The sequence below is a fragment of the Niallia sp. FSL W8-0177 genome, assembly GCF_038006285.1.
GTDB classification, from domain to species: Bacteria; Bacillota; Bacilli; order Bacillales; family Cytobacillaceae; genus Niallia; species Niallia circulans_A.
The window spans coordinates 4,972,060-5,029,730 of sequence record NZ_JBBOUX010000001.1; the positions used below are offsets into that span (position 1 = coordinate 4,972,060).

General features: G+C 35.3%; 57 protein-coding genes and 1 riboswitch (1 of these 58 running past the window's edge). Of the genes, 42 read left to right on the top strand and 15 right to left on the bottom strand.

Annotated features, from left to right (window positions below; all coding sequences use genetic code 11):
* The 5 genes from NST77_RS24270 to NST77_RS24290 all read right to left on the bottom strand — a co-directional run.
* Positions 1-1,536, bottom strand: the 5' portion of a protein-coding gene (locus NST77_RS24270; protein WP_341123692.1) for a glutamine--tRNA ligase/YqeY domain fusion protein. The gene continues 114 nt to the left of window position 1, outside the view; only the first 1,536 of its 1,650 coding nucleotides appear in the window; its start codon is at positions 1,534-1,536; its stop codon lies beyond the left edge, outside the window.
* Between the two features lie 823 nt (positions 1,537-2,359).
* Positions 2,360-2,686, bottom strand: coding sequence for an AzlD domain-containing protein (locus tag NST77_RS24275; protein ID WP_303985099.1), 327 nt, complete (start codon positions 2,684-2,686; stop codon positions 2,360-2,362).
* The gene (locus NST77_RS24280; RefSeq protein WP_095330636.1) at positions 2,683-3,408 is read right to left on the bottom strand and encodes an AzlC family ABC transporter permease; all 726 of its coding nucleotides are present in this window, start codon (positions 3,406-3,408) and stop codon (positions 2,683-2,685) included. The genes NST77_RS24275 and NST77_RS24280 overlap by 4 nt, the downstream gene beginning before the upstream one ends.
* Positions 3,409-3,676: 268 nt before the next feature.
* The gene (locus NST77_RS24285; protein ID WP_095330638.1) at positions 3,677-3,886 is read right to left on the bottom strand and encodes a hypothetical protein; all 210 of its coding nucleotides are present in this window, start codon (positions 3,884-3,886) and stop codon (positions 3,677-3,679) included.
* A gap of 91 nt (positions 3,887-3,977) precedes the next feature.
* A complete protein-coding gene (locus tag NST77_RS24290; RefSeq protein WP_341123693.1) occupies positions 3,978-5,195 on the bottom strand; it encodes an MFS transporter in 1,218 nt (405 codons plus the stop codon).
* A 460-nt stretch (positions 5,196-5,655) separates the two neighbouring features.
* Between NST77_RS24290 and NST77_RS24295 the strand changes: the two genes are divergently transcribed.
* The 4 genes from NST77_RS24295 (at position 5,656) to NST77_RS24310 (ending at position 9,580) form a co-directional block, all read left to right on the top strand.
* Complete coding sequence (locus NST77_RS24295) at positions 5,656-7,002, top strand: aspartate kinase (RefSeq protein WP_341123694.1); 1,347 nt, start codon at positions 5,656-5,658, stop codon at positions 7,000-7,002.
* Between the two features lie 229 nt (positions 7,003-7,231).
* Complete coding sequence (locus NST77_RS24300) at positions 7,232-8,041, top strand: transporter substrate-binding domain-containing protein (protein ID WP_341123695.1); 810 nt, start codon at positions 7,232-7,234, stop codon at positions 8,039-8,041.
* Between the two features lie 163 nt (positions 8,042-8,204).
* The gene (locus NST77_RS24305; protein WP_095330646.1) at positions 8,205-8,861 is read left to right on the top strand and encodes an amino acid ABC transporter permease; all 657 of its coding nucleotides are present in this window, start codon (positions 8,205-8,207) and stop codon (positions 8,859-8,861) included.
* Positions 8,858-9,580, top strand: a complete 723-nt coding sequence (locus NST77_RS24310) for an amino acid ABC transporter ATP-binding protein (RefSeq protein ID WP_341123696.1) — start codon at positions 8,858-8,860, stop codon at positions 9,578-9,580. The genes NST77_RS24305 and NST77_RS24310 overlap by 4 nt, the downstream gene beginning before the upstream one ends.
* 97 nt (positions 9,581-9,677) lie before the next feature.
* Here the strand turns inward: NST77_RS24310 and NST77_RS24315 are convergent, their stop codons facing one another.
* Positions 9,678-10,439, bottom strand: coding sequence for a class I SAM-dependent methyltransferase (locus tag NST77_RS24315; protein WP_095330649.1), 762 nt, complete (start codon positions 10,437-10,439; stop codon positions 9,678-9,680).
* 605 nt (positions 10,440-11,044) lie between these two features.
* Here NST77_RS24315 and NST77_RS24320 point away from each other — a divergent pair.
* The 23 genes from NST77_RS24320 (at position 11,045) to NST77_RS24430 (ending at position 37,525) form a co-directional block, all read left to right on the top strand.
* Positions 11,045-12,250, top strand: a complete 1,206-nt coding sequence (locus NST77_RS24320; protein ID WP_341123697.1) for an amidohydrolase — start codon at positions 11,045-11,047, stop codon at positions 12,248-12,250.
* 46 nt (positions 12,251-12,296) lie between these two features.
* On the top strand, positions 12,297-13,511 hold the full coding sequence (locus tag NST77_RS24325) for a M20 family metallopeptidase (RefSeq protein ID WP_341123698.1): 1,215 nt from the start codon (positions 12,297-12,299) through the stop codon (positions 13,509-13,511).
* A 421-nt stretch (positions 13,512-13,932) separates the two neighbouring features.
* Positions 13,933-14,955: an ABC transporter ATP-binding protein gene (locus NST77_RS24330; RefSeq protein ID WP_341123699.1), complete on the top strand. Its 1,023-nt coding sequence runs from the start codon at positions 13,933-13,935 to the stop codon at positions 14,953-14,955.
* The gene (locus NST77_RS24335; protein WP_341123700.1) at positions 14,952-15,965 is read left to right on the top strand and encodes an ABC transporter ATP-binding protein; all 1,014 of its coding nucleotides are present in this window, start codon (positions 14,952-14,954) and stop codon (positions 15,963-15,965) included. Before NST77_RS24330 ends, NST77_RS24335 begins: the two co-directional genes overlap by 4 nt.
* A 15-nt stretch (positions 15,966-15,980) precedes the next feature.
* The gene (locus NST77_RS24340; RefSeq protein WP_095330655.1) at positions 15,981-16,931 is read left to right on the top strand and encodes an ABC transporter permease; all 951 of its coding nucleotides are present in this window, start codon (positions 15,981-15,983) and stop codon (positions 16,929-16,931) included.
* A 12-nt stretch (positions 16,932-16,943) separates the two neighbouring features.
* On the top strand, positions 16,944-17,867 hold the full coding sequence (opp4C, locus tag NST77_RS24345) for an oligopeptide ABC transporter permease (protein WP_047941760.1): 924 nt from the start codon (positions 16,944-16,946) through the stop codon (positions 17,865-17,867).
* Positions 17,868-17,918: 51 nt separating this feature from the next.
* Entirely contained in the window at positions 17,919-19,538 is a 1,620-nt protein-coding gene (locus NST77_RS24350; protein ID WP_123258872.1) for an ABC transporter substrate-binding protein, read from the top strand.
* Between the two features lie 303 nt (positions 19,539-19,841).
* Positions 19,842-21,599 (top strand): ABC transporter ATP-binding protein, encoded by a 1,758-nt coding sequence (locus NST77_RS24355; protein WP_341123701.1) that lies wholly within the window; start codon positions 19,842-19,844, stop codon positions 21,597-21,599.
* Positions 21,562-23,391 carry an ABC transporter ATP-binding protein gene (locus tag NST77_RS24360; protein ID WP_341123702.1) on the top strand — a complete coding sequence of 610 codons (1,830 nt, stop codon included), beginning with the start codon at positions 21,562-21,564 and terminating at the stop codon, positions 23,389-23,391. Before NST77_RS24355 ends, NST77_RS24360 begins: the two co-directional genes overlap by 38 nt.
* A gap of 371 nt (positions 23,392-23,762) precedes the next feature.
* Positions 23,763-24,431: a GTP pyrophosphokinase gene (locus tag NST77_RS24365; protein WP_164463810.1), complete on the top strand. Its 669-nt coding sequence runs from the start codon at positions 23,763-23,765 to the stop codon at positions 24,429-24,431.
* Positions 24,432-24,646: 215 nt separating this feature from the next.
* Entirely contained in the window at positions 24,647-25,804 is a 1,158-nt protein-coding gene (locus tag NST77_RS24370; protein WP_095330661.1) for a DEAD/DEAH box helicase, read from the top strand.
* Between the two features lie 153 nt (positions 25,805-25,957).
* Complete coding sequence (locus tag NST77_RS24375; RefSeq protein ID WP_095330663.1) at positions 25,958-26,197, top strand: hypothetical protein; 240 nt, start codon at positions 25,958-25,960, stop codon at positions 26,195-26,197.
* A gap of 105 nt (positions 26,198-26,302) precedes the next feature.
* On the top strand, positions 26,303-27,436 hold the full coding sequence (locus NST77_RS24380; protein ID WP_341123704.1) for a GerAB/ArcD/ProY family transporter: 1,134 nt from the start codon (positions 26,303-26,305) through the stop codon (positions 27,434-27,436).
* Positions 27,437-27,497: 61 nt separating this feature from the next.
* Positions 27,498-28,616 (top strand): GerAB/ArcD/ProY family transporter, encoded by a 1,119-nt coding sequence (locus tag NST77_RS24385; protein WP_341123778.1) that lies wholly within the window; start codon positions 27,498-27,500, stop codon positions 28,614-28,616.
* Positions 28,613-30,205 carry a spore germination protein gene (locus NST77_RS24390; protein WP_341123705.1) on the top strand — a complete coding sequence of 531 codons (1,593 nt, stop codon included), beginning with the start codon at positions 28,613-28,615 and terminating at the stop codon, positions 30,203-30,205. Before NST77_RS24385 ends, NST77_RS24390 begins: the two co-directional genes overlap by 4 nt.
* The gene (locus NST77_RS24395; protein WP_341123706.1) at positions 30,202-31,398 is read left to right on the top strand and encodes a Ger(x)C family spore germination protein; all 1,197 of its coding nucleotides are present in this window, start codon (positions 30,202-30,204) and stop codon (positions 31,396-31,398) included. Before NST77_RS24390 ends, NST77_RS24395 begins: the two co-directional genes overlap by 4 nt.
* A 442-nt stretch (positions 31,399-31,840) precedes the next feature.
* Positions 31,841-32,188, top strand: a complete 348-nt coding sequence (locus NST77_RS24400; RefSeq protein WP_095330674.1) for a lmo0954 family membrane protein — start codon at positions 31,841-31,843, stop codon at positions 32,186-32,188.
* Positions 32,189-32,200: 12 nt separating this feature from the next.
* Positions 32,201-32,851, top strand: coding sequence for a PspA/IM30 family protein (locus tag NST77_RS24405; RefSeq protein ID WP_095330676.1), 651 nt, complete (start codon positions 32,201-32,203; stop codon positions 32,849-32,851).
* A gap of 98 nt (positions 32,852-32,949) precedes the next feature.
* A complete protein-coding gene (gene liaF, locus NST77_RS24410; protein ID WP_123258877.1) occupies positions 32,950-33,684 on the top strand; it encodes a cell wall-active antibiotics response protein LiaF in 735 nt (244 codons plus the stop codon).
* Complete coding sequence (locus NST77_RS24415; protein WP_341123707.1) at positions 33,681-34,727, top strand: sensor histidine kinase; 1,047 nt, start codon at positions 33,681-33,683, stop codon at positions 34,725-34,727. The genes liaF and NST77_RS24415 overlap by 4 nt, the downstream gene beginning before the upstream one ends.
* The gene (locus tag NST77_RS24420; RefSeq protein WP_095330680.1) at positions 34,720-35,352 is read left to right on the top strand and encodes a response regulator; all 633 of its coding nucleotides are present in this window, start codon (positions 34,720-34,722) and stop codon (positions 35,350-35,352) included. Before NST77_RS24415 ends, NST77_RS24420 begins: the two co-directional genes overlap by 8 nt.
* Before the next feature lie 202 nt (positions 35,353-35,554).
* The gene (locus NST77_RS24425; protein WP_341123708.1) at positions 35,555-36,880 is read left to right on the top strand and encodes a polysaccharide biosynthesis protein; all 1,326 of its coding nucleotides are present in this window, start codon (positions 35,555-35,557) and stop codon (positions 36,878-36,880) included.
* A gap of 117 nt (positions 36,881-36,997) precedes the next feature.
* A complete protein-coding gene (locus tag NST77_RS24430) occupies positions 36,998-37,525 on the top strand; it encodes an RNA polymerase sigma factor (protein WP_286167744.1) in 528 nt (175 codons plus the stop codon).
* Positions 37,526-37,660: 135 nt separating this feature from the next.
* On the opposite strand, the gene NST77_RS24435 is transcribed toward NST77_RS24430, so the two are convergent.
* Positions 37,661-37,909: a hypothetical protein gene (locus NST77_RS24435; RefSeq protein ID WP_341123709.1), complete on the bottom strand. Its 249-nt coding sequence runs from the start codon at positions 37,907-37,909 to the stop codon at positions 37,661-37,663.
* 121 nt (positions 37,910-38,030) lie between these two features.
* Here NST77_RS24435 and NST77_RS24440 point away from each other — a divergent pair, with 121 nt between their 5' ends.
* The 3 genes from NST77_RS24440 to NST77_RS24450 all read left to right on the top strand — a co-directional run bounded on the left by NST77_RS24440 (position 38,031) and on the right by NST77_RS24450 (position 40,142).
* Positions 38,031-38,963, top strand: a complete 933-nt coding sequence (locus NST77_RS24440; RefSeq protein WP_341123710.1) for a magnesium transporter CorA family protein — start codon at positions 38,031-38,033, stop codon at positions 38,961-38,963.
* Positions 38,964-39,068: 105 nt separating this feature from the next.
* A complete protein-coding gene (locus NST77_RS24445; protein ID WP_095330730.1) occupies positions 39,069-39,572 on the top strand; it encodes an acyl-CoA thioesterase in 504 nt (167 codons plus the stop codon).
* A gap of 285 nt (positions 39,573-39,857) precedes the next feature.
* Positions 39,858-40,142 carry a hypothetical protein gene (locus NST77_RS24450; RefSeq protein ID WP_341123711.1) on the top strand — a complete coding sequence of 95 codons (285 nt, stop codon included), beginning with the start codon at positions 39,858-39,860 and terminating at the stop codon, positions 40,140-40,142.
* A gap of 56 nt (positions 40,143-40,198) precedes the next feature.
* Here the strand turns inward: NST77_RS24450 and NST77_RS24455 are convergent, their stop codons facing one another.
* The 3 genes from NST77_RS24455 to NST77_RS24465 form a co-directional block, all read right to left on the bottom strand.
* The gene (locus NST77_RS24455; RefSeq protein WP_095330688.1) at positions 40,199-40,837 is read right to left on the bottom strand and encodes a Bax inhibitor-1/YccA family protein; all 639 of its coding nucleotides are present in this window, start codon (positions 40,835-40,837) and stop codon (positions 40,199-40,201) included.
* A 62-nt stretch (positions 40,838-40,899) separates the two neighbouring features.
* Complete coding sequence (gene mscL, locus NST77_RS24460) at positions 40,900-41,286, bottom strand: large conductance mechanosensitive channel protein MscL (protein WP_095330689.1); 387 nt, start codon at positions 41,284-41,286, stop codon at positions 40,900-40,902.
* A 147-nt stretch (positions 41,287-41,433) separates the two neighbouring features.
* Positions 41,434-41,706, bottom strand: coding sequence for an acylphosphatase (locus NST77_RS24465; RefSeq protein ID WP_163186759.1), 273 nt, complete (start codon positions 41,704-41,706; stop codon positions 41,434-41,436).
* Between the two features lie 509 nt (positions 41,707-42,215).
* Between NST77_RS24465 and NST77_RS24470 the strand changes: the two genes are divergently transcribed.
* The gene (locus NST77_RS24470) at positions 42,216-43,334 is read left to right on the top strand and encodes a DUF4309 domain-containing protein (protein ID WP_163186762.1); all 1,119 of its coding nucleotides are present in this window, start codon (positions 42,216-42,218) and stop codon (positions 43,332-43,334) included.
* Between the two features lie 99 nt (positions 43,335-43,433).
* On the opposite strand, the gene NST77_RS24475 is transcribed toward NST77_RS24470, so the two are convergent.
* Positions 43,434-44,666 carry an aminopeptidase gene (locus NST77_RS24475; protein ID WP_163186764.1) on the bottom strand — a complete coding sequence of 411 codons (1,233 nt, stop codon included), beginning with the start codon at positions 44,664-44,666 and terminating at the stop codon, positions 43,434-43,436.
* A 214-nt stretch (positions 44,667-44,880) separates the two neighbouring features.
* Here NST77_RS24475 and pgmB point away from each other — a divergent pair, with 214 nt between their 5' ends.
* Positions 44,881-45,546: a beta-phosphoglucomutase gene (pgmB, locus tag NST77_RS24480; protein ID WP_341123712.1), complete on the top strand. Its 666-nt coding sequence runs from the start codon at positions 44,881-44,883 to the stop codon at positions 45,544-45,546.
* Positions 45,547-45,706: 160 nt separating this feature from the next.
* Here the strand turns inward: pgmB and NST77_RS24485 are convergent, their stop codons facing one another.
* Entirely contained in the window at positions 45,707-47,788 is a 2,082-nt protein-coding gene (locus NST77_RS24485) for a DNA topoisomerase III (protein WP_341123713.1), read from the bottom strand.
* Between the two features lie 276 nt (positions 47,789-48,064).
* Complete coding sequence (locus NST77_RS24490; RefSeq protein WP_162837578.1) at positions 48,065-48,223, bottom strand: hypothetical protein; 159 nt, start codon at positions 48,221-48,223, stop codon at positions 48,065-48,067.
* 112 nt (positions 48,224-48,335) lie between these two features.
* On the opposite strand from NST77_RS24490, the gene NST77_RS24495 reads away from it, so the two are divergent.
* From NST77_RS24495 to NST77_RS24520, 6 genes are all read left to right on the top strand, one after another.
* Complete coding sequence (locus NST77_RS24495) at positions 48,336-48,716, top strand: DnaJ family domain-containing protein (RefSeq protein ID WP_341123714.1); 381 nt, start codon at positions 48,336-48,338, stop codon at positions 48,714-48,716.
* A gap of 485 nt (positions 48,717-49,201) precedes the next feature.
* Positions 49,202-50,002, top strand: coding sequence for a flagellar motor stator protein MotA (gene motA / locus NST77_RS24500; protein WP_341123715.1), 801 nt, complete (start codon positions 49,202-49,204; stop codon positions 50,000-50,002).
* Positions 49,995-50,801, top strand: a complete 807-nt coding sequence (gene motB, locus NST77_RS24505; protein WP_095330700.1) for a flagellar motor protein MotB — start codon at positions 49,995-49,997, stop codon at positions 50,799-50,801. Before motA ends, motB begins: the two co-directional genes overlap by 8 nt.
* Before the next feature lie 156 nt (positions 50,802-50,957).
* Positions 50,958-51,413, top strand: a complete 456-nt coding sequence (tnpA, locus tag NST77_RS24510) for an IS200/IS605 family transposase (RefSeq protein ID WP_095330205.1) — start codon at positions 50,958-50,960, stop codon at positions 51,411-51,413.
* Positions 51,414-51,705: 292 nt separating this feature from the next.
* Entirely contained in the window at positions 51,706-52,809 is a 1,104-nt protein-coding gene (locus tag NST77_RS24515; RefSeq protein WP_217279784.1) for a carbohydrate kinase, read from the top strand.
* Between the two features lie 14 nt (positions 52,810-52,823).
* The gene (locus NST77_RS24520) at positions 52,824-53,735 is read left to right on the top strand and encodes a pseudouridine-5'-phosphate glycosidase (protein ID WP_095330703.1); all 912 of its coding nucleotides are present in this window, start codon (positions 52,824-52,826) and stop codon (positions 53,733-53,735) included.
* A gap of 255 nt (positions 53,736-53,990) precedes the next feature.
* Here NST77_RS24520 and NST77_RS24525 read toward each other — a convergent pair whose 3' ends face one another.
* Positions 53,991-54,320 carry a helix-turn-helix domain-containing protein gene (locus NST77_RS24525; RefSeq protein ID WP_095330705.1) on the bottom strand — a complete coding sequence of 110 codons (330 nt, stop codon included), beginning with the start codon at positions 54,318-54,320 and terminating at the stop codon, positions 53,991-53,993.
* A gap of 333 nt (positions 54,321-54,653) precedes the next feature.
* Between NST77_RS24525 and NST77_RS24530 the strand changes: the two genes are divergently transcribed.
* Together NST77_RS24530 and NST77_RS24535 are read left to right on the top strand one after the other, a co-directional pair.
* Positions 54,654-54,863, top strand: a complete 210-nt coding sequence (locus tag NST77_RS24530; RefSeq protein ID WP_171509290.1) for a hypothetical protein — start codon at positions 54,654-54,656, stop codon at positions 54,861-54,863.
* A gap of 195 nt (positions 54,864-55,058) precedes the next feature.
* A riboswitch (cyclic di-GMP riboswitch) is annotated at positions 55,059-55,143 on the top strand.
* A gap of 32 nt (positions 55,144-55,175) precedes the next feature.
* Positions 55,176-55,325, top strand: coding sequence for an anti-repressor SinI family protein (locus tag NST77_RS24535; protein ID WP_082138297.1), 150 nt, complete (start codon positions 55,176-55,178; stop codon positions 55,323-55,325).
* A 165-nt stretch (positions 55,326-55,490) separates the two neighbouring features.
* Here the strand turns inward: NST77_RS24535 and NST77_RS24540 are convergent, their stop codons facing one another.
* On the bottom strand, positions 55,491-55,814 hold the full coding sequence (locus NST77_RS24540) for a helix-turn-helix domain-containing protein (protein ID WP_047941727.1): 324 nt from the start codon (positions 55,812-55,814) through the stop codon (positions 55,491-55,493).
* 284 nt (positions 55,815-56,098) lie between these two features.
* Here NST77_RS24540 and treR point away from each other — a divergent pair, with 284 nt between their 5' ends.
* Together treR and NST77_RS24550 are read left to right on the top strand one after the other, a co-directional pair.
* Complete coding sequence (gene treR, locus NST77_RS24545) at positions 56,099-56,815, top strand: trehalose operon repressor (protein ID WP_171509291.1); 717 nt, start codon at positions 56,099-56,101, stop codon at positions 56,813-56,815.
* Positions 56,816-56,893: 78 nt separating this feature from the next.
* A complete protein-coding gene (locus tag NST77_RS24550; RefSeq protein ID WP_095330709.1) occupies positions 56,894-57,412 on the top strand; it encodes a type 1 glutamine amidotransferase domain-containing protein in 519 nt (172 codons plus the stop codon).
* Positions 57,413-57,671 lie beyond the last annotated feature (259 nt).

A 57,671-nucleotide genomic window follows, 5' to 3' on the forward strand; every position in this document is an offset into this window, starting at 1 on the left:
TTGTGGTTTAACATCCTTCATATTTGGCTCAATAAATCCTTGAATTATTTCTAGAGAATTTGGATTAACATAGTCTAAGAACGTTTTTCCTTCTTCCATTTCCTCATCTTCATCTGTAATTAGTGGTTCAAATAAACGGAACTCCGCAGGGATAGCCTGAGATGCTTCGACCCAATGCAATGTTCCTTTTACTTTTCTACCAGTAAATCCACTTCCACTTTTTGTTTCTTTATCATACGTACAATGAAGCTCGATTACATTGCCTTCTTCATCTTTAATTACTTCTTCGCACTTAATAAAGTAAGCATGCTTCAAGCGCACTTCATTACCAGGGAACAAGCGGAAATATTTTTTGGGAGGATTCTCCATAAAGTCTTCTTGTTCAATATAAATTTCACGAGAGAATGGAATTTGTCTAGTTCCCATCTCGGGATTTTCCGGATTGTTTTCCGCTTCTAGCATTTCTACTTGACCTTCCGGATAGTTAGTAATAACTACTTTTAACGGATTTAGGACACCCATTGTACGAGGTGCTTTTAACTTTAAATCTTCCCGTACAAAGTGGTCAAGCATGGCAGAGTCAACGGCACCAGAGCCTTTTGAAATTCCTAATTCCATACAGAAATTACGGATTGCTTCAGGTGTAACGCCTTTTCTTCTTAAGCCAGAAATAGTAGGCATGCGTGGATCATCCCAACCATCTACATATTTCTCGTCCACAAGAAGCTTTAATTTACGTTTGCTCATTACGGTATTCGTAATATTTAAACGGCCAAATTCGATTTGTTGTGGCGTGCTTTCCATCTCACATTCGCGAACAACCCAATCATATAGAGGACGTTGATCTTCGAATTCTGTTGTACAAAGTGAGTGTGTTACGCCCTCAATTGCATCCTCTATTGGATGAGCGAATGCGTACATTGGATAAATACACCATTTATCGCCTGTATTGTGGTGAGTAGCATGGGCAATACGATAGATAACAGGATCCCTTAAGTTAATATTAGGGGAAGTCATATCAATTTTTGCACGAAGAACCTTCTCGCCATTACCGAATTCGCCATTGCGCATTGCTTCAAATAATTGAAGATTTTCTTCAACTGCGCGATTACGATAAGGACTTTCCTTTCCTGGCTCTGTTAACGTTCCGCGGTATTCGCGAATTTCATCGGCTGATAAATCATCAACATAAGCGAGTCCCTTTTTTATTAATAAGACTGCACGGTTGTACATTTCCTCGAAATAGTCAGATGCAAATAATAAATTTTCCCATTCATATCCGAGCCATTCTACATCTTCCTTAATAGAGTTTACATATTCAATGTCCTCTTTTAAAGGGTTTGTATCGTCAAAGCGTAGGTTGGTCTTACCTCCAAATTCATCTGCTAGTCCAAAGTTAATAAAAATAGACTTTGCATGACCAATGTGCAGATATCCATTTGGTTCTGGCGGAAAACGCGTGATAACCGTATCATGCTTCCCAGTTTCTAAATCTTCTTTCATGATGTTTTTTATAAAATTAGAGCCCATCTCCAAGATTATAGCCACCTTTCTAATATGTATGAATACTTTTAGAATAAAATATTTAGCTTAGCCATTCGTCTATATCGAAAATATCCAAACGATCTTAGTATGATTATATCAATAATATAACCAATATTTTATTATAAACTTCACAGAAAGGAAACGAAAGTACAATAAATTTGTTAATTTTTATGGATTTGGATGGTTTCTTTACAAGTTATGGAGTTTTTGTTAGTATTACCCATTTATTAAATGGTGATTGTTCATAAGACAGATGAAAACCGAAAAAGAAGGAGGTAGAGGGAAAAGTGGTGTTCATAAGGCGGATGAAAGCTGAAAAAGAAGGAGGTAGAGGGAAAAGTGGTGTTCATAAGACAGATGAAAACCGAAAAAGAAGGAGGTAGAGGGAAAAGTGGTGTTCATAAGACAGATGAAAACCGAAAAAGAAGGAGGTAGAGGGAAAAGTGGTGTTCATAAGACAGATGAAAACCGAAAAAGAAGGAGGTAGAGGAAAAAGTAGTGTTCATAAGACAGATGAAAACCGAAAAAGAAGGAGGTAGAGGAAAAAGTAGTGTTCATAAGACAGATGAAAACCGAAAAAGAAGGAGGTAGGGGAAAAAGTGGTGTTCATAAGACAGATGAAAACCGAAAAAGAAGGAGGTAGAGGGAAAAGTGGTGTTCATAAGGCGGATGAAAGCTGAAAAAGAAGGAGGTAGAGGGAAAAGTGGTGTTCATAAACAAGATGAAAACTGATAAGGAAAGAGCTAGAAGAAAAAGTGTTCATCAAAATAAAAAGCCTCTTTATATAAACAAAAAGAAGCTTTTTACAACATAGCTACAATACCAATCTCACGACAGCCATACACACAACTCCGAATAATACGGTAGTTAATAAACTTTTACTAAGAAAGGCAACAATAAGAGTAGGAATCGTCGCAAGAAGCGCTTCCCAATTAATGCTAATACTATTGCTTCCGCCAGTTTCTAAAAGACTTTCTACGATTAAACCGGTAAAAATGCATACAGGAAGATAAGAAAGCCACTTTTCGACAGATGGAGAAATAGTAAAATTACGTGCCACTAAAAAGGGGATTACTCTCGGAATAAACGTTACAAGTGTACAACCGATTAATAAAAGAAAAAAGGTCATATTGCTCATCATTTATCTGTCACCACCCCAATTGTAGCAACGACGATAGTCGATATAATAACACTTAAGCTGCTTGATAAAAAAGTCGAGAAAATAAGCATGCAGACAATCATCAATGTGATTAACAATAAATAGTGTTTCAGTTTAGTGGGTTCAATTGTTTGCAGCTGGAGAATAAGCAAAGCAATAAACATAGCTGGCAAGGCATAATCTAATCCGAATTGTTCAGGATCAGGAAACCAGCCTCCAATATATCCTCCTACAGTACAAGCTGCAATCCAAACAAGGTAGGCAGTAAGATTTAATCCGTTCATCCATCTATCATTGATTGGCTCTTTTCTAGCAATTTTGGTAATAGCTACTCCAAATGATTCATCTGTTACAAGACTGCCAATGCCAATATTTTTTTGTATAGAATATTGGGTAAATTTAGGTGCTAGGGCGGAGCTTAATAATAAGTGACGTAAATTTACAATGAATGTTGTAAGAATAATCGCACTGATAGGACTTGCAGCTGCAATCATCGCACAAATAATAAACTGGGAGGCACCAGCATAAACAAATGCAGCAAGCAGGAAAACATGCAGGATAGATAAGCCGGATGATACACCGACTACTCCCATTGCAAGACCGATGCTGATATAACCAAGCAAGGTTGGAATACAGTCTTTTACTCCATCCAAATAGGAGAGTGTGTGTTGTTGTTCTTGTTCTACTACTTTAATACTTTCCACAGTCAATCCCCTTTATCGCAAATTAGTAATTGCATATATTATATAAGGACGTAAAGGTTTAGGCAATGTCTTATTGTATAGGGGTAAGAGGGAAAGAATGCAGCTGAAAGATTAAGATTACATAAAGAATAAATAGTTAGCAAGAGTTTATGTAGAGGATATTAGCGTATCAAATAAAATAGCCATATGTACGCGAAAAAATGAAACAATCCCGGTAAGGGTAGACAATTTTAGAAAGGGGTGTAGAGAAGGATATCCAAGAAAAATATTAAATTAAAAAATAAAAACCATTCTCATCATATCTAGAAGAATGGTTTTGTTTATATTTCTTTTCATTTCGCGTTAATCGTTCTTTCTTTGTTTTTGTTATTTTCGTGATTGGTACAATGCTGCCCCAGGAACCTCTGCGCATCGTTGTATCAAATCCATTTTCACGCAGCACTTTGTCGCGTTTCTTTCTAGCCTTTGATTTAGCCATAGTTATCCTCCTTATGATGACAATTATTTTTCCATTTTATTATACATCATAAAGGAGGAAAATGGTTATTATTTACACAGCAGCTAAATCTTTAGGAAATCGAATGTTCAGCTAGCTTAGGATGGCGGTGCATCATAGTAAATAGGAAAATACCGCTTGCTAATAAGAGAATACTAGTGGAAAAGAATACCATAGAGAAACCAAAGTTACCTGCGATTAGTCCACCAAGGGCAGGACCGATTATATTTCCGAGAAAACGAAGACTTGTTTCATATCCCATTACTTCTCCTTGCATAGCAATAGGTACTTCTTGTCGAATATAAGCAATACGTACAGGAACCATGCCCCCAATTGCAACACCGAGAATAAAGCGGATAATCAGCAATTGCCAGTATTGATTAACAAATCCTCCTGGGAAATAGATAATTCCGGCAATAAACAGGAGAATAACAAGTACTTTGAGGTGACCAGAGCGATCCCCCATTTCTCCCCATTTCCGTGCCATTAGTAAATTCCCTAAACCTGCAGCTGAGAAAGCTAAGCCAGCGAAAAAGGCGATATTTTCCGGACCATGCAATTTACTGACATATAAAGACAGAATAGGCTGGATGCTGAAATGGGCAATTTGTATAAAGGCTGAGATAAGCAGAACGGTAATGAATACAGGGTTTTTAAGAATATAGGCCAATACCTCTTTGCTTGTATAGCTACTTTTTGTACCCTTTTGAGCAGGCAGAACAAATTCTTTAGTTGTAAATACTAGAATAGCAGATATAAAGATGGCAAGAGAAGTAAATCGGAAAGTCGCCGCATAGCCGAAACTATCCGCTAATACGCCTCCAAGTAAAGGACCAATCAAAGATCCAGTAATACTTCCTGTCTGTAAGGTTCCTAATACTTTACCAGCAACTTTTTTGGGAGTTTGAGTGGAGATAAACGCTTGTGACATTGGGATAAAGCCTGTGAAAAATCCTGTGAAAAAGCGAAGAATAAAGACTTCCCATACAGAATCGGCAAAACTCATTAGAAATATGGAAATGCCTAATCCGATTGCTAAAATGATAAGAATCGTTTTTCTTCCAAATTTATCGCCAATTTTCCCCCATATCGGTGAAAACAAGAAAGCTGCTACAAAGGTCACAGAGAAACAAAGCCCCGACCAATGCTGCACAAATTCAGGTGAATATTGACCAAATGATTCAATATAAAGCGATAAAAATGGGAGAACCATAGTCATGCAGGCACTAATAAAGAAGTTAGCGAACCACATGATTCCTAAGTTTCGTTTTGAATATTTTTGGTTTTCCATTTTGTAAAACACTTCTTTCTAAATATAGTAGAAATTTTATTAAGGTTCCTCCATCTGAAATGGATGGAGTACAAAAGGAGGGATGAGGAGATTGTTAGTAATTGCACAATAAATTTCGTTTAACTAAATATTAGTTTAACGTAAAATTTACATAAATGAAAGTATTTTGGATTATTATTTCCAATAAACAACGTTAAGTGACGCTCAAATTTTTGGATGAAAGTCTTTGTTATAGGTATTTATAGTGATTAACTCAAAATGAAAATCACATTAATTACCAGTTTTATTTTAAGATTTAAGGAGTAGAAGCCAAGTGGAAAAATACATTTGTTTCCTATATAAAAACAAATGTATTTTTAGAGAGGAAATGACTTGATTATTTATCATGAAATAGTGATAATAGCCATAGTGAACAATTTAGAAAATTGTTACTATTTAACAATCAGTGGGAGTTGGCGAAATGAAGGTTGTCAAATTTGGGGGTAGTTCTCTAGCTACAGGGAAGCAATTGGAAAAAGTGTTACAAATAGTAAAGGCGGATAAGGAGAGAAGGATTGTCGTCGTGTCTGCTCCTGGAAAAAGATATGATTCAGATACGAAGGTAACGGATTTATTAATTCAATGTGCGCAAGCTGTAGTAAATGGAAGTGGTTATTCTTCTTATTTAGAGGAAGTGTTAGATAGATATGCTAGTATTGCTAAAGAATTGGACTTATCGAGTGATATTATAACGAATATTAAAAGCGACTTACTGGATTTAATAAATACATCTTCTAATAAAGATGCTTTTATGGAAGCAATGAAGGCTAGCGGAGAGGATAATAATGCTAAATTAGTTGCACATTTCTTTAAAGCTAGAGGATTAGATGCCATTTATATTAGTCCAAAGGAAGCGGGCTTGATTGTTAGTGATGATCCCGGAAATGCTCAAGTACTTTCTGAATCTTATGATCGGTTATATTCCTTAAGAGAAGAGAAGCGAATAATTGTATTTCCAGGTTTTTTTGGTTACAGTGAAGCGGGAGATGTAGTGACATTTTCAAGAAGTGGATCAGATATTACGGGAGCGATTCTCGCCAATGGCGTGAAAGCGGAGTTGTATGAAAACTTTACAGATGTGGATGCTGTTTACTCTGTAAATCCTTCCATTGTAACGCAGCCGAAAGAAATTAAGGAACTTACTTATCGGGAAATGCGTGAATTATCATATGCCGGTTTCTCTGTATTTCATGCGGAAGCTTTAATTCCGGCGTATCGTGCAGGTATTCCTGTTCAAGTGAGAAATACAAATAATCCATCCGCACAAGGAACAAGAATAGTCGCTTCTAGAAATAATACGAATGGTCCTGTAATTGGCATTGCTAATGATAAGGGATTTTGTTCTATTTATATTAGTAAATATTTAATGAATCGTGAAGTAGGGTTTGCCAGAAAAGTTCTATCGATATTAGAGGATTATCATATTTCGTATGAACATATGCCGTCTGGAATTGATGATTTAACAATTGTTTTACGCCAAAATCAATTGACAGGGAAAAGCGAACAAGAGATATTGGCTAGAATATCAGAGGAACTACAAGTGGAAGAAATAAAAGTGGAACATGATTTAGCGCTTATCATGCTTGTAGGAGAAGGGATGCGCCGTAATATTGGTACAAACGCTCGTGCATCCAAAGCGCTTGCGAAAGCGGAAGTGAATATTGAAATGATTAACCAAGGCTCTTCTGAAGTAAGCATGATGTTTGGAGTAAAAGAAACAGTTGTCAAAAAGGCTGTAAAAGCTTTGTATGAAGAGTTTTTTGTATAGGAGAGAAAAAAGAAGTTCCTTTTTAAAACTAGAAAGAGGAACTTCTTTTTAATTTTTTAAACTTTATGAAAATTTAAAATGTTTTCTTGTATATAAATAAACAAAAAGTTATAATGAATGCATTATACAAGATAGTGATAAAGCAAACGGAAAAATTTTTATTTTAAATTAATTGAAAATTCTATATTATTTAAATATATAGTTATTAATCAAAAGAGGGGGATTTATAATGAGGAAAAACGGCATTTTATTTGCTTTATTTATATCGATTGTTCTTGTTTTAGCAGCATGTGGGACAGGTTCAGAAAAAGCAAATAGTGATGGAGATGGCAAAAAGAAATTAAGAGTCGTTACAGATGCGGCTTATGCACCATTTGAGTATATGGATAAAGACAAGATTATTGGCTTCGATGTCGATGTTTTCACAGCAGCAGCAGAGGAAGCTGGCTATGACTTTGAAATTGTAAACGTTGGATGGGACCCACTCTTTGCAGAATTAGAAAATGGCACAGCTGATGTTGGTTTATCAGCCATTACAATAAACGATGACCGACTCAAATCCTATGATTTCTCTGTTCCATATTTTGAAAGTACGAATAAAATTTTGGCACCAGAAGGTACAGATATTAAGAAAGCTGCTGATCTAACGGATAAGACTGTTGCTGTTCAATCAGGAACAACAGGTGCAGATGCAGTCGATGCGCTCCTAGGAAATGGCAATGAAAAAGTAAAAAAGTTTGAAAATAATAATTTAGCTATTTTGGAAATGAAGAATCAGGGTGCAGCTGCTGTTGTGGCAGATAATGCAGTATTAGAAGCATATGCGAAAAATAATCCGCAAGATAACTTTATCGTGATTGAGGATAAAGAAGGATTTGAATCAGAATATTATGGATTCATGTTCCCGAAAGATAGTGAGATGGAAGCTGATTTAAGCAAAGGTCTTAATGCTATTTTTGATAATGGTAAATATGCAGAGATATATAAAGAATGGTTTGGGCAAGATCCAGATATTGAAAATTTAAAAGCACAACAATAGAAGAGTCGCAAATGAGGAAGGTACTCAGGATGGGCATTATCCGCTTTGACAAGGAGGGAGCACAATACTTCTTCTAGATTGTATCTTAGTGAGGGAATGTTCCTTCTGAGTGCCTATGCTGATGAATGTCAGTCATTTTGTGGTCTTTGGAGGAGAAGAGGTAATGGATTTTAATTTTACGATTATTTTAGAGTATGCTGACTTATTTAAAAAGGGGATATTAGTGACCATTCAATTATCCTTGTATGCAATAGTATTTGGTACGGTTTTAGGTTTATTAATCGGCCTTGGAAAAATAGCAAAGAATCAATTGGTTGCTTTTCCTTTCCGTTGCTATATTGCTATTTTCCGCGGCACCCCTCTTTTTGTACAAATCCTAATCATTCATTTTGGATTTATCCCATTATTTTTAAATACAACCAATGCCATGATAGCAGCAATTGTTGCATTATCGCTTAACGCAGCTGCTTATATTGCAGAGATTTTTAGAGCTGGAATTGAATCCATTGACCGTGGTCAGATGGAAGCAGGCAGATCCTTAGGGATGACGCATATACAGGCAATGCGATACATAGTACTTCCTCAGTCCTTTAAACGAATGATTCCCCCGTTAGGCAATGAATTTATTGTATTAATTAAAGATTCTTCTTTAGCAGCTGTTATTGCTGCTCCAGAGTTAATGTACTATGCAAGGCTGATGATGGGACAGTATAACCGAGTTTGGGAGCCATATTTAACAGTAGCTGTTATTTATCTTGTCTTAACCTTAACATTAAGCTTCTTCTTAACTCGTTTGGAAAGAAGGTTGAAAACAGAATGATTGTTGTTGAAAAATTAAAAAAGTCCTTCGGAGATAATGAAGTATTAAAGGATATAAGTATGACTATTAATCAGAAGGAGGTCGTCGTAATTATTGGTCCTTCTGGATCGGGAAAATCAACTTTTTTGCGCTGCATCAATTTACTAGAAAGTATATCGGATGGAACGATTCATATTAAAGGGAAGAATATTACGGATAAGTCCACAAATATTAATGAAGTACGTAAGGATGTAGGGATGGTGTTTCAACAGTTTAATTTATTCCCGCATAAGTCAGTTCTTCAAAATATTATGCTTTCACCTATGAAAGTAAAGAAGGTCTCAAAAGAAAATGCTCGGATAAAGGCATTAGAATTATTGAAAAAAGTGGGCTTAGAGGATAAAGCAAATGTATATCCTGATTCACTCTCTGGTGGACAAAAACAGCGTGTCGCCATCGCGAGAGCACTCGCAATGGAACCAAGTATTATGTTATTTGATGAGCCGACGTCTGCGTTAGATCCAGAGATGGTAGGAGAGGTATTGGAAGTGATGAAGGAACTTGCCAAGGAAGGAATGACGATGATTGTAGTAACGCATGAAATGGGATTTGCAAGAGAAGTTGGAGATCGTGTGATTTTCATGGACGGTGGATATGTAGTCGAAGAAAATACACCAGTAGAGTTATTTACACATCCGCAAGAGGAACGTACCATCTCTTTCTTAAGTAAGATCTTATAAAGTGGCAAGAAGACAAGTGAAACTTCTATTGAAGGAGATTCACTTGTCTTTTGGTATAGGTGTGCTATCACATGTTTTTATAAGGTTAATCTTACCGTTATTGTTTTCTTACAGCTTCAAAAGTAATGATTTGACTTGCGTTTGATGGTTGCTTCTCGTAAACATAATCAGCAGAGCACGTAATATCAGAGAAACCGATATTTTCCAAAATAAGCTTAAATTCTTCGATTCCATACCAACGCAAAGCAAAACGTTGTAACTCGGTTTGAATCAACTTTCCTTTACGCCATTTCTCATATTTCAAGTAGGAAATAGTAAATTGATTGAGCCAATCCAATTCAATCGATTTGTTTTCCAGCGTAATCCCATCCCCGTTAGGTAGGGAAAAAGTTGAAGTAGAAATCTCTCCTGTTTTCCAATCATGAGGTAATAGAAGATCAACAATCAAGCGTCCTCCTGGAACAAGATGTTTATAAAAGCACTTCAATGCGTTTAGAGAGTCTTCTCGTTTTTCTATTAAACAAAAGGAACCTGTAGGAATAATAATTGCCTTATAATTAAATGGCAATGAAAATCCCTGTAATTTATCTTCATATAAATTAGGGCTTAATCCTCTTTCTTCACAACGTTTCCGACAAGAGTTCAACATTTCAGGAGAATAATCAATTCCATCAATTATATATCCCGCCTCAAGAAGTGGAATAATAAAACGTCCTGAGCCAACTGCAGCTTCTAGAATACGCCCCTGACAATTTTTTAACCGTTCTTGGTAATATTCAATATCCCCATTTAAAGAGTACCCCACAGGCTTTGTTAAATCGTAGAGCTCGGTACAAAGTTCGCTATAATAACTAAACATATAGTATTTTCCTCCATTTTTGTATACGGAAGATTTTTAATAAAAGAAACTTCTAATATTAACCCCTCCGTACCCTGTATTTAATTGATAGTTGGAAAGAACGGACTGTCATAGTAAATCACTCGCTTTCAATAAGAGATAATAAAAATATAACACAATATTTTGATAATTTTTTTATTTATGCTGAATAAAGGTATATATACATTCTTAAATCATCTCTAAATGAGGTGTCGCCCCAGTATCATCGAACTTGGATAAAATTTATTTGTTATAGAGAAAAGTAATATTTTTATCGTTTTGGGGAACAAGTATTTTTTACTTGATGGGCATGTGGTAGAACACCATTAGGAGAAAGGAATTAATTTAGTAGGAGAAAAATAAATAATGTAAACGATAACAACCCTAATGAATAGGGATGATAGGAAAAATAAAAGGTTGTTGATTTAATCTGAATATTTCGATGATTAAAAAAACTTATTATACATTGCTTGAAATTACCGTTAATATAAAAGAAATCAAAATTAAGGGATATAGTTAAGCTGCATTTTTTCTAACTTCTCAAGAAGTATTCCTTATTCATAAGCAAATTTATTAGGAGGGGTAGTATGTTAAAAAAATGGCATAGTGAATTAGCCGAGATGTTTGATCAAATGGTTGAGTGGAGAAGACATTTTCATCAGTACCCAGAACTATCTTTCCAAGAGGTGGAAACACCAAGAATGATTGCTGAAATTTTAGAAGGATTCGGTATTGAAGTAAGGAGAAATGTTGGTGGAAGAGGAGTAGTTGGGAAAATATATGGAGCCAAACCTGGCAAAACGATTGCGCTGCGAGCAGACTTTGATGCATTGCCAATTCAAGATGGAAAGGATGTACCGTATAAATCGAAGGTGTCAGGAGTTATGCATGCATGTGGACATGATGGACATACAGCTACTCTTTTAGCAGTGGCGAAAGTACTTCAAGATAATAGGGATAGTATTGCCGGGAATATTGTACTGCTTCATCAGCATGCTGAAGAATTATCCCCTGGTGGAGCAAAAGCAATGATTGAAGACGATTGTTTAAAAGATGTAGATGTCGTTTATGGGGCGCATCTTTCCTCATTAAATGAACTCGGAAAATATTATTATAAACCCGGATACTCGCAAGCAGCAGCAGATGCATTTGAAATTACCATTAAAGGAAAGGGTGGACATGGTTCCGCTCCTCATGAAACAGTAGATGCGATTGCGGTCGGTACTGCGCTAGTCAGCCAGCTACAATATATTGCGAGCAGACGTGTAGATCCATTAAATCCCGTTGTACTATCTGTAGGATCCTTTCATGGAGGAAAGGCGCAAAATGTCATTGCTGATACTGCTGTGATGACAGGAACCGTCCGAACACTAGATAAAGATCTGCGTTTATTTATGGAAGAAGAGATCAAATTAATGGTAAATGAGATTTGTGAGAGCATGCAGGCTACTGCTGAAATTAATTATATAAAGGGATACCCAGCTGTATATAATCATGAGGAAGAAGTAGAAGTTTTTGAAAAGGTTATAGAAAATTCATTAGATAAGAATATGTTAGTTCGTTCCGTACCAATCATGGGAGCAGAGGATTTTTCTTATTATTTGCTTGAAAAGCCGGGCATGTTTTTTCATACAGGAGCAAAAGTCTCAGAGGGAAAAGCTTATCCTCATCATCATCCAATGTTCGATTTTGACGAAAGAGCAATGATTTATGCTGGAAAAGCATTTTTGAGTATTGTCGATAATTATGTATCGATCCAAGTAAAAGAAAACCTTGCTGAACCAGTTCTATAAGAAAAATCTTTTCGAAAATTAATGTAATGGGATGGGAGCGATTGAGATGTTAGAGAAATGGTATGAAGAAATTGAAGCTATGTATGAGCAAATGGTAGAGTGGAGACGATATTTACACGAAAATCCAGAGCTATCTTTTCAAGAAATTAATACAAGTAAGATGATTGGTGATCTGTTGGAAAGTTTCGGAATTGAAGTAAGACGAAATGTTGGTGGAAATGGGATTGTAGGTAAGATTTACGGTGCTAAGCCTGGAAAAACGATTGCCTTACGAGCAGACTTTGATGCCTTACCGATTCAGGATGAAAAGAATGTAGCTTTTAAATCGAAAGTTCCAGGTGTGATGCATGCATGTGGACATGATGGGCATACAGCTACATTGCTGGCAGTAGCAAAGGTTCTTCAGAATAATGCGGAAGAACTGGCTGGGAATGTAGTGCTATTACACCAGCATGCGGAGGAATCACCGCCAGGGGGAGCCATTGCCATGATTGAAGATGGCTGTTTAGATGGTGTAGATGTTGTCTATGGTGCTCATTTAGCCTCTGGCAGTGAACTAGGAAGTGTCCTTTATAGCATTGGACCAGTATCCGCTGCAAGTGACGCATTTGAATTAAAAATTCAAGGGAAAGGTGGACATGGAGCATCTCCCCATCAAACAATTGATGCTGTTGCAGTTGGCGTCCAAATTGCCAATCAACTAAAACATATTGTTAGCAGAAGAGTAAACCCACAAAAGCCCGCAGTTATTTCCATTGGATCATTTCATGCAGGAAATGCGGGAAATGTCATTTCAGATACAGCTGATTTAACTGGAACCGTTCGTACATTCGATGAAGATGTACGATCATTGATCATAGAAGAAATGGAGCAGCTAATTAAAGGGGTATGTAAAGCTTTCCATGCAACATATGAATTTAATTATACCAAAGGCTATCCCTCTACTGTAAATACAGCGGATGAAACAAATATAATCGAAAAATGTTTGATAAATACCTTGCCAGAAAGCAAGCCTGTCATAATAGAAAAACCAGGAATGGGTGGAGAAGATTTCTCTTATTATCTACAAAATCGACCTGGATGTTTCTTTTCAGTAGGGGCTAGAAACGAAGATATAGAGGCAATTTATCCTCATCATCATCCAAAGTTTACTTTTGATGAAAGGGCCATGCTCCATACAGCTAAGATATTTTTAAGTCTAGTAGATTACTACACGAATACAGAAAGGAAAGAGGCTTTGGTGAACAGCTCTACAATATAAAGTCTAGTATTCTAACAAGCGATAAGCGCCTATCAGCTAGCAAACTTCCAATCATCTCTTTTGCGTAGTCAACATCAGTTCACTAGCGATCACTGTGTTTCCTTTATCTTAGTCGGTGATCTTCGACGTACAGGGATGTACTAGTGTCGACGTTGCAACAGGACGTTGCGTAGTTAGTCGACCAGTTTGTACGCTGATGAGCAAGGCGCTTACGCTTTACGAAATAACAGGGAAAAACGTTCTAAGTCAGAGAACGATCTAGCTCCAGCGCCTATCAGCTAGCAAACTTCCAATCATCTCCCTACGATAAGTCAACATCAGTTCACTAGCGATCACTGTGTTTCCTTTATCTTAGTCGATGATTCTCCAGTTTGTACGCTGATGAGCAAGGCGCTTACGCTTTACTTGAAGGAGGGGAAGTATGGTGCGGAATATTTTAGAGGTGGAGAAATTGCAAACAGCTTTTCGGACGGATAAGGGGGAGGTTATTTCGGTAGAGGAGGTTACTTTTCAGCTTAAGCCAGGAGAGACTATTGGTATTGTAGGAGAGTCAGGTTGTGGTAAGAGTGTTACTTCCCTATCGATTATGAGACTATTAGGAAAACATGGTTATATCAAAAAAGGAACGATAAATCTGAAAGGAAAAGAATTAACGACACTAACGGAAGCAGAGATGCGAAAAGTTAGAGGAAATGAAATTTCGATGATCTTTCAAGAACCAATGACTTCTTTAAATCCGGTTTTTACAATCGGAAATCAAATGGTGGAATTAATTCGTCTACATATGGGCTTAAATGCCAAAAAAGCAAAGAGCTATGCGGTAAAAATGCTGAACAAAGTAGGAATTCCAAGAGCAGAGGTAATTATTGATGAATATCCACATGCTCTTTCTGGAGGAATGCGGCAAAGGGTAATGATAGCGATGGCTCTATCTTGTAAACCGAAGCTTCTAATTGCAGATGAACCAACAACAGCATTAGATGTAACCATTCAAGCACAGATTCTTGAATTGATGAAAAGTTTAAAAAACGAATCAGAGACAGCGATTATGATGATTACCCATGATTTAGGAGTTATTGCGGAAATGGCTGATAAGGTTATCGTCATGTATGCCGGGCAGGTGGTAGAAGAGGCAGATGTCTTCACTCTTTTTGATGAGCCAAAGCATCCTTATACCAAAGGCTTAATCGAATCTATTCCACATTTAGAGTATGATTCCCAAGAAAAATTATATTCTATTCCAGGCTCTGTTCCGACATTACAGCAAATGCCAAAAGGCTGTAGATTTCATACTCGCTGCCCTCATGTCACTGAAAAATGCATTGCCGAAAAGCCTCCCCATATTAGCATAGACAATCAAGCAGATCACAAGGTTCGTTGTTGGTTGTATGAGACACAGCAACAAGGAAACATGCTGGAAGAGGAAAGGGAGGTTAAGATATGAGTGTAGAAATCTTATCTAAAAAAGACGGAATATTCAAAGAACAAATGCAGCCATTAGTAGAAATCCAAAATTTAAAAAAATATTATCCGATTAAAAAAGGGATATTATCGAAAACCGTTGGCCATGTAAAAGCAGTAGACGGTCTTGATTTTTCCATTTATTCTGGGGAAACAATTTCCCTTGTTGGTGAATCAGGGTGTGGGAAATCCACTACTGGAAGAGCTATTGTGAAGCTAGATCCTCCGACAGATGGGAAAGTTTTATTTGAAGGAAGGGATATGGCTGCCATTCAAAACAAGGAATTAAGAAAAATTCGCACAGATATGCAAATCATCTTTCAGGATCCCTATTCTTCTCTCAATCCGCGAAAGCGAATCGGTGATTTATTGGCAGAGCCTTTAATTGCCCACAGACTTGCGTCAAAAGAAGAAGCAAGTAAAAAGGTAGATCGAATGCTTGAAATAGTAGGATTAACTAAATTTCATAAAAGCAGATATCCTCATGAATTTTCTGGCGGTCAAAGACAAAGGGTAGGGATTGCTAGAGCCCTTATGCTAAACCCAAAATTGATTGTTTGCGATGAACCGGTATCAGCATTGGATGTTTCTATTCAAGCGCAAGTACTAAATTTATTAAAGGATTTACAAAAAGAATTTAATTTAACCTATTTATTTATTGCCCATGGTCTAGGAGCAGTTAAGTATATTAGTGATCGAATTGCCGTCATGTATTTAGGCAAAATTGTGGAAATTGGAAAGACTGAAGAGATTTTTAGGAAGCCAAAGCATCCTTATACACAAGTGTTGCTGAGTGCCTATCCGATTCCTAATCCTCATCTTCGAAATAGAGAGCGGATTGTGGTAGAAGGGGATGTTCCAAGTCCGGCAAATCCACCAAATGGCTGCAGGTTCCATACTAGATGTCCTATGGCACAAGCTATGTGTAAGGAGAAGGAGCCGCTATTAGATGGAGCAAATCATTCAGTTGCCTGTCATTTTCCACTAAGTTAAAGGAGGGAGATTCATTTGTTCCAATATATTATCAGGAGATTATTGATTGCTATTCCAGTGTTGTTGGGGGTAACGGTATTTAACTTTATTATTATTAACTTAGCTCCTGGTAACCCGGTGGATATGTATATTAATCCAGATACTACTCAGGCTGATATTGACGCAAAGAAAGAAGCATTAGGTCTTAATGATCCTATTTATATTCAATACTTTAGATGGCTTGGAAATCTTTTGCAAGGAGATTTTGGATTTTCCTATACAACATATGAACCTGTATTAGATTTAGTGCTAAATCGTGTTGGTCCCACGTTGCTTCTTATGAGCACTGCCTTAATTATTGCTTATATTATTGCCATTCCAATAGGAATTTTGAGTGCGACAAAGCAGTATTCTTGGATTGATTATTTAACTACTACTTTTTCATTTTTAGGTGTATCCATTCCTAACTTTTTCTTAGGATTAGGAAGTATTTACGTATTTGCACTTGTTTTAAATATCTTACCGACAGGTGGCATGTTTACGTTGGGAAGCAGTGGAGGATTTATGGATACATTGTTTCACCTTATTATGCCAGCCGCTATATTAGGAACCGGGATTGCAGGCAGTACGGTTCGCTATGTCAGAAGCAGCATGTTGGAAGTAATGGGGCAAGATTATTTGCGGACAGCAAGAGCAAAAGGATTAAAAGAGTTTATCGTTACCAATAAGCATGGATTAAAGAATGCATTAATTCCTATTATTACAATTATTGGAATGGAAATACCAATTTTAATAGGAGGCGCAGTAGTAACGGAGCAAATTTTTCAATGGCCAGGCTTAGGACAACTAACAATCCAGTCGATTTCCTCTCGTGACTATCCTACGTTAATGGCGATAAATTTTATTGCAGCACTTGCTGTCCTATTTTCGAATTTACTTGCTGATATTTTATATGCCGTAGTAGATCCGCGAATAAAGTATAACTAAGGAGGAGTGCATATGAGTATTCCTAATGTGAAAGTGGATACGGAATTACAAGTTAATGTGGTGATTCCTGTTCAAAATCAATTGGGGAATGAAGAAAGCTATCTAAAACTAATAACAAAACGTTTTTTTAAACATAAGTTGGCCGTTGTTGGTCTCATTATTTTTTCATTAATGGTTCTGATTGCAATCTTTGCTCCAGTAATTGCACCGCATAATCCATATTCTGTCGATGGCGAATTTGCGTCTGCTCCTTCTGCTAATAATATTCTTGGTACAGATGAAGTGGGGAGGGACTTGTTTAGCCGACTATTATATGCTGCTAGAGTCTCTTTATCAGTAGGAGTTGGAGCAGTGGCAATTTATGTTGCTATTGGTACTATACTAGGAGCGATTGCGGGGTATTTTGGGAAATGGGTGGACATGGTTATCATGCGTATTACAGATGTATTCATGTCATTTCCGTATTTAATGGTAATTTTGGTTCTTGTAAGTATAATGGGGCCAAGTCTATTTAACGTTATTTTAGTATTAGGTTTGCTCGGATGGCCATCGATTGCAAGATTAGTAAGAGGGTGTGTATTAACAATTAAAGAAATGGATTATGTTAAAGCAGGTGTCGCTTTAGGGTATTCCACGCCAAAAATTGTTTTTCAACATATTCTTCCGAATTGTATTGCGCCGATTCTTGTTAATGCTACATTTGGCATTGCATCTGCCATTATTATGGAAGCATCCTTGAGCTTTTTAGGGATGGGTGTTCAGCCTCCTACAGCAAGCTGGGGGAATATGCTTAATGAAGCTCAATCCATTACTGTATTGGCAACACAGCCTTGGTTATGGATCCCGCCTGGAGTCATGATATTACTTGCTGTATTATCCATAAATTTTATGGGGGACGGTTTGCGAGATGCAATGGATCCCAAGAGCCATAAATGATGAGGAGATGCATTTATTACTATTCTAGAACAATAGATGGGGGAACATTCAATGAAGAAATTTAAAAAGATATTTGGTCTATTTTCCATTTTCATTTTAGTATTACTTTCAGCATGCTCGGGTGTAAATAATCCAGCTTCAACTGGTGGTGGTGCAAAAGAAAATACGATGTATTTGGGGCTTGTAAATGCTCCAGTTAGTTTTAATCCCATTAATTCTTCAGATATTGCAGCATCTTGGTTAGAAAAATTTATGTTTGATACTTTTTTAGAGATGACTGGTCCTTTGGAGTTTACACCAAAGCTAGCTGAGTCCTTTGAAACAGAGGATAATCAGACATTTACAATCAAAATTAATAAGGATGCAAATTGGACAGATGGAACACCTGTTACGTCTGCGGATGTTGCTTTTACGCTAAATTTAGTTGCTAATCCAAAGACGGAAACAGCTGTTGGAGCCTATTTAACTGTATTAGATGGATTAACAGACAATGGCAAGCTTCCAGAAGGAGAAACAGAAATACCATCTATAACCATTGTTGATGAGAAAACAATTCAATTTAAAACAAAGGCCCCAGTTGATCCAAATATGGTGAAAGAACAATTAGGTTCAAAATTTATGATTCTTCCAGAACATAAGTTAAAGAATATTGCTCCGGAAAATCTCCAAAAGGATCCTTTTATGATGAAGCCGACCGTAACGAATGGTCCTTTTAAGTTTGTTAAATATGCAAAAGATCAATATGTAGAATATGCTAAGAATGATGACTATTATTTAGGGGATGTAGAACTGGATAAACTATTTGTGAAAATCATGCCAGCAGCAAACCTTGTAGCACAATTGCAGACAGGAGAAATTCAAATGAATGCTGCAGGAGGGATTGGAAAAATTGCAGTGCAAGACTTTGAGACAGTAAAAGGATTTGACAATGTAACAACCACAACAGATAAAACATATGGATATCAGAATATGAGTTTTAACATGGAAACCATCACAGATAAGAAAGTAAGACAAGCAATCGCTTATGCCATTGATCGTCAAAAAATTGTCGATCAATTACTAAAGGGAGAAGGAGAAATTGTAGACGGTCCGTATACATCCATCAGCCCCTATCTTGATAAAGAATTAGAAGCATACACATATGATCCAGAGAAATCGAAGCAGTTATTAGAAGAAGCAGGCTGGGATTTCAATAAGACAATAGAATTTGTTGTTCCGATTGGAAATAAAGTGCGAGAACAATCAGCCAATATTATTGCCGAAAATTTAAAAGCGGTTGGATTAAAACTAAATACAACTACGTATGATTTCCCAACGATTATGTCGAAAGCGAGAGCAGGAGACTACGATTTAATGCTAATGGGCTTCACTAATACCATTGATCCAGATTTAACAACGATCTATGGTTCTACGGGATCAAGTAACTATACAAATTATAACAATCCAAAGGTAGATGAGCTATTAGTAAAAGGTAAACAAGAACCAAATACAGAAAAACGTAAAGAGATTTATAATGAGCTTCAAGCAATTTGGAGCGATGAACTGCCGATCTTTACATTGTATTCTGACTATGACTTTGGAGCAGTTTCTAAAGATGTAGCTGTGGGATCACCAAAGGTATTTGGTTTCCATCATGAATTATATAAATGGTCGTTAGCTGGTGTAAACTAAAAGCGGCTCGAGCATAAGTATTTCCAACAAATTTAAACCTGAACAAATTATACAGAGATTCTAATCTGGAATTTTCGTATAATTGTTCGGTTTTTTTTGATTTTAAGAAAGAAGGTTTGTGGTAAGGAATGGGCATGTGTACATGCAAGAAAATAATACTGAATTAATTTTATTCTGAATGATGTTTTCTAACTTATTAAAAAGAGGTATGATAAAAATAATGTTTAGCAAATCTAAATAAATTTCATCGATGATTGGATATTAAGTAGTAAATTCAATTAGAGTAAAAGGCTGGAGGGAATAATGTCAAAAATATTTGGTCGACTTCGAGTATATAAACTAAGTATTACAATAGCACTTATACTAATGTTAACCGAACTTGCGGTAGAACTGGTTCAGCCATTGATTATGGCAAAGATAATTGATGATGGCTTGGCTCATCAAGATACAAAAGTTGTGTTAATTTGGGGAGGATTGTTGATATTATTTTCGCTTGTAGCCTTTGCTGCTGGAATTATTAATACATTCTATTCTTCCCATGTTTGTCAGAATTTTGGCTATAGTCTTCGGAATGAGTTATACCAAATCATTCAGTATTTTACGTTTTCAAGCAGTAATGTTTTTGCAAGTTCGTCTTTGATCACTAGATTAACGAATGATATTACACAATTACAAAACACGATATTTATGGGATTGCGATTTCTATTAAGGGCACCGCTTTTAATCGTTGGTGGAATCATTATGTCCTTCTTAGTTAATGTGAAACTAGCGTTTATATTGGCGATTACGATTCCTCTTATTGTGGTTATGTTTATTTGGGTTATTAAAGTAGGAAGAAGTCTGTTCCAATCTGTTCAAAAGAAACTCGATCAGGTAAACAGTGTGATGCTGGAGAATTTAACAGCAGTGAGGCTTATCCGAGCATATATCCGCAAGCAGTTTGAAAGAAATCGTTTTATGCATACAAGCGAGGATTTAAAAAAACTTACTCAAAAGGCGCTCCGAATTATGGAAACTACTGTGCCGCTCTTATTATTCGCTATGAATCTATGTATTATTGCCATACTTTGGATTGGCTCTGGACAAATAAACACAGGTGAGGCACAGATTGGTGAAGTAGTTGCCGTTATCAATTATACATTAAGAATCACTACATCGATTTCTGTAGTAAGTATGTTAGTAATGGTTATTTCTCGTTCAAAAGCTTCAGCTGATCGAATCCAAGAGATTATTGATAAGAAAGAACAGGATAAGGATAATCCAGATGAAAGTATGGACTCAAAACTAAAAGGGAAAATTAAGTTCCAGCATGTATCCTTTCGTTATCCATCTAATAGAAGGAATACAATAGAGAATCTGCACTTTACCATCCACTCTAAAGAAACAATTGCTATATTAGGAGCAACAGGTTCAGGGAAAACAACACTCTTCCAATTAATTCCACGTCTTTATGAACCAACAGAAGGAAGCGTTTTGATCGACGATAAACGAGTGAATTCATATTCATTATATACGCTAAGAAAGCAAATTGGATATGTACCACAGGAATCGATGCTCTTTACGGGTACCATTCAAGAAAATATTAGATGGGGAAATCCTGATGCGACCTTTGATGAAGTAGTGCAAGCTGCAAAAGATGCCCAAATTCACGATACCATTATGTTAATGCCTAATACATATGATACGAGAATTGGACAAAAGGGAGTTAATTTATCGGGAGGACAAAAGCAACGTCTTTCCATTGCAAGAGCACTCGTCAGAAAGCCAAGTATTCTCCTGCTAGATGATAGTACAAGTGCATTAGATTTAAAAACAGAAAAAAAGCTGCTGGATGCAGTTGCTGATTATCAATGTACCCTTCTGCTCATTACGCAGAAAGTATCTACCGCCATGAAGGCAGATAGAATAATGCTGATTGAAGATGGAAAGATTGTAAGTTTTGCTTCCCATGATGAGTTATGGAAGACAAACAACCTTTATCAAAAAATAGTAGAATCACAACTAGGGGAAGGAGAGTGGGAGAATGCAAAAGGAACTAACCGATCCATTTCGCTATCCTAAACCTAAATTAAGGTCAGATTCCACAGTTGTTAAAAAAGGGAAAAAACCAAAAAATATGGGAAAGACTTTATACCGATTATGGAGCTATCTTGCACAAAAAAAGGGATTATTATTTCTTGTTTTAGTGATGGTAGCAATGAGCTGTGCATTAGGATTATTGGGACCATATGTTTTAGGAATGTCTATTGATCGTTTTATTGTCAATAGAAATTTAGATGGTTTTACAGGAATGCTTATAGCGCTTGGTGGTATTTACTTTTTTTATTCGGTTGCATTGTTTTTGCAAAGTTACTGGATGGTTGGTATTTCACAAACAACTGTTTTTCGCTTAAGAGCGGATTTGTTCCATCAATTTCATGAGCTGTCGATAAGTTATTTTGACAAAAAGCAGCATGGAGAATTGATGAGTCGTGTTACAAATGATATTGAAAATGTCAGTTCTACTTTAAATAGCTCTGTTATCCAAATCTTCTCTAGTATTATTACTTTAGTTGGGACAATAGTTGTCATGTTTTTACTCAGTCCGTTATTAACAGTATTGACGTTAACGATCGTGCCAGTTATGTTTATTGGAATGAAGTGGATTACGAGTAGAACAAGTATATTGTTTAAGGAACAACAAAAGAATTTAGGGGAGTTAAATGGATTTATTGAGGAATCTATTTCAGGACAAAAAATTGTAAAAACTTTTTCGCTAGAAGAAAAAATGATTCATGATATGAAAGAAAAAAGTGATAAGCTTAAGAATTCTGCGTATTGGGCACAAGTTTATTCAGGCTTTATTCCAAAGCTAATGAATATGTTAAACAATGCTAGCTATGCAGTAATTGTAGGGGTTGGCGGGCTATTAGCCCTCAAATCCGGTACTGTATCTATTGGGGTTATTGTAATCTTTGTTGAATATTCCCGACAGTTCACTAGACCCTTAAATGATTTATCGAATCAATTTAATACATTGTTATCTGCCATTGCAGGTGCAGAGAGAGTATTTGAAGTATTAGATGAAGAAAGAGAAGAAGTAGATGAGAAGGAAGCAGCCGTGATGAAAGAAATGAAAGGAGAAGTTCAGTTTAAGCATGTATCTTTTTCTTATGAGGTAAATAAAGAAATATTAAAGGATATTGATTTTAAGGCAAACCCAGGTGAAACAATTGCTTTAGTTGGACCTACTGGAGCTGGAAAAACGACTATTATCCAGCTTATCATGAGATTTTATGATGCAACCGCAGGAAGTATATTAGTGGATGGCCAGGAGATTACAAAAGTAAAAAGAGAGAGCCTCCGTTCGCATATGGGATTTGTTCTTCAGGATAGCTATCTATTCGAAGGGACCATCCGGGAAAATATCCGGTATGGCAGGTTGAATGCTTCGGATGAGGAAGTGGAGTATGCAGCAAAGCAGGCCAATGCTCATGGCTTTATTGAACATCTTCCAGAAGGTTATGATACGATTCTTTCTGCTAATGGAAACGGAATTAGTCAAGGACAAAAGCAGCTGTTATCCATTTCTCGAGCAATTTTAGCAGATCCATCTATTCTTATTCTGGATGAAGCAACAAGTAGCATTGATACAATCACAGAGGTGAAAATTCAAGATGCTTTAAAACGGTTGATGAAAGGGAAAACGAGCTTTGTTGTTGCTCACCGATTAAACACCATTAAACATGCGGATCTGATTCTAGTATTGGATAAAGGGATGATAGCCGAAAAGGGGTCTCACGAAGAATTATTGAAGAGAAAAGGCTTTTATTATGAACTACATCAAAACCAATTCTCAGAGACAGTTGATTAGATTATAAAAATAAAATGGGGATGCACCGGTAGGTCAGTGTAGAAAGTAGATATATAAAGAACAGCACTTCTCTCCTTAGAGCTGATATTAAAGGAATAAGGGAAGTGCTGTTTCTTATTTTATAAATAAAAGATATTTGTTTGAAATGATATTTGACTGACCGGTCATTATTGTTTACAATAAAGATAGATTCGGTGCATGTCAACCATCCGAAAATAGCTCGTTATATACAAAGGTGGATGTTGAAAGTGAAAACAATTGACCAAATTATTGAATTTTTGAAGAGTATCGGAGTAGACGCAGAAAAGGTTTATAGGAATCCAAAGGAGACTTACTAGTTTATGGAAAGCGTAAAACAACTCAAGACATACATGGAAGATAATAACTTCAATTTACATGAATTATCAAATGAGCTTAATGAATGGAAAAATAGCTTAATTATTTATAACTTCGCTTTAGATGAAATAAATACGAAACTAAAAATATTAAATGAGGAATTTCAATTTATTCATGATCATAATCCAATCGAGCACATTAAATCACGAATTAAAGATCCAAAAGGTATTATGCAAAAGCTGCATCGAAAAGGGCATGCTATAACAATTGAAAATGCCAAAAAATATATACATGATATTGCAGGAGTTCGAATTACTTGTTCCTTTATTTCGGATATTTACGAAATTTATAATATCATTGAAAAACAAGCTGATATTAAGGTAATGCAGGTAAAAGATTATATTAAAAATCCCAAACCAAATGGCTATAAAAGCTTACATTTAATTATCAGTATTCCTGTTTTCCTAAGTACAGGCATGCAAGAAGTGGTTGTCGAAATTCAAATAAGAACGATTGCGATGGACTTTTGGGCAAGCTTAGAACATAAAATTTATTATAAATTCGATAAAGATGTTCCTGCACATTTACTTAATGAATTAAAGGAAGCAGCAGATGCAGCTCATGAATTAGACGTAAAAATGAAGCGAATCAAAGATGGTGTCGATATCGTTCATACAGTAGGGAAGAATCAGCTATTCATATAGTATGAAAAGGAGCTTCGCAGGAAACGGAGCTTCTTTTTTGCGGAAACAAAGAAATCCTCGGAATCCAGCATTTTTAACTTATGTTCAGCGAAAAATATAATCTCCCCCTAATGAATAAGGTTTCATATCTATTTTTTCGTAAATAATTTATAATAAGAAGATATATTTTAAGGTTAGATGCTATTTGTCTGACTTTGATGAAAAAGGAGAACGAAATGAAAGAACAGCTATTTTGGAGTACATTTAAACCGTTTATACAGGAAAATTGGGAAAAGGCACATTTTAAACAAGCAACTTCTATTCAAGAACAATCTATCCCACTAATATTAGAGGGAAAAGATGTAATTGCTGAATCCCCAACTGGCACAGGAAAAACATTGGCATATCTATTACCAGTCTTAAATAACTTGGATACAGAATCGAAGAATATTCAGGCAATCTGTCTTGCTTCCTCTCAAGAGCTGGTTATGCAAATTTTGGGAGAAGTTCAAAAATGGGGAGAGGGTAGCGGAGTTCGGGCGGCTTCTTTTATTGGAGGAGCAAATGTTAAAAGGCAGTTAGAAAAACTGAAAAAGCATCCTCATCTTGTCATTTGTACACCTGGAAGAGCATTAGAATTGATTAAACAAAAAAAATTAAAAATGCATGCAGTAAAAACAGTTATTTTAGATGAAGCAGATCAATTGTTAGTACCGGAGCATCTAGAATCTGTTCGCCAAATTATCAAAGCCACTTTAAAAGACAGACAAGTCGTTTTATTTTCTGCAACATTACCAAAGCAAACAGAAAATATTGCAGCTGAACTTGTCCAAGAGGCAGAAATTATTCGCATCAAAAAAGATAAGGTGATCGAAGCAGCTGAAGTAGAGCATATTTATTTCCAAGCGGAATATCGAGATAAAGTAAAGCTATTAGAACCGATCTCTCGTCTAAAGAATGCGAAGATTCTTGTGTTTGTAAAGGATATTGGAAATTTAAGTGTGATCCATGAAAAATTAGCATTTAAAAAAATTCAGACAAGTATTTTGCATTCTGATCTAAATAAAATGGAGCGTCAAAAGTCATTAAATGATTTTCGAGATGGAAAGAGAAACATGCTTCTAGCAACAGATGTAGCCGCAAGAGGGCTTGATATTCAAAATATTACACATGTTGTTCATTATGATTTAGCTACAGACCAGACCCAATATATCCATCGTTCTGGCAGGACGGGAAGATTTGGTGCAGCGGGAGTAGTTATTAGTTTAGTTACGGAACGAGAAGAAAGAGAACTGAAACAAACAGCTAAGAAGCTAAATCTTCCGTTAACGAGAAAAAGCTTCTACCATGGAGAAGTGGTGGATTATAAAGTGAGACAAAAAAATAATAAATAATCTTTTTAAAAGCTGGCATCAACCGTAGTAGTAGGTTGATGCCAGCTTTTTTAATTTGAATTAATATTCATAAATGAAAATATAAGCATAAAAATGGAGAAATTTCACAAGATAATACCATAAATAAACAAAGCACCTAAAAGGAAGGGTTAAATGGTAACTTTTGCTTATCTATTAATATTTACATCTATGGGCATTTTAACAGTTGGTCTAGATATTTTTGTGTTTCATGAGGGATTTATGAAATGTATAAAAAGAATATACGAAGCGGAAGTTGGTGCAGGAGCCATTACGATTGTATTTACTGCAATATTAGGCTTTGTCTGGTCAGTCGTAGTTGATATTCGATTATGGAAAAATAAAAAACAAAGCAAGCAGAAAACCCAAGGATAATCCTCTATTTAATACCAGTTGCATATAGTATATCAGGGTTGGAGGATAATATTAAAGCAAAAGATGAGGCGCTTGCGCTTTTCTAAAAGGAAGTGTGTTACAGCCATGTTAAAAGAAAGCATTTCGTTAACTCAATTGGCGGCAGTTGTTTTTAATTTCCAAATTGGAAGTACGATTGTAATAGGTCTTGGATTAAAAGCAAAAGAGGATGCATGGATTGTACTTCTGATTGCTTTAGGATTAGGAATTATCATCTCCTTATTTTTTATCTATATGATTTCTTTAGCTCCAGAGAAAAACTTATTTGAGATGTTCGAATATTGCTTTAATCGGCCAATTGCAAAGGGGCTCAGTCTCGTTTATGCAGCTTATTTTTTTTATTATAGCTGTCGAATAATACGTGATTTTGGAGAGTTGATAGCAAGTACAGTGCTTCCCTTAACGCCAATTGAGATTTCCACCATTATGCTGGTGTTCGTAATGGGATACATATTGTATATGGGTGTGGAGGTTCTTGCGAGAACAGCAGAGATATTCACGCCTTATGCATTTATCTTTATCCTGCTTTTATTTATTTTCTTATATGCTGGTAAAAACCTTGATTTTTCAAATATAAAACCGGTATTAGCTGGCGGATTTAAGCCTTTATGGACTGCTGTGTTTCCCTATGAAATTGTACGACCGTATGGACAATTACTCGTTTTAACTTTCATAATGAGCAATGTTTCAAATGCTAAGTACAGTAAAAAAATTATTATTTATAGTGTTTTGATTTCAAGTTTATTATTGTTAGTAACCTCCGTCATGATTATTTTGTCTTTAGGACACGAGCTTGGATTACGTTCCAATTTTCCCTTATTAAGCTCAGCTCGACTAGTTTCTATAGGGAATTTTTTACAACGAATCGATGCTATTGTTGTTTTCTGTATGATGCTCGGAACACTTGTAAAAGGCTGTATTTATATATATGGCGGATTAAAAGCAATCGAGTACATTTTTGATCAATCATTTCGGTATTTTTCGATTCCGATAATCTGTATTGTAGGGGTATTTACCACATTAATTGCTCGAAGTTATACCGATCATATGGAGGAGGGATTACAGTCTAATCCTTTTCTTTTACATATTCCTTTACAATTTGGCCTGCCGGCATTAATGGTATTTATCATGTTAATAAAACATTGGAATAAATTTAACTCCAAGAAAAACGTAAAAAGTAGAGGACAGAATGTGTTTTAGGAAGTAGCGACGATCTAATTCTGATTACATTAAATTAAAACCGATAAGGTGCTGAGTGATTATGTTGACAGAAAAACTATCTTTAACCCAAATATTTACGATGATTATAAATTTCCTTTTGGGAAGTTCTATCGTAATTGGTATAGGAATTGATGCCAAAAGAGACGCATGGATAGTTGTTTTAATTGGTATGATTGTCGGCGTAATTATAATAAGTTTTTATCTTTATTTAATGTCATTGCTTCCTGGGAAAAACTTATATGAGATGATGGAATATTGCTTTTCTAGAAAAGTTGCTATCGTTTTCGCTCTCGTCTACTTAAGTTATTTCATCTATGTGTCTGCAAGGGTAATTAGAGACTTTGGGGAATTAATCACGTCTGCCATTCTGCCTGTGACACCTATCGAATTTACGATATTAGCGCTTATGTTAGTAATTGGCTATATCTTATACTTAGGGATTGAAGTATTAGGAAGAATAGCTGAAATATTTAGTCCCTATATGTTTGTATTTATCATCCTGCTGTTTATCTTTTTATACGCTGGTGAAAAAATAAACCTTACCAATGTGCAGCCGTTTTTAAGTAATGGGATGAAGCCGATAATAAAAGCGGTAATTCCCTCTATCATCGCCTTTCCCTTTGGAGAGTTAATAGCATTTACGGTAATTTTCGCTCATATTGGGGATTTTAAAGCAACGAAGAAGGTAGCTATAGTTAGTGTTGTTGTCGCAAGTATCATTTTACTATCATCGGTTTTTATCATTATAGCCACTCTAGGGGAAAATACAGCAGCGCGAGCCAATTTTCCAATATTGATAGCGGCAAGACTTGTCAGTATAGGAGAGTTTTTGGAAAGGATCGACGTGCTCGTAGTGTTTATTATGATGTTAGGAATATTAATTAAAGGTTCTGTGTTTCTATATGGCGGCTTAAAAGGAATGGAGTATATTTTTCGGATACCTTACCGATATTTTGCTATGCCAGTTGCCTGTATCACAACGATGTTTACTATCTTCATTTCTTCCGATTTTTCGGACCATATTGTGGAAGGATTAAATGTAGATATGTTTCTTCTTCATGTTCCACTGGAATTTATGGTACCTATTTTGATTGCATTTGTACTGTTAATAAAAAAATGGAAAGAACAAAGGGATGAAAAAAGGGGGTTGAAAATATGAATTATTTTAAAAAATTGATGTCTATAAATAGCAAAAAAGAAATACCCTCTAAAGTCGTACCGACCGAAGCGAAAGAAATAGGGATTGATGAACTTACCTTTGAAGCATTGAGAGAGGTGATAAGTTTAACCTTTGGAAATACAGCTGATCTGCAGTCAGATGTGATACGGGTAGGAAAAAGTGAAGGCTGTATTTATTATTTAGAAACAGTAGTAAATACAGAAATGTTAAAAGAGATGTTAGGAAATACGCTAGAGAATTCAGCAGATAAAGATATTGTTGTTGATTCAATTGAGGATCTGCAGCGTTTAAGTAAAAAAAGTTTTGGTGTGTCAGGATATAAATTATTAAAAAAGGTCAATGAAATCGTTTCTTCTCTCTTGGAAGGACGTATCGTTATTGTTTTTAGAGGCGTTGGGCAGGCACTTAGTTTAAATTATTTAAATAGTGAAGGCAGAACAGTAGCAGAGCCTACTACACAGACAGTCGTACGGGGACCTAAGGACTCTTTTGTAGAAGATGCCTCCACAAATATCAATTTAATAAGAAAAAGAATAAAAAATCATCAATTGCGTTTTGAAAAATTCATGATAGGAAACGAAACACGTACGAATGTATACATGGGGTATATGTATTCGATTGCAAATGAAAAAATAGTAACAGAAGTAAGGAATCGCTTAAAGAAAATTGATATTTCTGCTGTATTCGAGTCAGCGAATATTGAGGAATTAATTGTAGATAAAAGTTTGACTGTTTTTCCATTGGCGATGAATACAGAGCGTCCGGATGCAGTTGCTACCTATTTAATGGATGCGAAAATTGTCATCATCATTGATGGATCACCATTTGTACTAATTGTTCCGGCTGTACTGACTGACTTTTTTACTTCTCCAGAAGATAACTATCAAAACTATTTTATGAGTAGTTTCGTACGTTTAATTCGCTACCTATCTTTTATGATTGGATTAATTATGCCTTCCGCTTATGTAGGGGTTTTAACCTTTCACCCAGAGCTGCTGCCAACCACTTTATTACTGAGTGTTATTGCACAGCGGGAGGATGTACCTTTTCCAGCTGTAGTAGAAGTGTTTATCATGGAAATTACCTTTGAAATTTTAAGAGAAGCAGGGGTAAGGATGCCGCGGGCCGTTGGTCAGACGGTTTCGATTGTCGGGGCGTTAGTTATTGGACAGGCAGCCGCTGAAGCGGGAATCATTTCCAATATTATGGTTATCATCGTCGCGATTACTGCGATTGCTAATTTCGTTTTTCCCAATTATAGCTTTGCGAACGCATCTAGACTTATTCGATTTGTTCTTATCATTGTTGCCTCCATTTTAGGCTTATATGGCGTTCTTTTAATACTTGTAATCATGGTTGCACACTTAAGTTCTCTTCGTTCCTTTGGAGTTCCGTATTTAGCACCTGTTGCTCCGTTTATTGTTGAAGATCAAAAAGATGTATTTGTTCGCTTTCCAATATGGTCCATTAATAAGCGCTCTTCCTATGTAAGTCCAAATATAAAGAATAAGCAAAAGCCACAAGGGTCTCCATCTCCGCCTAAACCGGAAAGTGGGAAGAAAAAGTGAAGAAAATTTGTGTCTTTCTATGTATACTAAACTGTTTGTTTCTATTAACTGGTTGTTGGGATCGAAAAGAATTATCAGAAATTAAATTAGTAGCAGGGATGGCCATTGATAAAGGCGAAAATGCAAAATATAAATTGACAGTAGAGGCATTGAATGCAGTAGAATTAAATACCCAAACGGCTGCCGGAAATGCGCCCACAATAGTAGAAGGCATTGAGGGAAATACTATTTCTGAAATTACGCATCACTTAAATGAGTACTATGCACAGTTTCTAGTTTTCTCTCATATGAAGATACTTGTAATCAGTGAGGAAATAGCTAGGTCGGGAATGCTTGATTTTATTGACTTTTTGGAAAGAAATAGGGAGATACGGGATGACTTTAAAATTATTATTGCAAAAGATGGAAAGGCAGAAGATATCTTAAAAGTAGTTGCCCATTATAGAAAGGCATCCTCTTTAAAGTTATCTCCACAATTGGATCATTTATTAGAGGATTGGGGAGGAGACCCGGGAATGAGTATTATTGAGTTTATCTCCGAACTGAACCTAGAAGGAAAAGAACCAGTATTAGCAACTGTCCGTTTAAAAGGAGATGTAGAAAAAGGAAATAGTATGGAAAATATCATGAAGGTAACTCCGGATGCAATAATAGTCGTTGATTCTCTGGCGATATTTAAAAAGGGTAAATTGATCGATTTTCTGAGCATGGAAGATTCGAGAAATTATTTGTGGGTTCGGAATGAATTAAAAACTACTTCTTTTACCATTAAATGCAGACAGGGAGACTATAGTGCTATTCGTGTAACAGAATCGCAAACAGAAACAACTTCTAAATGGAAGAATAATAAGCCTGTAATTCATGTTGGGATAAAAGCGGAAGGATATCTTGAGGGTACGCAATGCTATAAAAGTGTGGATAAGCTGGGAACCATTGAAAAATATGAAAAACTAGTGAATAAAGCTTTATCCCAAGAAATATCGAATACCATTTCACATGTTCAAAGCCAATACGAAACGGATATTTTCGGATTTGGAGAAGCAATGAGAAGGCAAGACTATGATTCATTTATGAAAATAAAAGACAAGTGGAATCAAGAATTTTCAAAAGCAGATATTAAAGTAGATGTAGATTTTGTTCTTAGAAGATCAGGAATTCGCTCCAAGAGCTTTTTGACAGGCACAGAAAAATAATTACTATAGAAGAAAAACTGTTCCATTATGAACAGTTTCAGCTTGTCGACAAAAAGATATTGGAGAAGTGAAAATGCATTTTCATGTGTTGCTTGGAGTAGAGGGGGTGAGACTCCTGTGGGATTAGTGAGACAGTCTGAGACCCTGCAGGCTGTAAGCCGAAGCGGCTCAGCGCGAGCCCCGCGGAAAGCGAACCCCCGGAGCGGAAAGTAACGTCTAAATTCAAAGAGATTAATAAATATACTTTACTCAAACTTCTATTTCCAAAATACAGGAGTTTGTCTACAGTCTGAAACTGTTCCATTATGAACAGTTTTTTCTTTGTTTTTTTAGGATTAGTATTCTCTAAGACTAAAGTTGTAGTGGAAAATCAAGCTAAGGCATGTTATGAAAAAAACTTGAAGGAGGTAACATAGTAGATAAGAAAGGAGCGAAAAGTAAAATGAAAAAATTTGGTTTATTTCTTATTGGGGCAGTTGCCTCTATCATCCTATTATCACAGATAGGTCCAATACTCGGTTTAGTTATTAGTGCAGCAATTCTTTATTTTGCCTTTAAGCAATACACGAAAGCAACAAGCTCATCAGGTAAGCTGTGGTGGGGAATAGCCGGAGTGATTATGCTTATCATAACGGCTAGTAACCTGCCTGCTATCATCGGATTAGCAGCCGCATATGTATTGTATCTTGTTTACAAAAAGTGGAACAACAAGCAAAACATTATTACAAATAAAACAACGGATGACCCTTTTGTAAATTTTGAAAAACAGTGGTCAGAATTAAATAAATAAGGAGAGGTTAACATGACAAATCTATTAGAAAGAATAAAAAATACGGTAATGGCCGACATTAATCATTTATTAGATAAGAAGGAAGAAAAAAATCCAATCGCGCTTTTAAATCAATATGTAAGAGAATGTGAGAAAGAGACAGATAAAGTAAAAAAAATGGTCGAAAGACAATATAAATTAAAAGAAGAATTCATGAAGGAATTACAACAGGCTGAACAAATGGCGGAGAAAAGACAAAGACAGGCTGAGGTGGCAAGCAAAGCAGGGGAAGAAGAACTTTCTGCTTATGCTAAACAAGAGCAGACTCATTATGAAGAAAGAGTAGCACGCCTAACAGAGTCGTTAAAAAATACAGAGCAGCAATTGCATGAAATAGAAACGAAATATATGGACATGAAGCATAAATTGAAGGATATGAAAATACGCCAGATGGAGCTGATGGCAAAAGAAAATATAACCAAAGCCCATCATACAATGAATAAAGTTTTAGAAGAAAAACAGGCGAATCCAACAAATCCAACGCGATTCAGTGAAATGGAACAATATATAGAAACGTTAGAAGAAAAAATAAATACAGAATACTATAAACAAACAATGGACGAAAAGTTAGCAGCATTAGAGAAAGATATGTTAAAAAAAGAAGATGACTCCATTTCCTTATAAAAAAATGGTATCCTAAAAGAGGCTGGAGCATGTAAAGCCAGCCTTCTATTATTTAAAGATATTCATCCAAATAAAATAAAGAAGGGAGAGAATAGCCAATGTTTAAACAAATAAAAGATAACTATGCAAATTGGGTTTATATTGTTGGAGGTTTTTTGTTATTAGAAATCTTCGTCTTTAATCCCGGACTAATCTTTTCCCTTCTTGTTTCAATTGGCATGATTTATATATCAAAGAAATCACGGAACGGCGGAGCTGGGAAGATTCTTTTTTGGATAGGGAGCCTGCTTTTAATCGTTAGTATATTAAATATGGTTACAGTGAAAATTATCTTGTTTACACTCCTTGCTTATTACCTTTTTCAATTATTTCAAAAAAAGAATACCGAGGATATTATTAAACCAATCATAAGAGATAAGGAAACGGCCATACAGACAGAAGAAACTATAATAAAGAAAAAGCCCTTGTTTACGAATTCTCTCTTTAGCCGTAATATCACCCCAGATCATGTATATGAATGGGATGATATCAACATTCAGGGTGGCATAACGAATACTACTGTGGACCTTAGCTACACGGTGTTACCAGAGGGTGAAACAGTTATGATGATTCGAAATATTGTCGGAGATGTGAAGGTATATATCCCTTATGATATGGAAGTCAGTATCCACCATTCTAGTTTATTTGGTTCCTATCAAATATTTAGCGAAGCAGAAGAAAAGATTTGGAATCAAAATATAAGCATTCGGACAGCTGGATTTGATCAGGCTGAGACGAGAGTGAAAATCTTCACCTCATTAATTACAGGTAGCTTAGAGGTGAAAAGAATATGAGTATTATAACAAGACAAATTTTGTGGGGAGTAAGTGCATCCCTTCTTTTACTTGTATTTTTTTCTATAAGCTATCTAATCGTCTTTCCACCGTCAAACTGGAGTGCTTTGTGGGAAAAAGAAGTAATGGATGTTCCATTTATTTTATTTTTAATCAGTGTGGATATTACATTAGGTGTTTTAATTGGTTATTTATCAGGATTTTCTTGGAAAAAACAAATTCGTTCCATGGAAGAAACCTTACATACAATGGATAAAATGGAGTATTATCCAGTTCAGCCAATTGGTTCAACAGAGGAGCTCCAATCTTTAAGCTATAGAATCATTCAACTGCAGAATCAATTAGTGGAACAAACGAAGTTATCTCAGAAACTCGTAAATGAGAAAGCGGAAGATCAAGAGGTGAAGGTTCAAACTGTCATTATTGCAGAGCGAAATCGTCTGGCCAGAGAATTGCACGATTCGGTTAGCCAGCAATTATTTGCGGCATCGATGCTGTTATCAGCAATTAATGAAACAAGACCGAAAACGAATGATCATGAATCACGACAATTACAGTTAGTAGAGGAAACGATTCAACAGTCTCAATTAGAGATGAGAGCTTTATTACTTCATTTACGACCAATCGCTTTAAAAGGGAAAACGTTAAAAGCGGGAATTGTTGAATTATTACATGAACTTCAGCAAAAGGTATCTTTAGAAATAGAAATGAAACTAGAAGATATCGATTTGGATAAAGGAATTGAAGATCATCTTTTTCGAATTCTTCAAGAATCGGTATCCAATACATTACGACATGCTAAAGCAAGTTCCCTAGAAGTACAGCTTATTCAAAGGGAGGCATTTGTTATATTGCGAATCATCGATGATGGTGTCGGCTTTAATGTGGATAAGAGAAAAGCAGGATCTTATGGGCTTCAAAATATGCACGAAAGAGCAGCCGAGATTGGTGGAGTATTAAAATTGATAAGTTTGGAAAATAAAGGAACAAGATTAGAAGTGAAAGTACCAATTTTGGGAAGAAAGGAGGATTCAAATGATTAGAGTATTGCTAGTGGATGATCATGAAATGGTGCGGATTGGAGTCTCTTCTTATTTATCTGCACAGACAGATATTGAAGTTGTTGCAGAGGCGGAAAATGGCAGTAAAGCTGTCGAGCTTGCTCTTCAATTAAAGCCAGATGTGATTTTGATGGATTTAGTAATGGATGAAATGGATGGAATTGAGGCAACGAGGCAAATAATAGAAGCATGGCAGGAGGCAAAGATTATTATTGTTACCAGTTTTCTTGATGATGAAAAGGTATATCCTGCATTGCAGGCGGGGGCTACAAGTTATATGCTCAAAACATCCAAGGCGAGTGAAATTGCAAGAGCTGTTCGCGAAACATATCAAGGACAAATTGTCCTCGAGCCTGAAGTCACCGATAAAATGATGACAAAAATGCGAGAAAAGAAATCTACACCTCTGCACGAAGAGCTAACAACCCGAGAAATGGAGATTCTCTTGTTAATGGCGGAAGGGAAGAGTAATCAGGAAATTGCTGACCAATTATTTATTGCTCTAAAAACGGTTAAAACACATGTAAGTAATATATTAAGTAAACTGCAAGTACAGGATCGCACGCAGGCTGTCATTTATGCTTTTAAACACTCGCTTGTAGAATAAACAATTAATAAAGAATCCTTAAATGAAATGGAATAGGTCCCTTAATCAAACGTTTAATTAAGACATTTCTCTCTCTTCAATAAAGAAAAAGACAATCTAGGAAAATATTTTTTGAACTTGTCTCATATGATGTTAAAGAAGAGAAAATAAACACACATCTTTTACTTACATGCTTGTGGAAGATAGATTGAGGGAGAGATTCATGAGTTCATTTTATAAAGGGACCTTTTTATTAATTGTTACCGCGTTTTTTGGCGAATGTATTGAATTCATTATTAATATGGTAATGGCAAGGGAACTTGGAGAACATGGACTAGGTTTATTTATGACCATATTACCTACTATCTTTCTTATTGTACTGCTTGCTACCTTTGAATTGCCAACATCCATTTCGAAATTTATTGCTGAAAAAGATTCCAAGTATCATTTATCGATGCTGCAGCAAGTATTAAAGTGGACCATTATTTTTACTATTTTTCTAACCACCATCGCATCTATCATCATACCTTTTATCCCTATTTTTTATGATTATCATCCACTCTTGAAGTGGCTAGTTATTCTTCTATTGCCGATTATTTCCTTTACTTCTATTGCAAGAGGTTATTTTATGGGAAAACAGCAAATGGGGAAAATTGCAGCTTCTAATTTTTTGAAAAAAATTATTCAACTAGGTTTATTAGTCTTTTTGTTTCAATGGTTTTCCTTTGATTTAAATACTTCTGTATTGATTGCCTTTTTTACCATTGTAGGGAGTGATACAGTCGTATTATTATACTTATTGCATATGTTTTTTGTGCAATATCAACGAATTAAAAAAGGGAAAAATGAAAGCATGAATGGGAAAGTCATTTGGAAGGATTTATTATCTGTGTCTATTCCGACAACAGGTCTTCGAATATTTCATGCTTTAACACATGCCATTCAGCCTTTTCTTATAAAAGGAGCACTTGTTGCCTCAGGAATTACGGTAGCAAATGCGACAGAACAGTATGGAATGCTTGCAGGGATAGCGATGACAATAGGTTTTTTTCCAGCCTTTATATCCCATAGTTTCATGACAATGCTTATACCAACTGTTTCAAAAGCATATGTACAAAAAGATTATGCAAAACTACAAAGATTATTGCAGCAAGTGATGATCATAACAGCTATTTACGGAACCATATCTGTTGGGATTTTTTATTTTTACGCGGACACACTGACGATGACCTTTTTTCACTCTACTCAGGCAGCTATAATTGTGCAGCTTTTATGGCCCTATTTTTTACTTCATTACTTCACCATTCCCATGCAAGCATATTTAATTGGTTTGGGCTTGTTGAAAGATGCGGTTTTTCATAGTGTGTGGGCCACATCATTCTCCTATGCAGCGATTTATTATTTAGGATCTCTAAGCCAGCTTCAAATGAGCGGAATTGCAATTGGGATGAATTTAGGAGCAGTTATATTAGCTTCTATGCATTATTTAACAATATGCAAAAAAATTAGAGTTTCTATGTGGCTGACACCAGTGAATAAATTCCAATAAAAATTTTTAAAAAAGTGTAGGGATTCGCATAGGCACAAGCGTTTATTAAGTAGAATCGTAAAACTGGGAAGGGGAAAAAGAAAGAACATGGAATCCCTAATAAATAAAACATATACTGTGGGAAATCAAGAAGAATTATTTGAACAAGTCGTGAAGGAATACGGAAAATCAATTTATATCTATATATTATCGCTTGTTAAGCATAAAGAACTAGCGGAAGATTTGTATCAGGAAGTATTAATTTCCGCGTATACCTCATTTGGCAGCTTTGAAGACCACCATAAAGTGAAAAGCTGGCTCTATAAAATTGCTCTAAATAAATGTAGAGACTACTGGAGAAAAGAGAAAACATCTAAGAAGTTTTGGGAAGAGTCTGTTTATACATATGCGAGAGATACTTCTGTGGCTTTGGAACCTGAGGAAACATTAATGAGCAAATGTGAAAAAGAAGAGATGATTGATACATTAGAAGAACTACCAAATATGTACAAAGAACCTTTACTGCTTTTTTATTACCACAATCAAACATTGGTAGAGATAAGCAACCATACAAAAACGCCGTTATCAACGGTCAAAACAAGAATGAAACGGGCGAAGGATCAATTGAAGCCAAAAGTTATGAATAAAAAGATAGTTCATTTATGAGAGAAAACTTGAATCAGTCGATTCTCTCTACTGATTCAAGTTTTCCCATTCTGTACATAAATGTCTTTTAATTAATCATTACTAGATGAAAGGAACAGTCCGAGTAATGAACCTTTTCATTTAGTTGCATCGAAACTAGTTACTATTTCTTTGTTTATTATAGTAATTTACGGAATACATAGCACCTTCATTTACCATATTGTTGTCACCGATATCATCTGGAGCGGGATTTCCTGCTTTAGAAAGTAAGTCCTCTTGTTGCGTAGAATTGAATTTGTTTTTAAAGCGATGAAACATGTCTTTTCCTTTTGATGTAAACAGGAAAAAACTTCCTAATCCAGCCCCGACAATTGCAAATGTACGCATTGAATTTTTTCCAAACATGAGATAATCCCTCCTAATTTTATTCCTTCTCGTTCCATCCTATTGTTTATTTACCCTATTATAAGTTTTACAAACGTCATTCAGGGAATAATAATAGAAAAGCGTTTAAGGGGAGATTCAAGTGAAAAGATACCGTTTAGAGAACTGGGACTGGTTTCAGTTATTGAAAGAAGCGGATATACAGAAAGTTTCTTTTGAAAAGGGTCCATTAATAAACACATGGTTTCGCGATATAAAAGGGAATCGAAGTAACTATCTTCATATTGATACGTCAGAAGAAGATCAAGAAGTATTAAGTGGTTCGCTTATATACCATAGAGAAATAGATAAAAGAGAAGATTATGAAATTTTTCATTTTTTCTTATCACGCGATACATTAATCACTTATGATTATAAGGATAATAGTTTACATATTGATGGAAACAATCTATTAAAAGAGATTAAGCATGCACAAACACCGATTGAAGGATTTATGGTTATTCTAGGAAAAGTAATGACAGATATTTTGTATCATATAGACGCTTATGAACAACAGTTAGAACAATTGATTTGGGATGTTAAACAAAGAAATAGTATAAAAACATTAGATAGAGTATATCAGTCTAGACATGAACTTCTTGTTTGGAAGAATGTCATGATTCCTTTTCTTGAAATCAGATACTCATTAGAGGAAGCTTTTGGCGAGGAAATCACAAAAGGAAAGGTATATGCTCGTGTTACTAAGAGAATCGAAAGAGGATTAATTTTGGTGGAAGAATATCAAAAAGAATTAAATAATCTCGTTGATTTTGAAGAAGTAGTATCCCAACATAGAGGAAACGAAATTATGAAAACACTGACGGTATTCACTACAATATGTACACCAATTATGGCTTGGGGAGCATTATGGGGAATGAACTTTGAAATTATGCCAGAACTAAAATGGAAATTCGGCTACGTTTTTTCTTTAGCAATAATTATTGGCTCCACGGTTGTTGTATATTTCTATCTTAAATCACGAGGGTGGATGGGGGATCTGTTAAAAGCCCGGAAGAAAAATTCTTTTTTTCGATAACCTTAATCTAAGCAATATTAGACTCTTCCTCCTAAATTAGCATATAATAAGATGGTAGATATGTTAAACAAGAAGAAAACTCCCATGAATATGCAAGGAGGAGCTATGGAAGAGTCAAAATTTTGTAGTGAGTCACTAGTGGTGAAAACAAGTATTGTTTTTCCAACAGATACTAATACTTATGGAACTTTATTTGGTGGCAAATTAATGGCCTATATTGATGATACAGCTGCTATCTCGGCGATGCGTCATGCAAGAAGAGGAATTGTTACTGCTTCGACTGATTCAGTCGATTTTTTGTATCCAATTCACGAGGGAAATGCTGTATGTCTAGAAGCTTTTGTTACCTATACAGGAACTTCTTCCATGGAGGTATTTGTAAAAGTAACAGCAGAAGATCTAATTTCTGGAGAGCGCCATTTATGTGCACTTAGCTTTCTAACGATGGTTGCCATCGATGAAAATGGAAAACCGACAAAAGTTCCCAAAGTTATTCCACAAACAGAAGAGGAAAAGAGCCTTTACGAATCAGCGAAGGAACGAGCGGAAGCACGAAAGAAACGGAAGAAAGAAACAGAAGAACTTGCAAAGAAGTATAGAAGTTATTGATGATGTGCAAGGGAATGTGATGTCATTCTCTTGCCTATCTAATAATAAATAAAATCATACTAAAGCTAGTAAGTTTGTCGAAAGAAAGTCTGGGAGAAAGAGAATATTTTCATTATTGATAAAAATCGATTTTTCATGTTGTCGAAATACCAAATTATTTTCCAGGAAATGATGGCATTCTCCAAAATATTGTCTAATAACACTGTCTGATTTTGCAGGTGGATAGCGTTTAATTTCGTTATCCATAATCATTCTATACTATGGGATAGGTGCAAGGAGGTAAAGGTGAAAATATTTTCTCTTTCCTATTTTGTTGTTACAAGAAAGATTGACTTGAATATGGAAATAATCGAAGAAGAAAAAAGTCTTGATTTATGGAGTGATAGAGTTACTAGCGCCGAGCAGACATTTCATTTACACACCATCCATGACATTTCCTTTAAGCCCTCGAGTAATCAATATAAAATGCTATATTTACATACAAATCGTGGAGTGCACTCTCTTGTAATAAAAGATAATCCAGAAGAAATGATTCGATTAATTAGAAGACAAATAGCGGATTATTTATAGGCATACATATAAAAAGGTTTGAGCAAGGAGGTTTTGGCCTCTTTACTCAAACCTTTTTAATCTCTTTCGGACAGAATTCCGAAAATACGTAAGATACTTATAAATAAATTTAGAAAATCGAGATATAAATTCAAGGCCATTAAAGGGACTTGATCTGCTGTTATACCATAATGTTTCATTCGATTAAAATCATACAACACATAGCCGCTAAATACTAGGACACCAATGAAGGAATACGCGAGCATGCCACCTGTTGCTAATGGCCAAAAGATATTGAAAATCCCGATAGCGATTAAAGCGATTAGGGAAGCGAGTAACATTCCTCTTAAGAAAGAGAAGTCACGCTTCGTTTTTGTTGCATATATAGCAACCCCAGCAAACACAATTGTCGTAGTACCCAAAGCATTAATGACAACATTTCCGCCAACTGTGGATACATAATAAGAGACGATTGGAAAAGTGGTAATCCCTGAAATAAACGTAAAGGTAAATAAGAAACCATAAGATAAAGATTTTCCTCTTCTTGCGAAAATAGCGATTAATAAAAGAACAACCTCTAAAATTGATAACGGTAAAAATAAATTGGCTGGGACGAAATTACCGATCATTGTTCCGATAAATGCTATTCCTAGAGAAAGAGCAAAAGTTCTTAAAACAGAAGGCATATATTCATTACTTGGGTTATATGCATACATTTTTCTTCACTCCTGTACTGTGTTTAATTTATATAGTAATACGAACAAGGCACAAAAAGGTTTCAATTTAAACCATCTTTATCGCGAATAACTTCTGTTTTTAGTAAATCACGGATTTCTTTTAATAGCTCTTCTTTAGTATCAACAGTTACTGCTTCTTCTTGGACCTCTTCCTTTTTCTTAAAGCGATTTAAAAAACGAATTACTAAAAAGATAGAGAAAGAAATAATGAAAAAGTCAACAATTCGTTGTATAAAGTTTCCGTAATTTATACTTGAATAAGACCATGTTGAGAAATCTACGCCGACAATAAAATGGGCGAACAGCGGCATGATCAAATCATCTACTAGTGAACTGACAATTTTGCTGAATGCCGTTCCAATAATTACCCCTACTGCTAAATCTATTACGTTTCCTTTTATTGCGAATGCTTTAAAGTCTTTCCACATATGATCCTCCTAATAATATATGTACATCTTATTTTGTTTTTTAAAATATTATTATTCTGACATGAAAATTTATTATTTTCAAGTCTATACAAGCATAATTTAATAAAAATAGAACATGGCAGAAATTGAATATGTCCTATGGAATATTTAATAAATAACCTTAAAGCTCGAAAATAGTTCTTCTGGCTCACTTTCCTGTATTTCTATATGGTCCACTCTGGCAAAGCGATTACCCCTTTTTACTTTTTCCACAAAAGCTCGCAGTGTTTCAGAAGAAGCTACAGCCATACATTCCACGGTTCCATCTGCTTTATTGCGAACCCAGCCGGTTATCTGATTTTCCATAGCAATCATTTGGACAAAGTATCGAAAACCTACGCCCTGTACCCTTCCATTGATTATAAGATGTAGTTGTTTCATTTTATCCCTCCTAATTTTAAGAATCTTTTATCTCCATTTTAACGGGCGGTGAAATCAATAAGGAAAAAGGCATCCGAAAAGACTGAGTAAGGTGCTTAATATTAGCAAGAGTGAAGAAAAACCACGAGGATCGGAGTTTTCTCTATTTATATATATAGCTAGCTATATTAATCATCTCATATTTATTTATATTGACGCAAGTTAGGTCCTTGGATATGGGGAATGGGTGAGCGGTGGATAGTCCATATGTTGTGTGGTAAAGGTCTCGGAGAAGGGGGAAATAGGTGCTGGAAAAAGCTAGATTTGTAGATTGGAGAGCAATTTGGTACTATTAATAAGTATATATGAAGTTCAATAAAAAATTGGAATTATCTTTAGTGAGCTTTCAATAATAGAAATTATGGTAGTTATGCTTGATTTTAAACAACTAGAACGACAACTATCCATAAAGTGAAACTCTAACTCCTTCTAAAGGAGTATAGATGTGTTTGGAAAATAGGAGAAAGATAATGAAAAAAAATAAATATATCTGGCTAATAGTGGTCGGAGTCATTATAATTGCAGGGATTTTAATCACTTCTATGGTAAATTCCTATCTAACAGAGAAACATAAAAATGAGTTGGATCAAAAACATATGGTGATTAAGAAAGATTTACAATGGACGAAAGATAATGCTTATTTTGAAATAGATATAAACGTGAAAGAGAAAAAGTATGAATTATATATTATAGGAGAAGGGGAAAGGAAATATCAGCAAGTAGAAGATACGGATCTAGGGGAAAAAGACGATACGATTGTGACTGGAGACTTTGCCTTTTACTTATGGACGAAAGAATACGGAAAGAAAGCAGTAAAACAAGATCTAGAATTACCCAATCCTATGACATTCAATTTATCGCAAAAAAATATAGGAACATTTCTTGTTAACCAGCAAAATATTGCGGCTGTTTACCAAGGGAAAGAAGCAAATGAGGTAATGGCCTATTTCTATACCATTCATGATGGGAAATTAGTTACCCTAACTGATTATGGAATGCGTATCTATAGTAAAAATATCAAAAACATTCAACAAAATTATATACAAACCTTAAGGGAAAAAGATACCGACCAAATGGAATTTGATACGTGGATGCTTGAGCAGAAAAGCGGGAAATTAGTAAAAATAGATGGAACTTCTATTAAAAATAAGGAAATTATCAATAAATGGCTGGATGATACGGAATTTTACTATCCATATAAAAACTTATCTGTTACTTCTAGTTTAAAGAATTTAGCGGAACAAGGAATGTTGATAGGCGCCCAATATCCAATCGGAACAAATATAAAAGAGATAAAGAAAATTAATTCTAATTATACAATCAAGGATTATAATCAGAAATATAGTCAATTGGATTTTCCTGAGATTACTTATTACTATGATAAGAAAACCGATCTTGTTACTTCTATTTCTATTCCAGGTATTCGTTTAAAAGAATCAGTACAATCGATTCAGGATACAATCGGGAAGCCAGATGATTTTGTTACGAAAGAGGCTGGGTCTATAGCTACGTATACAGCAGGAAACTATAAACTAATCATCCAATTGGACTTATCTCAACGAATTAAATCGATTAGCTTGGTAAAATAGAAAGATTAAAAGAATAGTAAAAAATAAAGGATGTTCCGTGAAATGTTTCATAACATAAACATTCCATGGAACATCCTTATTGAACTTAGTTACTTAAAATTAAAATGCCCAATCTCCATTTCTGAATACTGCTTCTATTTTTCCGTCTACGGTAATACCGTCAATATTCATTTTGTCTGATCCTATCATAAAGTCGACATGTGTAATACTATCGTTTAAACCTTTTTCAGCTAGTTCTTCACTTGACATCTTTTTTCCACCTTCAATACAGAATGCATATGCACTTCCGATTGCTAAGTGATTTGAGGCATTTTCATCAAATAAAGTATTGTAGTAAAGAATATTTGATTGAGAAATAGGTGAACGATGTGGTACTAAAGCTACTTCTCCAAGATAATGAGAACCTTCATCTGTTTCAACTAATTGACGAAGAATTTCTTCCCCTTCTTCTGCCTTTACATCGATAATTCGACCATCTTTAAAGGTTACGGAGAAATTATTAATAATGTTTCCGCCATAGCTTAACGGCTTTGTGCTTGATACAGTTCCATTTACTCCTTTTTTATGTGGAACAGTGAAGACTTCTTCAGTCGGCATATTTGCCATGAATTCAAAACCTTTTTCATTGATAGATCCTGCTCCACACCATAGATGTCCTTCTGGAAGTTCAATCGTTAAATCTGTACCTGGAGCTGTATAATGAAGCTGTTTGTATGCTTTTTCATTTAAGTAATCCACTTTTGTATGAAGTGTTTTATCATGCTCTTTCCATGCTTGGATTGGATTTGCTTGATCTACTCGAATAGCCTTAAATATAGCATCCCATAGTAACTCCACTCTGCTGTTTTCAGGAGCGTCTGGGAAAACAAGATTTGCCCAAGCTTTGGATGGAACAGCAATTACGGTCCAGCTTACTTTATCAGACTGTACATATTTTCGGAATTGGCTTAAAGCTGTTCCAGAAGCCTTTTGGAAGTTACTAATTCGTTCAGAATCAATCCCTTTTAAAAGGTCTGGACTAGAAGATACTACAGACATGAAGGCTGCCCCTTCTTCTGCAAGTGAAATCGTCTCTTTTGCTCTAAATTCAGGATATTCTTTAAATGCTTCATCTGGTGCCAATTCGTATTTTGTACGAGTAACGATATCATCACTCCAGTTGACTACAACATTACTTGCGCCAATTTGGTAAGCTTCTTTTACGACAAGACGAACAAACTCTGCAGATTCAATGGATGTATTAATAACAAGTGTTTGTCCTTTTTGGATATTTACACCGACTTTTACTGCGAGTTCAGCATATTTTTGTAAATTTTCTTGAAATGTACTCATTTTTATTCTCCTTTTCTATAAGCGGTTAGCTCTATGTATAACATGAATCCCAATATGGAATGGATGCTGCTTCTATTGTAGCTTTTTTAGAAAGAGAAATAAACTGATTGATCGTAACATTAGGATAATAATTGATCTTATCGCAAGAGAAACAAATAATAAGCATTTTTGGTAAAATAGCTATAATGGATTTTTTTATTTATGGGAGGTTTTTATGACTAATCGGTTACAAGCAGTTATCTTTGATTTTGATGGTGTTATAGCAGACACTGTTCCCTTATATTACAAAGCAACAAAAAAAATGGCGGTGGAGATTGGGGCATCCTTTACTAGAGAAGATAACTTAAGATATCAAGGTGTTCCGCGAAAGGTGCTAATTGACGACTTAGTTGCACAAACAGATAAAGTATTTACAGATAGAGAAAAGGAAATGTTAGGAAATCACAAGAGTGAATATTATAAAGCTTTAATTTCGGAATTCACAGTAGAAAATATGCTGCCAGGAATGTATGAATTTTTGAAAGATCTTAGGGAAATGGGTATTAAATTTGGGATTGCATCCTCTAGTTCCAATGCACCTTTTTTATTGGAGCGCTTTGGAATAAGAGACTGGTTCGAATGCATAGTAGATCCACATTCCCTGAAAAAGGGAAAACCAGATCCAGAAATATTTTTAACAGCAGCAGATTGCTTAGGGGTCGATTATCATGAGTGTGCTGCTATAGAGGATGGACAAGCAGGCTTGAGTGGAATTCTGCAGACACCTATGTTTTCTGTCGGGATAGGACAAGGAGATGTTTTTGCAAAAGCGGATTGGCAAGTTGCCTCCACTAGAGAACTAAGTGCGAGTACTTTATTAGAAAAGTTTAATAATCGATGAGGAAAATGAAGAATACTGATTCATGGAAGCAAAGAGTAGTGTGAACGGCTTGTAATAGTAGCAAAGCACATAAAAAATATCATCCGAAATTATCCATAACTTTTCGGATGATATTGGAGTAATTATTAGCTGGAATGCGAATATACCAGCCTTGTAGCTTTTAATTGTCTTTTTTCATCGCGGCTTTTAATAAATCACCTAGACTATTTCCAAAGCTTTCGTCTTTACTGTATTTCTGAACAAGTTTCCGTTCTTCTCTTTTGTTAATGGTCTTTTTACGGTCTGTAGCTTTTTCCACTACATTGCAGTTTCTGCATTGGAAATAGGTACCGGCCACTCCATTATGAATTTCCATTTTCTTATGGCATTGTGGACAACGCTTGTTGGAAAGTTTAGGATCTTTTCTTTTACTAAAAGAACAATCCATACTGGAGCATACAAGAATTTTTCCGTTTTTTGTATTTTTTTCCTTTAGGAAAGACCCACATTCAGGACATTTGGAGCCAGTGAGATTTTGCATTTTATACGATTTCTCACTTTGTTTTATTTCCCGGACAAATCGTTTGGTCTGCTCTTTAATTTGTTCCATAAATTGATGAGGATTTGCTTTTCCTTTAGCGATATCCTCTAACTCTTGCTCCCATTTTGCCGTTAAATCGGGAGTAGTCAAATCATCATTAACGAGATTGAGAAGCTGTTTTCCTTTGGAGGTAGAATGTAATTTCCCATTTTGTCTTTCTAATACCTCAGATGAAAGCAATCTTTCAATTATTTCAGCACGCGTAGCAGGAGTCCCCAGTCCGAATTTCTCCATTTTTCCTAGAATATCAGCTTCTGTAAAACGTGATGGAGCTTCCGTAAATTTTTGCTCCAAATTTACAGATTGGACTTTTAATTGTTGTCCCTTTTGAAGCTGTATATTTTTTGAAGAATCTGTTTTGCGAGAGTCTAAAGCTTTAAAACCTAATTCTAATATATTTGTTTCTTGAGCGACAAAGGAAGCTCCATTAATGTTTAATGTAGTAGAAATAATTTCATACTTATATTTTGGATAAAATAATGTCAAAAATCTTTTTACGATTAAGTCATAAATTTTTACTTCCTCATTATCTAACCGGTTTAAAAATACAGGCTGCTCGGTCGGGATAATGGCATGGTGGTCAGATACTTTATTGTTATTGAACACATTATTTGCTTCGACCTTCCCCTTGTTACGTAAGATAGGTTGAACTTCTTCTTTAAATGCGCCGGATATACTTTCAATGCGATCAATCATCGTATTCTTCATATCTGTCGTTAAGTATCGTGAATCCGTTCTCGGATAGGTGACAAGTTTATGTTGCTCATATAGCTTCTGCAGGACATTTAACGTTTTTTTGGCAGAAAAACCGAATCGGCGGTTTGCGTCTCGCTGGAGTTCTGTTAAATCATAAGGCAATGGCTGATGCTCTGTTTTTTCTTTTACGGTAAGCGTCTCAACCACTGCCTGCTTCCCTTTCGTATTAGCTACAATTTTTTCTGCTGTTTCTTTTGAAAAGATTCTTCTCTCTTGATTCTTTTCATATTTCGCTTGTAGAGAATCTATTTGTGCAGTGATGGTCCAATATTCTTTTGGAACAAAGGATTGAATTTCTTTTTCTCTCTCTAGAACCATTGATAAAGTAGGGGTTTGAACACGCCCTGCTGACAATGGATCATTGAATTTCGTTGTTAAGGCTCTTGAAACATTTAAGCCGATTAGCCAATCTGCTTGTGCTCTACACACAGCGGATTGATATAAGCGATCGTAATCTTTTCCCGGCTTTAGTTGTTTAAAGCCATCCTTTATTGCTCGGTCCGTTTGTGAAGATATCCATAATCGTTTAGTTGGTTTGGTAAATCGGATTTTCTCTAATATCCAACGTGCGACTAATTCTCCTTCACGCCCTGCATCTGTGGCGATAATACAATCTTTAATATCTTTTCTTTTTGCCAGTTGTTCAATGGCTTTATATTGATGACTGGTTTGCTTCATCACTTTTAATTCCATTTTCTGTGGAATAATTGGTAAATCATCTAAATTCCAATTTTTAAATTTGGGATCATAATGCTCGGGCATTTTTAATTCAATTAAATGGCCTAAAGCCCAAGTCACTATATATTTATCTGATTCCAAATAATTTTTAGTGGATTTATTGCAAGCAAGCACTCTGGCTATTTCTCTCGCAACACTTGGCTTTTCACATAACACAAGAGATTTCATCTAAACACCTTCCAATAGAATTTTTAGCTGTCTTGAATAATAGAAGCAGATTCTGTTATTCATTTTAAGTTATTTAATAATTATCGTTTTATTAGTCATACGATACCTTCTAGTATAACATGAGAGGAGAAGGGGAATGGGAAATAGTGAGCTTTTGCTGAATATTAATGCGGAGCATATAGAAGACCTATTTCGAACGTATAGGAAAATAAAGGGAGGGAAAAAGGAGGACGGCGCCCTTTTCCAATGGTCGCGAACGCCGTCTATTGCATGGATTTACTCTTCTTCTTCGATTCGGTTTTTAAAAGCTTCCTGTGTTACGATAAATTCTTCATCGCCAGGAGCATCCTCTGTATGTGTATGTTTTCTTGTGTCCTTTGGAAGCGGACCTGGATGGTGTTTCTTCTTATGATTGAAATGTTCTCCACGTGCCAATAATAACACCCCTTTCTTTTCTATTTTTTATAAAAATCGCTCATCCTATACCGACGAGAAGTGGAAATTGTATAATGGAAATAGGTTTATGAAAACAGGAGGGGATAGATGAATGGATTTTTCGATTCTTGTTTCAGAAGATAAAATAAAAAAAGCATATAAACACGGGGAATTTAACCATCTTCCAGGGTTCGGAAAACCACTCCCAAAAGATAGTCTAGATTCTGTACCAAAAGAATTGCGAATGGCCTATCGTGTTCTCAAGAATGCTGGATATTCATTAGAAGAGGATAAGATTAGACAAGAATTATTGTCCATGGAAGATTTAATTCGTTCCTGTGAGACAGAAGAAGAAAAGGTAGTTTTACAAAGAAAATATAATGAAAAATTATTGCGATTTCGTAAAATGATGAAAGAACGTACAGGAGAAAGTCACTCTAATCCTTTTTCTGGATATCAGAAAAAGGTAGAGAATAAATTCTTTCCGAAATAATGATAGTAGGTACGGTTATGATTCAAATATAGGTTTCTTAACTTATATTTCAAAAGAGTGGCTGGCAAAACAAATATATAATGGATAAAGACGAATATTCTCTAATTTGGTGGTGAAAACCAATTCGTTCTATTACACTACAGACATATAATACCCCGGGGAGCAACCTAAGCCTCCGCGGCTGCCCCATGGAAAGCGAAGTGTATTCAGGCTGCGGTAATCATCACAAACCCTCATTCTTAAATTTAATTAACCCCCGAACAATTATACGACTATTTTTTAGTGTGTACGTATAATTGTTCGGGGGTATATTTGATTGAAATTCTTATGACCCGTCCTCTTTTTCGATTAAAAAAGCAGGACTATTGTCATGATTCATGAAGTTTCCGAAATTTACATGAAATAAAACTAAAATTTTGAAGAGAAATGTCGAAAAAAAAGGTAAGACATAGAATCGAAATTTTGGAATAAGATAGGTGAAAATAATGGATAAAACTTCCTTGATAGGAATTATACTTGCTATTATTGCTGTGGGAGTAGGAATGGTGTTTAAAGGTGTCAGTCCTGCGGTATTATTGAATCCAGCAGCTATTCAAATTATTTTAGTAGGTACAGTAGCAGCAGTAGTTATTGCCTTTCCTGCTTCAGAGATTAAACGAGTTCCAAAGTTATTCGGCATCTTGTTTAAGGAGCAGAAAGTGCAGGATACGAAAGAGTTAATTCGCTTGTTTTCAGAGTGGGCACAATTAGCTAGAAAAGAGGGACTTCTTGCATTAGAAGCAAAAACAGATGAAATTGAAGATCCATTTTTGAGAAATGGCTTATCTTTGTCTGTGGATGGACAAAGTGCAGAGTATATTAGAGATGTATTAACAGAAGAAATTGAAGCAATGGAAGAGAGACATCGTACAGGAGCGCTTATTTTTACCCAAGCAGGTACCTACGCCCCTACATTGGGAGTACTTGGAGCAGTAATTGGGCTGATTGCAGCTTTAGGAAATATGTCTGATGCTGAAGCGCTTGGACATGCTATTAGTGCCGCGTTTGTTGCTACTTTAATGGGGATATTTACTGGATACGTTTTATGGCATCCATTTGCAAATAAACTGAAGAGAAAATCACACATGGAAGCAAGTCAAAAATATTTGATGATAGAAGGGGTTCTTTCTATTTTAGAAGGAGAAGCGCCTAGGGTAATTGAACAAAAGCTTGCATCGTATTTACCTGTTTCAGAAAGAAGACAATTTCTTGAAGAAAGCGAAAGTAGTGTGAATACGAATGAGTAAAAAGAAAAAAAAGAAAGTACATCATGAGGAGCATGTTGATGAATCTTGGCTTGTTCCTTATGCGGATATCCTTACTTTATTGCTGGCTTTATTTATCGTTTTATATGGCATGAGTTCTGTTGACGCTAAAAAATTCTCTGAAATCGCAGAAGCTTTTAATAAAGAATTACAAGGAGGGACAGGTATATTTGAATATCCTAGTCCTGCACCGTCAATGAATAGTGAAACTACAGATGTTGATTTGGCTGATCAAGAGAAAAAGGAAGATAAAAAAGATAAAAAAAATCTTAGCGAAAAAGAACTAAAAGAATTACAAAAACAGAAAGATAAACAAGAATTATCAGAGATTCAACAAAAGGTAAATGCCTATATTGCTAAGAATAAATTAGGGAATAAGCTGGATACGGAACTGACGGATGAAGGTTTGCATGTTTCAATTAGAGATAATGTACTCTTTGCTTCTGGAAGTGCCGAAGTTCGCAATAAAGACAGAAAAGTTGTTTCCGAAATTGCTAATTTACTTGTCATGGATCCGCCGCGAAGCATTATTATAAGTGGACATACAGACAATGTTCCCATCCGCAATTCACGATATGCGTCCAACTGGGAACTAAGTGTGACTAGAGCTTTAAATTTCATGAAATTACTTCTTGAAAACAAGAAACTAGATCCTAAATCATTTAGCGCCAAAGGTTACGGTGAGTTTCAGCCTATTGCTAGTAATGATAGTTCTGCTGGAAGAGCAAAAAATAGAAGAGTAGATATTTTAATTGAACCAAGAGTAGCAAAAGAAGACTAACAATGGATAGTCTTCTTTTTTTGATTACTCTTTTTAAACCACAGGCTCTGCCTGTGTGAAAATAAAACTTGTAGAGTCGTATTAGAAAAAAACTCCAATCGTTATAATAGAAGATGGCCGTCAAACCAACTTCAAATAACGAGAGGAGTTCTGCTCATGTCGAGCGACAATAGTTTATCACATACAAGATGGAATTGTAAGTATCATATCGTATTTATTCCCAAATACAGAAGGAAAGTAGTATATGGGAAATTAAGAAAAGATATAGGTGCTATATTGAGAAAACTATGTGAAATGAAAGATGTAGAAATAATGGAAGCACATGCCATGCCAGATCATATACACATGCTGGTAAAAATACCACCGAAAATGTCTGTTTCGTATTTCATGGGATATTTAAAAGGTAAAAGTTCATTGATGATCCATGATAGACATGCAAATTTAAAATATAATCATGGAAATCGAACGTTTTGGGCGAAAGGATATTACGTAAGTACGGTTGGATTAAACGAAAAAACAATTGCAAAGTATATACGAGAGCAAGAAGCAGAGGACCGTTTGCGAGATAATATGAGCAAACGAGAATACGTCGATCCATTTAAAGATAAGTAGGGAGAGTAAACGGTTGGCGGTCAATTTAGAGGTCCCTTTAGGGGCTTCGTTGGTAAAGTGCCCTTATAGGGCGAAATTAAAACCGCCGGTTCTACCGGCGGATACTTACTGGAAAATCTTGATTAAAAAGAGATTCCTAAAAAAACAAATAAATAAAGTTTTCATAAAAATGAATAAAGTCTTGTTGTTTGATAAACAAAAGTTTATAATGTAGACAAATGTTGTTTTTAGGGCTAGAGATGATTCTTCTCTACTTCTGACAATTGGCAGTTTCACTTTATTTGAGGGGGAGATGGAAGTGAATGATAAAGAGATTTTTATTCTTCAGCTGATTAAAGAAAATCCCTTTGTTACTCAAAATGAAATAGCTGAGAAAATGGGCTTATCCCGTTCTGCGGTAGCAGGTTATATTTCTTCTTTAACAAAAGAAGGAAAACTACTAGGTAGAGCCTATGTGTTACCAAAAAAGAAAGAAGTTATTTGTATTGGAGGAGCCAATGTTGATCGTAAAGTTCAGGCAGAGGAGACCATTCAATACGGTACCTCTAATCCAGCCTCTACAAGTCAGTCTCCTGGCGGGGTAGCAAGAAATATTGCAGAGAATTTAGGGAGATTGGGACTCGAAACTTCTTTATTTACTATTGTGGGAGATGACCATGAAGGGGAATGGCTGCTAGAGAATACCAAAAGCTATGCAGATATCACTCCTTCTCTTTTGTCTAATCTATATCGAACGGGGACCTATACAGCTTTATTGGAATCTGATGGTGAACTTGCTGTTGCTTTAGCGGATATGTCTATATATGACACTATTGATAAAGATATAATCGATAAAAAGTGGGGGTATATTGCAACATCAGAATTAGTTATTCTTGACACTAATTTTTCAGCAGAAGTATTGGAGCATATTATCATCAGATGCAGGCAAGAACAAATGGCATTGTGTATTACACCTGTATCAGCACCAAAAGTACGAAAACTGCCCGAAGATTTGCATGGAGTTACTTGGTTGATTGCAAACAGAGATGAGGCAGAGGCATTAGCGGAGATGAAAATAAAAGAAGAGGGAGACTTCTTTAAAGCAGCCGAAATCATTCTCGAAAAAGGTGTTGAAAAAGTAGTTATAACGAGGGGAGATAAAGGCCTTATCTATTTTACAAAGCTAGGGGAAGCTGGTGTTATCTTACCTCCAGAAGCAGAAGTAGTCGATGTAACAGGTGCTGGCGATTCCCTTGTTTCAGGTATAATGTATTCTCATATTAAAGGCCTAAACACGGAAGACGCTTGTAAAATCGGCATTACTTGCTCGAACATAACCCTTCAATCGAATCAAACAGTAAATCCACTATTAAATAATAAAAAGTTACAAGAACTATTTGGAAAATACTTTCGCTAAAAGGAGCATATAACATGAAAACAGAATGGCTAGAATTCTCAAAAGAAGTATTAGAAGCAAAGAAAAATAATCTACCGATTGTAGCATTAGAATCAACTATCATTTCCCATGGTATGCCTTATCCTCAAAACGTGGAAACCGCTAAAGAAGTAGAAGATATTATTCGGAAAAATGGCGCAGTTCCTGCAACTATTGCGATAATAGAAGGAAAAATAAAGATTGGTTTATCAGAAGATGAAATTGAATTTTTAGCTAAAAGCGATAATATTGAGAAAGCAAGCAGACGTGATTTACCATATTTAATTGCTGGTAAAAAGAATGGGGCAACCACTGTAGCAGCTACCATGATTTGCGCAGAGCTTGCAGGAATTAAAGTGTTTGTAACTGGTGGAATTGGCGGTGTTCATAGAGAAGCAGAGCATACAATGGATATTTCTGCAGATTTACAAGAATTGGCTAAAACAAGCGTAGCGGTTGTTTGCGCAGGGGCTAAATCTATATTAGATATTGGATTAACGTTAGAATATCTTGAAACATATGGCGTTCCAGTTGTAGGATATGGAACAAAGTCTCTTCCAGCCTTCTATACAAGAACTAGTCCATTTGAAGTGAATTTCTCAGTAGAAAATCCAAAAGAAGCAGCTGACATGATCCAAACAAAATGGGCATTAGGATTAGATGGCGGGGTAGTGATCGCTAATCCAATTCCAGAAAATGATGCTCTCGATGAAAAATACATTACAGATATTATCGAAAAGGCACTTCAAGAAGCGAAAGAAAACCATATTACAGGTAAAAAAGTAACTCCATTCTTATTAAGTCGCGTAAAAGAATTAACAGAAGGAACAAGCCTAGTTGCTAATATTGCATTAGTCAAAAACAATGCAGAAGTGGGCTCAAGAATAGCAGTAGAGTTAAATAAATAAGAAATAAGACTATTCGAAGTAAGAATGTCGCTTTCCAAATCGGTAGTGCCATTCTCTTTGAATAGTCTTTTTAATGAAAAAATTTTATTAAAAAAACGAAACAGGAAGAGTACAGATAAACTCCAATAGAGGAAGCCAAGGAGACTTTAGAGTTGTCCCATGGAGAAAAATGAACTTATGATAATCATAACTATTTTTTACTTATGTCCTATGCTTATGCGCTATTGCCATAATAGAGTTAGCTTTTCCTTATTTCTAGTTTTCTTGTCTTTTTTTAAATTTAACATATTCAAGAATGCCCGCAAAATCTTCTTTTGTGATTCCTTCTTCAATTGCCTCTTCTACCAAACTCATCCAGTCTTCATCAATGCCTTCTATCACTGTGTGATTATTGTCTAGTAGTTCCTCCACATTTGTCTCAAGAGTGTGGGCAAGTTTCGTTAATACTTGAAGAGAGGGATTTTTTTGAATTCCTCTTTCAATATAACTTAAATAAGATTTGGAAACACCAGATTTGTCGGAAAGTTCATTAATAGAAAAGCCTTTTTTTATTCTTAATGTCTTTATTTTTGCTCCAACCAGCATAACAATTTTCTCCTTATCACCTAAAGAAATATAATTTCATTATAACGAACGGTAAAATGAATAGAAAATATGAAAAAGCTAGATAATAGGAGTTATTCGGAGGAAAAGAATGATAGTTGTTCGTTAAAAAGAAAAAACGGTTGTTTTTGGAATTTTAAAAAATGATAGTTTTGCACTATACTTATGGGAAAGTTCTTAAATAAGAACGTTATTGTGTTTTATAACATTATAATCCTAATTAAAAAGATACTAGGATGGATTTTCTTACTAAATCGTAGCAATTATTTTTCAGCATACAAACCTAAAAGGAAAAGGCAAAGGAAGAGGTGAAAAATGTATAGAAAAAACTGTGACATATGCAATAGACCATCGTACAGTAGTAGTGAACGAGGCAGGTGGATTTGTCCTATATGCCAAAATGACTTAACGGAATATCCTTTTTTTGATGCAATTACATTTGAACAAATTCAAATTAATTATTCTTTTAAAAAAGTGCTAAAAAGCTATCAAACACAATATTATGATAGAAGACAAGATAAGTAGTGCTGCTGGCATAAGAGAAATCTGTAAATAATGCATAAGTATGATTAATTCGATAAGATTCGCTGGAATCAACATATTTTGTAGAAACAACGAGAAATATTTTAGTAATTTGTCCTAATTTTATGACAAATTACTGCATCATTTCATGAGGAAAAGCGATATAATGGGAAAACAGTAAAGAATAAGAGAAAAGGTAAATGTAAAAGGCAAACCAATACGAAAGTTTGGGACGCAAAGTCACGGATCTAATGTCTTAAACAATGATGGCCGGACTGCCAAAATACAAATGTATTTTTGGGAGGGAAGAATTAAGTGATTAATAGTCAACTTTTTACCGAAGAATTGGATTCAGAATGGATTCAATTAATTAATGAAGCCAAAAATATTGGAATGAATTTGCAAGAAGTAAGAGAATTTTTGCGAAGTGAGAAGGATTACTTAATTCAAGAAAATCCGAAATAAACATTTGTATATAGAAAATGATTGTCCAAAAATGGACAAAAAAGGTATCTCTACATTGAATTTTTTCACAATAATGGAATTATATTGTGAAGCATTCAATGTAGATAACTCTTTTGTAATGGAAAAATTTAATAACATATTTTAGCCATATAAGTGGAAAACGTATTATTTTTTTTGTTCCAGTCTCCATCTGTTAAATTCCAAAAATTCACGAAATTCTTTTTTGGATACTCCAGAATCCATTGCCTCTTTTACAATTTTTAACCATTCAGAATCTAACTCATCCTTATTCTGTTGATCATTGATTAAATGATCGACTGGTATATTGAAAACAGCTGCTATTTTTTCTAAAAACTGAATCGATGGATTGGATTGTAAATTTCTTTCCAAGGAACTTAAATAAGATTTTGCAACTCCGGCTTGTTCAGCTAATTCTGATAAGGACATTCTCTTCTCTAAACGTAGCTGTTTTACACGATCCCCAATCATACGCTCACTCACTTTCACTCTTTACGGTATGTATATTTATGATAGCATTTATAGATAAAAAGTTCCATATAAAGAACGAATTGTTCTATCCATTATGCTTATAAACCATTGATGTAAAAGACTATTTTAAAAGTATGTTCACAATATTGAAATATATCTTATAGTGTTTACCCTTTTCTACATACACTGAAACATTTTTTTATTTATTTTTCAATCCTTTTTAGACAATTTGTCTGAAAAAGAGTAGAATGGTAACGAATAATTTGAAAATGTTGGTGAATTTCATGTTGAATAAATATTATATGATATTCGAGGAACTTGAGGCTGCGATCAGAAATGGAAAGTATCCACCCGATACTATTTTGCCATCTGAAAATGAATTAGCTGAGCAGTATAACACATCTAGAGAAACGATCCGTAAGGCTTTAAATATTTTATCGCAAAAAGGATATATTCAAAAGCTCAGAGGAAAAGGCTCCTTAGTACTTGATTTAGAAAAACTTCAATTTCCGATTTCTGGGCTAGTTAGCTTTAAGGAATTGGCGGATAAAATGGGACATTCCTCTGTAACAATTATTGAGAGCTTTACGAATAAACAACCATCTTCTCTTTTGCAAAAGGAAATGCAGTTAAATAAGGACGATTCTATCTGGGAAGTGTTTCGTGTAAGAGAAATTAATCAAGAACGGATTATTTTAGATAAGGATTATATTGTCGAAAAATATGTTCCGGGATTAACAGAGGAAATATGTAAAAACTCTATTTTTGACTATATTGAGAAAGAGTTAAATTTAAAAATTAGCTTTGCGAAAAAAGAATTTACGGTAGAAGAGCCTACAGAAGAAGACTATAATCTATTAGATTTAGAAGGATTTCATTCGATCGTAGTAGTGAAAAACTACATTTATTTTGAAAATGCTACTTTATTTCAATTTACTGAGTCGCGACATCGACCAGATAAATTTCGATTTGTTGATTTTGCAAGAAGAAACGAAGCGTGAAAAAATGGTCCTAGCATGTTTTATTTTCATTCTATGGGGAACGTTACTTATAGAAAATAGGAAAAGGAGATGCTATATATGAGTAAAAGAATTGCTACTTTAATTACTGATATGTTTGAGGACTCTGAGTACACAGAACCAGCTAAGGCTTATAAAGAAGCTGGGCACGAAGTTGTAACAATTGAACTAGAAGCTGGTAAAACGGTGGAAGGAAAACAAAAAGAAGCCTCAGTGACAATTGATAAAGGAATAGATGAAGTTTCCCCTGATGAATTTGATGCCTTATTCATACCAGGAGGATTTTCTCCTGACCAGCTTCGTGTCGATGATCGAGTTGTGGCTTTTACAAAAGCGTTTATGGATGAAAAAAAACCTGTTTTTGCAATCTGTCATGGACCGCAGCTCCTCATTACTGCTAAAGCGCTAGAAGGTAGAAATGCTACTGGCTACAAATCAATCAAAGTGGACATGGAATACGCAGGTGTTACTTTTAAGGATGAAGAGGTAGTCGTATGTGGGGACCAATTAGTAACAAGCAGAACGCCAGAAGATATCCCTGCCTTTAATCGTGAATCGTTAAAGCTTTTAAATAAATAAAGAAATATAAATAATGGAAAGAGTCTGTACCTACACAGATTTATGGTAAGGGGAATATAATCTTTTTATCATGAGTTGCAGTAGGTATAGGCTCTTTTTTTGTGTTAATCTTAAGAAGAGAATAGTTGTTTTTTTTGCTGCAATCAACTCATAATGTTAAGATAGCATACTTAATGAACCGCTAATATAAAAAGAGGAATAGACAAAATTCTATTTGTGTTCACTCTTAGCGGTAACTTTAGATAGGAAGAAGGCTTGG

What these genes read in the sequence shown, in the direction of transcription:
- mscL (WP_095330689.1), bottom strand. Translation starts at nt 41,286, where the DNA reads ATGTGGAAAGACTTTAAAGCATTCGCAATAAAAGGAAACGTAATAGAT.
- NST77_RS24390 (WP_341123705.1), top strand. Translation starts at nt 28,613, where the DNA reads ATGAATTATTTTAAAAAATTGATGTCTATAAATAGCAAAAAAGAAATA.
- NST77_RS24360 (WP_341123702.1), top strand. Translation starts at nt 21,562, where the DNA reads ATGCAAAAGGAACTAACCGATCCATTTCGCTATCCTAAACCTAAATTA.
- NST77_RS24370 (WP_095330661.1), top strand. Translation starts at nt 24,647, where the DNA reads ATGAAAGAACAGCTATTTTGGAGTACATTTAAACCGTTTATACAGGAA.
- motA (WP_341123715.1), top strand. Translation starts at nt 49,202, where the DNA reads ATGGATAAAACTTCCTTGATAGGAATTATACTTGCTATTATTGCTGTG.
- NST77_RS24470 (WP_163186762.1), top strand. Translation starts at nt 42,216, where the DNA reads ATGAAAAAAAATAAATATATCTGGCTAATAGTGGTCGGAGTCATTATA.
- NST77_RS24425 (WP_341123708.1), top strand. Translation starts at nt 35,555, where the DNA reads ATGAGTTCATTTTATAAAGGGACCTTTTTATTAATTGTTACCGCGTTT.
- NST77_RS24400 (WP_095330674.1), top strand. Translation starts at nt 31,841, where the DNA reads ATGAAAAAATTTGGTTTATTTCTTATTGGGGCAGTTGCCTCTATCATC.
- motB (WP_095330700.1), top strand. Translation starts at nt 49,995, where the DNA reads ATGAGTAAAAAGAAAAAAAAGAAAGTACATCATGAGGAGCATGTTGAT.
- liaF (WP_123258877.1), top strand. Translation starts at nt 32,950, where the DNA reads ATGTTTAAACAAATAAAAGATAACTATGCAAATTGGGTTTATATTGTT.
- pgmB (WP_341123712.1), top strand. Translation starts at nt 44,881, where the DNA reads ATGACTAATCGGTTACAAGCAGTTATCTTTGATTTTGATGGTGTTATA.
- NST77_RS24335 (WP_341123700.1), top strand. Translation starts at nt 14,952, where the DNA reads ATGAGTGTAGAAATCTTATCTAAAAAAGACGGAATATTCAAAGAACAA.
- NST77_RS24485 (WP_341123713.1), bottom strand. Translation starts at nt 47,788, where the DNA reads ATGAAATCTCTTGTGTTATGTGAAAAGCCAAGTGTTGCGAGAGAAATA.
- NST77_RS24305 (WP_095330646.1), top strand. Translation starts at nt 8,205, where the DNA reads ATGGATTTTAATTTTACGATTATTTTAGAGTATGCTGACTTATTTAAA.
- NST77_RS24525 (WP_095330705.1), bottom strand. Translation starts at nt 54,320, where the DNA reads ATGCTGGTTGGAGCAAAAATAAAGACATTAAGAATAAAAAAAGGCTTT.
- NST77_RS24420 (WP_095330680.1), top strand. Translation starts at nt 34,720, where the DNA reads ATGATTAGAGTATTGCTAGTGGATGATCATGAAATGGTGCGGATTGGA.
- NST77_RS24330 (WP_341123699.1), top strand. Translation starts at nt 13,933, where the DNA reads ATGGTGCGGAATATTTTAGAGGTGGAGAAATTGCAAACAGCTTTTCGG.
- NST77_RS24375 (WP_095330663.1), top strand. Translation starts at nt 25,958, where the DNA reads ATGGTAACTTTTGCTTATCTATTAATATTTACATCTATGGGCATTTTA.
- NST77_RS24355 (WP_341123701.1), top strand. Translation starts at nt 19,842, where the DNA reads ATGTCAAAAATATTTGGTCGACTTCGAGTATATAAACTAAGTATTACA.
- NST77_RS24415 (WP_341123707.1), top strand. Translation starts at nt 33,681, where the DNA reads ATGAGTATTATAACAAGACAAATTTTGTGGGGAGTAAGTGCATCCCTT.
- opp4C (WP_047941760.1), top strand. Translation starts at nt 16,944, where the DNA reads ATGAGTATTCCTAATGTGAAAGTGGATACGGAATTACAAGTTAATGTG.
- NST77_RS24315 (WP_095330649.1), bottom strand. Translation starts at nt 10,439, where the DNA reads ATGTTTAGTTATTATAGCGAACTTTGTACCGAGCTCTACGATTTAACA.
- NST77_RS24405 (WP_095330676.1), top strand. Translation starts at nt 32,201, where the DNA reads ATGACAAATCTATTAGAAAGAATAAAAAATACGGTAATGGCCGACATT.
- treR (WP_171509291.1), top strand. Translation starts at nt 56,099, where the DNA reads ATGTTGAATAAATATTATATGATATTCGAGGAACTTGAGGCTGCGATC.
- NST77_RS24380 (WP_341123704.1), top strand. Translation starts at nt 26,303, where the DNA reads ATGTTAAAAGAAAGCATTTCGTTAACTCAATTGGCGGCAGTTGTTTTT.
- NST77_RS24445 (WP_095330730.1), top strand. Translation starts at nt 39,069, where the DNA reads ATGGAAGAGTCAAAATTTTGTAGTGAGTCACTAGTGGTGAAAACAAGT.
- NST77_RS24540 (WP_047941727.1), bottom strand. Translation starts at nt 55,814, where the DNA reads ATGATTGGGGATCGTGTAAAACAGCTACGTTTAGAGAAGAGAATGTCC.
- NST77_RS24275 (WP_303985099.1), bottom strand. Translation starts at nt 2,686, where the DNA reads ATGATGAGCAATATGACCTTTTTTCTTTTATTAATCGGTTGTACACTT.
- NST77_RS24465 (WP_163186759.1), bottom strand. Translation starts at nt 41,706, where the DNA reads ATGAAACAACTACATCTTATAATCAATGGAAGGGTACAGGGCGTAGGT.
- NST77_RS24325 (WP_341123698.1), top strand. Translation starts at nt 12,297, where the DNA reads ATGTTAGAGAAATGGTATGAAGAAATTGAAGCTATGTATGAGCAAATG.
- NST77_RS24365 (WP_164463810.1), top strand. Translation starts at nt 23,763, where the DNA reads ATGGAAGATAATAACTTCAATTTACATGAATTATCAAATGAGCTTAAT.
- NST77_RS24515 (WP_217279784.1), top strand. Translation starts at nt 51,706, where the DNA reads ATGGAAGTGAATGATAAAGAGATTTTTATTCTTCAGCTGATTAAAGAA.
- NST77_RS24520 (WP_095330703.1), top strand. Translation starts at nt 52,824, where the DNA reads ATGAAAACAGAATGGCTAGAATTCTCAAAAGAAGTATTAGAAGCAAAG.
- tnpA (WP_095330205.1), top strand. Translation starts at nt 50,958, where the DNA reads ATGTCGAGCGACAATAGTTTATCACATACAAGATGGAATTGTAAGTAT.
- NST77_RS24550 (WP_095330709.1), top strand. Translation starts at nt 56,894, where the DNA reads ATGAGTAAAAGAATTGCTACTTTAATTACTGATATGTTTGAGGACTCT.
- NST77_RS24495 (WP_341123714.1), top strand. Translation starts at nt 48,336, where the DNA reads ATGGATTTTTCGATTCTTGTTTCAGAAGATAAAATAAAAAAAGCATAT.
- NST77_RS24435 (WP_341123709.1), bottom strand. Translation starts at nt 37,909, where the DNA reads ATGTTTGGAAAAAATTCAATGCGTACATTTGCAATTGTCGGGGCTGGA.
- NST77_RS24310 (WP_341123696.1), top strand. Translation starts at nt 8,858, where the DNA reads ATGATTGTTGTTGAAAAATTAAAAAAGTCCTTCGGAGATAATGAAGTA.
- NST77_RS24455 (WP_095330688.1), bottom strand. Translation starts at nt 40,837, where the DNA reads ATGTATGCATATAACCCAAGTAATGAATATATGCCTTCTGTTTTAAGA.
- NST77_RS24530 (WP_171509290.1), top strand. Translation starts at nt 54,654, where the DNA reads ATGTATAGAAAAAACTGTGACATATGCAATAGACCATCGTACAGTAGT.
- NST77_RS24320 (WP_341123697.1), top strand. Translation starts at nt 11,045, where the DNA reads ATGTTAAAAAAATGGCATAGTGAATTAGCCGAGATGTTTGATCAAATG.
- NST77_RS24475 (WP_163186764.1), bottom strand. Translation starts at nt 44,666, where the DNA reads ATGAGTACATTTCAAGAAAATTTACAAAAATATGCTGAACTCGCAGTA.
- NST77_RS24285 (WP_095330638.1), bottom strand. Translation starts at nt 3,886, where the DNA reads ATGGCTAAATCAAAGGCTAGAAAGAAACGCGACAAAGTGCTGCGTGAA.
- NST77_RS24290 (WP_341123693.1), bottom strand. Translation starts at nt 5,195, where the DNA reads ATGGAAAACCAAAAATATTCAAAACGAAACTTAGGAATCATGTGGTTC.
- NST77_RS24295 (WP_341123694.1), top strand. Translation starts at nt 5,656, where the DNA reads ATGAAGGTTGTCAAATTTGGGGGTAGTTCTCTAGCTACAGGGAAGCAA.
- NST77_RS24300 (WP_341123695.1), top strand. Translation starts at nt 7,232, where the DNA reads ATGAGGAAAAACGGCATTTTATTTGCTTTATTTATATCGATTGTTCTT.
- NST77_RS24350 (WP_123258872.1), top strand. Translation starts at nt 17,919, where the DNA reads ATGAAGAAATTTAAAAAGATATTTGGTCTATTTTCCATTTTCATTTTA.
- NST77_RS24385 (WP_341123778.1), top strand. Translation starts at nt 27,498, where the DNA reads ATGTTGACAGAAAAACTATCTTTAACCCAAATATTTACGATGATTATA.